The following is a 57,671-nucleotide window of genomic DNA, read 5'->3' on the forward strand; positions in this document are numbered from 1 at the left end:
GCAGGTCGGCACGGTGCCGGTCGAGCACGTCCGCGGCGGTGCGGCCGAGGTCGGCCAGACCGTTCGCCTCGGCCAGCTCGGAACCCAGCTCGGCCAGGGCCCGCAGCCGGCGCTCGCCGAGCACCCGGCCGGTCGTCTCGTTGACGATGCAGAAGATGCCGTCGACGGTGCCGTCGGCGCCGCGGATCGGGTCGTAGGAGACGTTGAAGTAGGTCTGTTCCACGAACCCCTGCCGGTCGAGGAGGAAGAGATGGTCCTCACCCCGGTAGGACCGGCCGGTGCGCCGGACCCCGTCCAGCAGCGGGGCCAGCACGTCCCAGGTCTCCGCCCAGTGCTCGCGGGCCGGCTGGCCGAGCACCTGCGGGTGCTTGGCGCCGATGGTGGGCCGATAGGCGTCGTTGTAGAAGGCGAGCTGGTCCGGGCCCCAGAACATCACGATCTGCGCGCTGGAGGCGAGCATGGTGCTGACCGCGGTGGACAGCGCCGGGGGCCAGCCGCTCGGATGGCCGACCGGGCTGGTGGACCAGTCGAAGTCGGCCAGCCGCCCGCCCATCTCGCCGCCGTTGGCGAAGGCCGCGGCCAGCGAGGCCGGAACCTTCCCGTCGGCACCGTCGAGGGGTCGATCCCCGTCCGCGCCCCCCAGGGCCGAGCTCATGCAGCCTCCCGCTTCGGCCATCCCCGCCTCGGCCGGTGATCGACCGGCCGTGCCCCGCCCAGTACCCCGGCGAAGCAGCAAGGTAACGCACAACGCCCGGAGGACGCTGCTTAGTGGGCCCGCACCACGCCGGCTACGACCCGCCGGCGAGACGCCCCCCGCCCGCACCGTCCGCGACCCGCCCGGGGCGGGCCGCCCGGAAGGCCTGCGACAGCAGGCATTCCGGTCCCATTGACGGGACTTACCCCGCTCCGGCGGAGCCGGACCGCCGGCTCATTGTGACCTCGGTAACATTTCGGCACCGTCCACAATCACCGCCCGGGGACCGGGCCCCGGACACCCCGCGGAAGCGGTCACCGGTCAGCGCGGCGTGCCGGCACCCCGGGCGGCGGCCCGGACCAGCGCGGTGATCGGCCGGGCATCGGCGGCGTTCTCCGGGTGCCACTGCACGCCCAGCACGAAGGGGCGGTCCGGGTCCTCCACCGCCTCCACCACCCCGTCGTCGGACCAACCGGTGACCGCCAGCCGGCCCGGGTCGGCGACCGCCTGGTGGTGGTACGAGTCGACCCGGTCCACCCCGGCCATCACCCGCGCCGCCAGGCTGCCCGGGGTGAACCGCACCCCGTGCGCGCCGTAGACCCCGGGCGCGGGGCGGTGCCCGTCGTGGCCCACCACGTCGGGCAGGTGCTGGTGCAGCGCGCCGCCGCAGGCCACCACGAGCAGTTGCATCCCCCGGCACACGCCGAGCACCGGCAGCCCGGCGGTCAGCGCGGCGTCGAGCAGGGCCAGCTCACCGGCATCGCGCCCCGGCCGGCTCTCGGTCCGGGGCGCGGGCGGCTGGCCGTACCGGCCCGGATCGACGTCGGCCCCACCGGCCAGCACCAGCCCGTCCAGCACCCGCACCACGTCGGCGTCCCGGTCGTCCGGGGGCAGCACCACGGCCCGGCCGCCGGCCGCGGTCACCGCGCGGACGTACGCCCGCGGCACCAGCACCGCCGGGACGTCCCGCCAGACCCCCCAGGCGGCCGGTTCGACGTACGCGGTGACCCCGATCAGCGGCCGGGTCACAGCGGCGTCACGTACGCGCCGGTGATGCCACCGTCGACGACGAACTGGGCGGCGGTCATGAACGAGGCGTCGTCGCTGGCCAGGAAGGCCACCGCGGCGGCGATCTCCTCCGGTTCGCCGAACCGGCCCATCGGCACGTGCACCAGCCGGCGGGCGGCCCGTTCCGGGTCGGCGGCGAAGAGTTCCCGCAGCAGCGGGGTGGCGACCGGGCCGGGGCAGAGCGCGTTGACCCGGATGCCCTCCCGGGCGAACTGCACGCCCAGCTCCCGGGTCATCGCCAGCACCCCGCCCTTGCTCGCGGTGTACGCGATCTGCGAGGTGGCCGCCCCCATCAGCGCCACGAACGAGGCGGTGTTGATGATCGAGCCCTTGCCCTGCCGCCGCATGTGCGGGATGGCGTACTTGCAGCAGAGGTAGACGCTGGTGGTGTTGACCCGCAGCACCCGTTCCCAGGCCTCGATCCCGGTGGTCAGGATCGAGTCGTCGTCCGGCGGCGAGATGCCGGCGTTGTTGAACGCGACGTCCACCCGGCCGTGCCGGGCGGCCACCCCGTCGAACAGGTCCCGGACGGCCGCCTCGTCGGCCACGTCCGCCGCGACGAACTCCCCGCGGACCCCGTCCGCGGCCCGCTTGCCGGCCTCGACGTCGATGTCGACGCAGACCACCCGGGCCCCCTCGGCGGCGAACCGCCGCGCCGTGGCCAGCCCGATCCCGCTGCCCGCCCCGGTGACCACGGCCACCCGGTCCTGCAACCGACCCTGCATGGTCCTCCCCCATCTGCTCGTCCGGCCGGACGTCCCGCCGCCGGCCCTACCCCTCTGCCGCCCGGCCCGCGCCCGTGCGTGGACCGGCCGCCGCTCAGCTCTCCGTCGCGATGAAGACGTTCTTGACGTCGGTGAAGGCGTGCAGCGCGTCCGGGCCGAGTTCGCGGCCCAGCCCGGAGCGCTTCATCCCGCCGAACGGGGTCCAGTACCGCACCGAGGAGTGCGAGTTGACGCTGAGGTTGCCGGACTCCACCGCCCGGGCCACCCGCACCGCCCGGCCCACGTCCCGGGTCCAGATCGAGCCGGAGAGGCCGTACTCGGTGTCGTTGGCGAGCCGGACCCCGTCGGCCTCGTCGTCGAAGGGCAGCACCGAGACCACCGGGCCGAAGATCTCCTCCCGCCAGTGCCGGTCGGTGGGGGCGTCGGCGAGCAGCACCGTCGGTGGGTACCACCAGCCGGGGCCCGGCGGGCAGGAGCCGGTGAACGCCACCCGCGCGCCGTCGACGTAGCCGGTGACCCGGTCCCGCTGGCCGGCCGAGATCAGCGGGCCCATCTCGGCGCTCTCCCGGGCCGGGTCCTCCACCCGCAGGGCGCGCACCGCCGGCTCCAGCAGTTCCAGGAACCGGTCGTACACCGGCCGCTGGACCAGGATCCGGGACCGGGCGCAGCAGTCCTGGCCGGCGTTGTCGAAGACCGCGTACGGTGCGCTCGCGGCGGCCCGTTCCAGGTCGGCGTCGGCGAAGACCAGGTTGGCGCTCTTGCCGCCCAGCTCCAGGGTGACCCGCTTCACCTGGGCCGCGCAGCCGGCCATGATCCGGGTGCCGACCTCGGTGGAGCCGGTGAAGCAGATCTTGCGGACCGCCGGGTGGGTGACGAACCGCTCCCCGACCACCGAGCCCGCGCCGGGGAGCACGGTGAACACGTCCTCGGGCAGCCCCGCCTCGCGGGCCAGCTCGGCCAGGCGCAGCGCGGTCAGCGGGGTCAGCTCGGCCGGTTTGAGCACCACCGTGTTGCCGGCCGCCAGCGCCGGGGCGAAACCCCACGCGGCGATCGGCATCGGGAAGTTCCACGGCACGATCACCCCGACCACACCGAGCGGCTCGTGGAAGGTGACGTCCAGCCCGCCCGGCACCGGGATCTGCCGGCCGGTCAGCCGTTCCGGCGCGCCGGCGTAGTAGTCGAGTACGTCCCGGACGTTGCCCGCCTCCCACCGGGCGTTGCCGATGGTGTGCCCCGAGTTGCGCACCTCCAGCCGCGCCAGCTCCTCCAGGTGCGCGTCCACCACTGCGGCGAACCGCCGCAGCAGCCGCGCCCGGTCCCCCGGCGCGACCCCCCGCCACCGCTCGTACGCCGCCGCCGCCCGCGAGATGGCCGCGTCCACCTCACCGAGCGAGGCCGCTTCCACGCTCGCGACAACCTCCCCGGTAGCCGGGTTCCGCACGTCGGTCACGCGCCCCGCCCTCCTTCGTCTCCGCGATCTTGCGCTTGCTGCCCCGGCAAAAGCCGCTCATCACCACGAATCCGGGGCGGAAAGTGCAAGATCGCGGGGAGCGTCGGCGGGTCAGAGGCGTTCGAAGCCACGGGTCAGTTCCCAGTCGGTGACGGCGGCGTCGAAGGCGGTCAGCTCGACCCGGGCGTGGTTGGCGTAGTGGGCGGCCACCTCGGCGCCGAACGCCTCGGTGGCCAGCGACGACGCCTCCCAGAGGGCGAGGGCGTCGCGCAGCGTGCCGGGGACCCGCTCGGCGGCCCGGTCGTCGTACGCGTTGCCGGTGCACTCCTCGCCCAGCGGCAGTTCCCGCTCGATGCCGTGCAGCGCCCCGGCGATCAGCGCCGCGATGGCCAGGTACGGGTTCACGTCCGCCCCGGGCACCCGGTTCTCCACCCGCATGCCCTGACCGTGGCCGACCAGCCGCAGCGCGCAGGTGCGGTTGTCGGTGCCCCAGCGCAGCGCGGTCGGGGCGAACGAGCCGGGCTGGTACCGCTTGTAGGAGTTGACGTTGGGCGCGAAGAAGAGGCTGAACTCCCGCATGGTGGCCAGCAGCCCGGCCAGCACCCGCTGCCCGGTCACCGACAGCTGCGCCGGGCCGTCGCCGAGCAGGGCCGAGCCGCCGGTGCGGTCGCGCAGCGAGAAGTGGATGTGGCAGGAGTTGCCCTCCCGGGCGTTGGGCTTGGCCATGAAGGTGATCGACATGCCCTCCTGGGCGGCGATCTCCTTCGCCCCGTTCTTGTAGATGACGTGGTGGTCGGCGCAGGCCACCGCCTCGTCGTAGCGGAAGGCGATCTCGTGCTGGCCGAGGTTGCACTCGCCCTTGGCGCTCTCCGGGGTCAGCCCGGCGCCGGCCATCTCGCGCCGGATCCGGCGCAGCAGCGGCTCCACCCGGGCGGTGCCGAGCAGCGAGTAGTCCACGTTGTACTGGTTGGCCGGGGTGAGGTCCCGGTAGCCGCGCCGCCACGCCTGCTCGTACGAGTCGCGGTACAGCACGAACTCCAGCTCGGTGCCGGCGTACGCGGTCAGCCCGTGCTCGGCCAGCCGCTCCACCTGCCGGCGCAGGATCTGCCGGGGCGAGGCGACCACCGGGGCGGCCCCGTCCAGCCAGGCGAGGTCCGCCAGCACCAGGGCGGTGCCCGGCTGCCAGGGCACCCGGCGCAGGGTGTCGAAGTCGGGCAGCATGGCGAAGTCGCCGTAGCCCCGCTCCCAGCCGGACATGGCGTACCCGTCCACGGTGTTCATGTCCACGTCGACCGCGAGCAGGTAGTTGCACCCCTCGCTGCCGTGCGCGACCACCTGGTCCAGGAAGTAGGGCGCGTGGAACCGCTTGCCCTGCAACCGGCCCTGCATGTCGACCAGGGCCAGCACCACCGTGTCGATCTCGTGCTCGGCGACGGCGACCCGCAGTTGTTCCAGTGTGAGCGGCGCTCTCCTCATCCGCGGGCCTCCATCACCAAGGTCTACCGGTAAGACGTGATCACCGTCAATGCCCGCTGGCCCGGCGCCGGCAAACCGCCGCCGGGCCGCCACTTCACGCCGGCTCGTCCGCCCGGTCGCCGTCCGCCCGGTCGCCGTCGGCCGCGGCCCGGGGCGCCGGCAGGTCGACGGTACGCACCGGGCCGGTGAACCACCGCCGGGCCGAGGCGTACCACCAGACCGCTACCAGCAGCAGCACCCCGCCCACCGCGATCGGCGCGTAGTTCACCGCCGACCAGGTGAAGTCCGGGTTGCCGGGCACCCCGGCGGGGACGATCGGCAGCACGAAGTAGATCGAGATCACCGCGATCTCGACCACCGCGATCCAGCCGAGCAGCTTGTACCGCGGACCCAGCGTCCACGGTCCCGGGACGAACCGGTCACCCATCCGCAGCCGCAGGTAGATGGGGATGATGAAGGACAGGTAGAGCCCGATCACCGCGACCGACACCACCGCGTAGAAGGCGACCGGGATGCCGTCCGGGCTCTGGTAGAGCGCGGGCAGGGTGAGCACCAGGCCGGCCAGGGTGGCCCCGATGATCGCGTTCACCGGAGTGCCGTTGCGGTCCACCCGGGACCAGAGCCGCCAGCCCGGCACCGCCCGGTCCCGGCTGAACGCGTACGCCATCCGGCTCATCGAGGTCACACAGCTCATCCCGCAGAAGAACTGCCCGATGGTGGAGATGATGATGACCGCCTTGAAGAAGAACGGGGTCAGCGCGGATTCGAAGATCGCGCCGGAGAAGCCGCCCGCCTCGTTGACCGCCTCGACGTCGGTGGCGGCGAAGAGGAAGGCCAGCAGCAGGATCCAGCCGCCGATGGCGGAGTAGAAGATCGACTGCCACAGGCCGCGGGCGGCGGCCTGGGAGGCGCCCCGGGTCTCCTCGGAGACGTGCGCGCAGGCGTCGAAGCCGGTGATCGTGTACTGGGTGAGCAGGAAGCCCAGCGGCAGCACGTAGAACCAGAAGGTCAACCCGCTGGTGTCGCCGTCGCCGAAGCCGGAGTTGTTGAACCGCTCGGTGAAGACGAACTGGAAGCTCTGGTGGTCGTCCGGGACCAGGACCAGGATGGCCACCACGGCGGTCGCGCCGGCCACGTGCCACCAGACCGACACGTTCTGGAGTACGTCGATGATCCGGTGCCCGAGGATGTTGATCAGCCCGTGCAGCACCAGGATGATCACGAAGAGGATGAACGCCTGCCGCAGCGTCCCCGCCCAGCCGTCGAAGAGCGCGGAGAGGGTGAGGTTGAGGAACGTCGCGCAGCCGTAGTCGACCGACGCGGTGACCGCTACCAGGCCGATCAGGTTGAGCCAGCCGGTGAACCAGCCGTGCACCGGCTTGCCCATCCGCGCCGCCCACCAGTAGATCCCGCCCGCGGTCGGGTACGCGCTGACCAGCTCGGCCAGGCAGAAGCCGATGATCAGGATGAACAGCGAGATGAGCGGCCAGCCCCAGGAGACCGCGACCGGCCCGCCGTTGTTCCAGGCCTGGCCGAAGGTGGTGAAGCAGCCGGCCAGGATGGAGATGATGGAGAACGAGATGGCGAAGTTGGAGAAGCCGCTCCACTTGCGGCGCAGCTCCTGCTTGTAACCGAGTTCGGCGAGTCGTCGGGCGTCGTCGTCCATCGGCTGCTCGGCGGTCGGCGCGGGCGTCGTGGCCACTGCACACCTCCTCGAGGCGGGTCCCCGGTGCGAGTGGGCAAAGTGTCGTCCCGCCGATCAAGGCGGTCAATACATCACGGGTGGGAATGTCACCGCCGGCCGGGCTAATTCCGTTGCCGCCCCGGGCCGTCCGGGCGCATCCTTGACGTCGTGACCAGGCCCGATCGCGACGGGCCGGCGCCGGGCGCTCGGACCGCCCCGGCACCGCGGCGGCGCGGGGCACGTCACCTCTCTCTCACCCGTACGGCGGTACGCCGTACCCGACACCCGCCCCGCGCCGCCGCCCAGCCGTCAGCCCAGCAGCAGCCCGGCGACCCACAGCGCGGCGATGAGCAGGCCGGCGAGGAACTCGACAAGCATGGCCAGCCCGGCCGCCGCCACCGCCTGCTTCGTCGCCGGCCAGGCCAGCCGGGAGTCGCCCAGGCGCAGCCGTTCCGCCGCCCACACCCCGCCGACGAAACCGAGCACCAGCCCGACCACCGGGACCACGAAGAAGCCGACCAGCCCCAGCAGCCCGCCGGCCAGCAGCGACGAGGTGGGCACGCCGGTGCGCTTCAGGTTGCGCCCCGGCCAGGCGTACTTGACCACCGTCCCGCCGAGGGCGACCAGGGTGGCGGCCGCAAGCACCAGCCACCGGCCGGCGCCCGCGCCGCCGAAGAGCGCCCAGACCAGCACCCCGCCCCAGCACAGCGGCAACGCCGGCAGCCCGGGCACCACCACCCCGGCCAGCCCGGCCAGGATCGCCAGGGCGGCCAGCACCGAGACGGCCGCCTGCGAATCGGTCAGACTCACCTGACCCGCCTCCTCACGCCGCCGCCTCGCCGCCGCCGAGCCGGGCGGTGATCCGGTCGGCCGGCATCGGCGGGCCGAAGAACCGGCCCTGCCCGGTGTCGCAGCGCAGCGCCCGCAGCCGTTCGGCCTGCACGGCGGTTTCCACCGCCTCGGCGGTGACCCAGAGTTCCAGCGCGTGCGCCAACCGGACCAGCGCGTCGACGATCCGCTCGTCCCGGTGGTCGGCCGCCGCCTCGACGGCGTCGCCGCGGATCCCCTCCACGAACGGCCCGGCCAGCTTGACGCAGTGGATCGGCAACCGGCGCAGGTACGCCAGGTTGGAGTAGCCGGTGCCGAAGTCGTCGATGGCCAGCCGTACGCCCAGCGCGGCGAGCCGGTGCAGCGACCGCAGCGGCTCCCCCGCGGTGCCCATCACCGCGCTCTCGGTCAGCTCCAACTGCAACAGTTCTGCCGGCAGCCCGGTGGTGGCCAGCACGTCCGCCACGGTGTCCACGATGGCCGGGTCGTCGGCCTGCCGGGCGGCCAGGTTGACGCTCACCACCAGCCGCGCCTCGGGGAACTGGCGGCGCCACTGCTCGGCGTCCCGGCAGGCCTGCCGGAGCACCCACTCGCCGAGCCGGACGATCAGCCCGGTCTCCTCGGCCAGCCCGATGAACCGGTCCGGTCCGATCATGCCCAGCTCCGGGTGCTGCCAGCGGACCAGCGCCTCCACCGCGAGCATCGAGCCCTCCAGCAGGGAGACGATGGGCTGGTACCGGAGCACGAACTCGCCCCGGTCCAGCGCGGCGGGCAGCCCGGCGGCCAGCGCCGACCGGGCGATGTCCCGGGCGCCGCGCTCCGGGTCGTAGACCGCCCACCGGCCCCGCCCCTCCGCCTTGGCCCAGTAGAGGGTGGTGTCCGCGGCCTTCATCAGCTCGGAGGCGGAGGTGCCGCCGGCCGGGCACTCCACGATGCCGACGCTGGCCGACACGGCCAGCTGCTGGTCGCCGACGTGCACCGGGGCGGCGACCGCGGCCAGGGCGGCCTCGGCGACCGCCACCGCCTCGGCCATCCCGTCGCCGTCGTCGACCAGGATGACGAACTCGTCCCCGCCCATCCGGGCGACCAGGTGGCCCCGGCTGGCGACGGAGTCGGCCAGCCGCCGGGCGATCACCACGAGCAGGCGGTCGCCGAGGTCGTGGCCGAGGCTGTCGTTGATCGCCTTGAAGCCGTCCAGGTCCAGGAAGCAGATCCCGACCCGCTGCTCGGGCGTCGCGGAGTCGAGGATCCGGCCGAGCGTCTCGAAGAACAGCGTCCGGTTCGGTAGGCCGGTGAGCGGGTCGTGCAGCGCCTGGAAGCGCAGCCGCTGCTGGAGTTCGTACCGCTCGGTGATGTCCTCGATCATGGCCACGGTGAACCGGGGCCGGCCGTCGTGGTGCCGGATCAGCGACACGGCCAGGTCGGTCCAGAGCACGCTGCCGTCCTTGCGGTGGTAGCGCTTCTCCAGCCGGGCGGTGTCCTGCTTGCCCTCGACCAGGTGCTGGTAGGTCTCCCACATCCCGGGGGCGTCGTCGGCGTGGAACAGCGACGCCACGTCCGCCTGCCGCAGCTCGTCCACCGAGTAGCCGAGCATGTCGGCGAACGCCTGGTTGACGTCGATGATCCGGCCGTCCACCCCGGCGATGCCGATCCCGATCGCCGCGCCGGTGAACACCGCGCGGAACCGGGCCTCGCTGTCCCGCAGGGCCTGCTCCACCTCGTCCCGGGCCTGCCAGGCCGACCGGGCGATCCGCTCCTGCTGGCTGAAGGTGCGGTCGCGCAGCGCCCGGGCGAAGCCCTCGGCCAGCCCGCCCTGCAGGGCCGCGACCCGCCCGGTCGCCGCCGCGGTCCGCGCCCGGGCCGGCACCACCTCGACGAGGAACCGCTCCCCGAGCGAGCGCACCGACCAGTCCAGCATCCGCGGCTCGGTCAGGTGCGCCTCGACCAGCGCCCGGCCGACCTCCTCGGCCGGCCGGGCGGAGAACCGCTCGGCGAGCAGGGCCTGGGCCAGCCGCACGGTGTGCACGAGCAGCAGCCGCTCGGTCTCGGCCGCGTCCAGCGGCACGAACCCGAGCCGGCGCACCGCGCGGGCCCAGTCGGCCGCGTACCCCTGGGCGCCGGTCCGGCTGATCTCGTCCCCGCCGGGATCCGGGACGGCCGTCATGGGTCAGCCGGCGGGCCGGTCGTACCGGGCCACACCACCGAAGGCGCCGAACCGCTCCGGGTGCTCGTCGACGTCGGACGGCGAGTCGGGCCGCCACAGCGGCATGTGCACCACGCCGGGCTCCAGGATGGTCCAGTCGCCGAAGAAGCCGGTGATCTCGGCCCACGAGCGCAGGGTGATCTCGGTGTCGGTACGCGCCGAGAGCCGCTGCGCGTCGAGCATCTCCTGCGGCTGGTCCTCGAAGGTCGAGTGGGACACCACCAGGTAGCTGCCCGGGGCGGCGGCGGCCCGCAGGGTGGCCAGGATCTCGCCGGGCCGGTCGGCGTCCGGGATGAAGTGCACCACCCCGGCCAGCAGGATGCCCAGCGGCCGGTTGAAGTCGAGCAGGTTCAGCTCCCGGGCCTCGGCCAGGATCCGCTCCGGCTCGCGCAGGTCGGCGTGGATCACCCCGGTCAGGTCGTTGCCGGCGAGCAGCTCGCGGCTGTGCGCCACCGCGACCGGGTCGATGTCGACGTAGACCACCCGCGCCTTCGGGTTGGCCGCCTGGGCGACCTCGTGCACGTTGCCGACGGTCGGGATGCCGGAGCCGATGTCGAGGAACTGGTCGACGCCGTCGTCCAGCAGCGCCCGTACGGCCCGGCGGAGGAACTCCCGGCCGGCGCGCATGGTGGCCGCCAGGTTCGGCGTCATGCTCGCGATCTGCTCGGCGAGCTGCCGGTCGATCTCGAAGTTGTGCGCCCCGCCCAGGAAGTAGTCGTACACCCGGGCCGCGCTCGGCCGGGAGAGGTCGATCTCGACGGGAAGTCCGTCCGGCATCTGCACTGCTGCACCCCAAGTCGTCGCCGCGGTGCGGGAGGGAACCGGTGCCGGGGACGCGTGCGCGGCACGCGGCGGTCGCACCGGCCGACCCGCGGATCGTGTGGTGCTGACCACAATAGGCCCGGCCGTCCCGTTCCGGGGAGATCGGCCGAGCCGGCGACGGCAGTCCCGGCCGGCCGGGGGGTGAGCCGGGGCCGGGCCCGCCGCCGCCGGCCGGGCACCGCCGTGCGCCCGGGTCAGCCCACCGACTCCAGCAGCAGCGAGATGCCCTGCCCGACGCCGACGCACATGGTGGCCAGCGCCCGCCGGCCGCCCCGGCGGCGCAGCTCCAGCGCGGCGGTCAGCGCCAGCCGGGCGCCGCTGGCACCGAGCGGGTGGCCGAGCGCGATCGCCCCGCCGTTCGGGTTCACGTGCTCGGCGTCCTCCGGCAGCCCCAGCTCGCGCAGCACCGCGACGGACTGCGCGGCGAACGCCTCGTTCAGCTCGATCACGTCGATCGCGTCGAGGCCGGTGCCCAGCCGGTCGAGCAGCTTGCGGGTGGCCGGCACCGGGCCGACCCCCATGATCCGGGGCGGCACGCCGGCCGCCGCGGCCCCGCTGACCCGGGCCAGCGGGGTGAGGCCGTACCGGGCCACCGCCGCCTCGCCGGCGACCAGCAGCGCCACCGCGCCGTCGTTGACCCCGGAGGAGTTGCCGGCGGTCACCGTGCCGCCCTCGCGGAACGGGGTGGGCAGCGCGGCCAGCTTCTCCAGCGAGGTCTCCCGGGGGTGTTCGTCCACCTCGACCAGCCGGTTGCCCGTGCGCCCCGCCGGCACGGTCACCGGCACGATCTCCTCGGCGAACCGGCCGTCCGCCTGCGCCTTCGCGGCGCGCTGCTGGGACCGGTAGGCGAACGCGTCCTGCGCGGCCCGGTCCACGCCGTACTGGGCGGCGACGTTCTCCGCCGTCTCCGGCATCGAGTCGATCCCCCACTGCCGCTTCATCAGCGGGTTGACCAGCCGCCAGCCGATGGTGGTGTCGTAGACCTCGGCGGTGCGGGAGAACGCCGAGGTGGCCTTCGGCATGACGAACGGCGCCCGGCTCATGCTCTCCACCCCGCCGGCCACCACCAGCTCGGCCTCGCCGGTGACGACGGCGCGGGCGGCGGTGGCGAGCGCGTCCAGGCCGGAGCCGCAGAGCCGGTTGACAGTGCTGCCGGGCACCTCCTCGGGCAACCCGCCGAGCAGCGCCGCCATCCGGGCCACGTTGCGGTTGTCCTCGCCGGCCTGGTTGGCGCAGCCCAGGATCACGTCGTCCACCCTGGCCCAGTCCACCGACGGATGCCGGGCGACCAGCTCGCGGATCACGTGCGCGGCCAGGTCGTCGGGGCGTACGCCGGCCAGGGCGCCGCCGTAGCGGCCGATCGGGGTGCGGACACCGGCCACCAGGTATGCCACGGTCATCGCGAGTCCTTCGGGGTGGGAAGGGTGGGACGGGAGCGTCCACCGGGTCGCGGGGGGACGCCCGGCCGCCAGGATATCCGCGCCCGGGGCCGATAGGTTGACGGCATGACCCGGGCCCAGTTCAGCGCGGAGACCAGCGGAGCCGGCGAGTTCGTCCGGCAGCCCAACCGGTTCACCGACCGGGTCACCCCGCACTCGACGTCCCCGCCCGGCGGCGGGCCGGACGAGCAGGGGCGCTGGCCGCTGGAGGCGGGCCGCTACCGGCTGATCTGGTGCCGGGCCTGCCCCTGGGCGCACCGGGCCCGGATCGTCCGCGGCCTGCTCGGCCTGGCGGACGTCATCTCGCTGGGCACCGTCGACCCGGTCCGGGACGAACGGGGCTGGCGGTTCAGCCTCGACCAGGACGGGTTCGACCCGGTGCTCGGCATCGGCTTCCTCTCCGAGGCGTACCTGGCGACCGACCCGGACTACGCCGGGCGGGTGACCGTGCCGGCGCTGGTCGACACGCTCACCGGGCGGGTGGTCACCAACGACTATCCGCAGCTCACCCTGGATCTGTCCACCGAGTGGCGGCGCTTCCACGCCCCGGACGCGCCGGACCTCTACCCGGTGGCGCTGCGCCCCGAGCTGGACGCGTTGATGGCGGAGATCCACCGGGACGTCAACAACGGCGTCTACCGGTGCGGCTTCGCGACCTCCCAGCAGACCTACGACGAGGCGTTCCGGACCCTGTTCGCCCGGCTCGACGCGCTGTCCGAGCGGCTCGCCGGGCGCCGCTACCTGATGGGCGACGCGATCACCGAGGCGGACGTTCGGCTGTTCACCACGCTGGTCCGCTTCGACGTGGCGTACCACGGCCACTTCAAGTGCAACCGGCACAAGCTGACCGAGCTGCCGGTGCTCTGGGCGTACGCCCGGGACCTGTTCCAGACGCCGGGCTTCGGCGAGACTGTCGACTTCGACCACATCAAGCGGCACTACTACGCCACCCACGACATGATCAACCCGACCCGGATCGTGCCGCTCGGCCCGGACCTGTCCGGCTGGACCACCCCGCACGGGCGTGGCTGAACCGGTGTGGCGCGCCGGGCCCGCGTCCCGGGCCGCCGCGTCGGCCGCCGCCGGCTGCACCCTGGCCGGGGCGGTAGCGGTGACGGTCGCCGTGGTCGCCGGTCCGGGTCCCGGCCTGACCGGGTACGTCAGCGAGGCCGGCATCGCCGGCACCGGGTTCGCCCGGACGTACCGCATCGGGGTGTTCGCCCTGGCGGCGGGGCTTTTCCTGCTGGCCGCGGCGCTGCCGCCGGCGCTGCGCGTGACGGCCGGACTGCTCGCCGCGGCCGGGGCCGGCACGGTGGTCTCCGGCGCGGTGACGTGCAGCGCCGGCTGCCCGCTGCCGCCGTTCGAGCGGGCCACCGTGGCGGACCTGGTGCACGGCGGGGCGAGCATCGCCGCGACCGCCGCCGTGGTGCTCGCGATGCTGGCGCTGCTGGCCACCCCCGGGGCGCCCGCGGCGCTGCGCCGGGTGGCCCGCCTGGGCGCGGCGCTCGCGGTGCCGCTGGCCGCCGCGATCGGGCTGGCCATCCTGCTGGTCGGGCGGGGCGGTCTGGTCGGCGCCCTGGAGCGGCTGCTGCTCGCGGTGGCGGCCGCCTGGGGCCTGGTCACCGCGACCACGCTCGGGCTGACCGCCGATCGGGACGGACGGAGCAACCGGTCCCGAACGGGCGTGTAAGGACCGTCACGCTCGCCGCTCCTTCCTCCTCGGGAGCGGCGCGGAGTAGCCTCGGCGGGCGATGACCAACGTCTGGCACCTGACCGTGCGCCTGTACGTCGACCTCCGACGGCAGGCCAGCGGCATCTGTCCGGCGCAGCCGCTCTCCTGACGCTGCCCTGACCGACCCCAGACCCTTGGACGCATCAGTATGCCTTCCGCCCTGCGCAAGATCCCCTTTTCCGTGCAGATCCTGCTCGGCCTCGTACTCGGCGTGGCGCTCGGCTTCCTCGCCCGCGCCAACGACCTGAGCTGGCTGGCCAGCACCCTCGACACCGTCGGCGGCCTCTTCGTCCAGTTGCTGAAGCTGGCCGTGCCGCCGCTGGTCTTCACCGCGATCGTGGTCAGCGTGGTCAGCCTGCGCGGCGTGGCCAACGCCGCCCGGCTGGCGCTGAAGACGCTGCTCTGGTTCGGCCTCACCGCGCTGGTCGCGGTGGGCGTCGGCATCGGCCTCGGCCTGCTCACCGACCCGGGCCGGGGCGTGACCCTGGACCTCGCCGGCGCCGCCGCGCCGCAGAAGACCGGCTCCTGGACCGACTTCCTCACCGGCATCGTGCCGACCAACCCGGTCGGCGCGTTCGTCGAGGGCAACGTGCTCCAGATCGTCTTCCTGGCGCTGGTCGTCGGCGCCGCCGCGCTGCTGGTCGGCGAGGCCGCCGAGCCGTTCGTGGCGCTCAACCGCTCGCTGCTGGAGATCGTCCAGAAGGCGCTCTGGTGGGTGATCCGGCTCGCCCCGATCGGCACCCTCGGCCTGATCGGCAACGCCGTCGCCGCGTACGGCTGGGACCTGGTGGCCCCGCTGGCCCGGTTCACCACCGCCGTCTACGTCGGCTGCGCGATCGTGCTGTTCGTGGTCTACCCGCTGCTGCTGGCGGCGGCCGGCCGGCTCAACCCGCTGCGCTTCTTCGCCGGCGCCTGGCCGGCCATCGAGCTGGCCTTCGTGTCCCGCTCCTCGGTGGGCACCATGCCGGTGACCCAGCGCTCCGTCGAGCGGCTCGGCGTGCCCCGCGAGTACGCCTCGTTCGCTGTGCCGTTCGGCGCCACCACGAAGATGGACGGCTGCGCGGCGATCTACCCGGCGCTGGCGGCGATCTTCGTCGCCCAGGTCTTCGGGGTGGACCTCGGCGTCACCGACTACCTGCTGATCGCCTTCGTCTCGGTGGTCGGCTCGGCCGCCACGGCCGGCCTGACCGGGGCGATCGTCATGCTCACCCTGACCCTGAGCACGCTGGGCCTGCCGCTGGCCGGCGCCGGCCTGCTGCTGGCCATCGACCCGATCCTGGACATGATCCGCACCGCCACCAACGTGGCCGGGCAGGCGCTGGTGCCGACCATCGTCGCGGCCCGGGAGGGCACCCTGGACCGGGCCGCGTACGACTCGGCCGGCCGGCGCTCGCCGGTCGAGCCGGTCGCGGTGGAGGACCGGCCCACCCGTACCGACCGGCCGAGCCCCGTCCCGGCCTGAGCGGATCCGGCGCGGACCCCCGGCCCGGGGGTCCGCGCCGCCGTACCCGGAGGATGTCGTCCATGAGTTCCCTCTTCACACCGCTGGCGCTGCGCGCGGTGACGCTGCCCAACCGGGTCGCGCTGGCGCCCATGTGCCAGTACTCCGCCGGGCCGGACGGCCTGCCCACCGACTGGCACCTGGTGCACCTGGGCGCCCGGGCGGCCGGCGGCGTCGGGCTGGTGCTGACCGAGGCGACGGCGGTGCTGCCGGAGGGGCGGATCAGCCCGCAGGACACCGGCCTCTGGTCCGGTGCGCACGTCGACGCCTGGCGGCCGGTGACCGCCTTCCTCGCCGCGCACGGCGCGGTGCCGGCGGTGCAGCTCGCGCACGCCGGGTTCAAGGCGTCGACGTACCGGCCGTGGGCGACACGGCGGGGCGGGGTGCCGGACGCCGACGGCGGCTGGACCCCGGTCGGCCCGGGCGCCGAACCGTTCCAGCCGGACTACCGGGTGCCCACCGCGCTGGACGCGGCCGGGATCGCCCGCGTGGTCGAGGCGTTCGCCATCGCGGCCGGGCGGGCGGTGGCCGCCGGGTTCGCCGCGGTGGAGATCCACGCGGCGCACGGCTACCTGCTGCACGAGTTCCTCTCCCCGCTGACCAACCACCGCCGCGACGGATACGGCGGCGACCGGGCCGGCCGGATGCGGCTCACCCTGGAGGTGGCCCGCGCGGTCCGCGCCGCGGTCGGCGAGGACGTGCCGGTGCTGGCCCGCATCTCGGCCACCGACTGGGTGCCGCAGGGCTGGACCGTCGAGGACAGCGTGGTGCTCGCCGGCGAGCTGGCCGGGGCGGGCGTGGACCTGGTGGACTGCTCGTCCGGCGGGGCCGCCGCCGGCGCCAGCATCCCGGTCGGGCCCGGCTACCAGGTGCCGCTGGCCGCCCGGGTACGCCGGGAGGCCGGCGTCGCCACCGGCGCGGTCGGGCTGATCGTCGAGCCGGAGCAGGCCGAGCAGATCGTCGCCACCGGCGCGGCCGACCTGGTGCTGCTCGGCCGCGAGCTGCTGCGCGACCCGTACTGGCCGCACCGCGCCGCCGCCAAACTCGGCGCCACCCCCACCTGGCCCCCCAATACCTCCGCGCCACCTGACCCCCCACCCCCTCGCCGCGTTGATCATGAGGTTAGCGGGGCGTGATGTCCGATCCTCCGCCGCCAACCTCATGATCAACGCGGCGAGGGCGGGGGGTCAGCCGGCTAGGTGGGACCAGTGGGGTTCTAGGTCGCGCCAGGGGCCCTGGGCGGCGACCGTGCCGGACTGGAGGACCACCACGTGGTCGGCGCGGACCAGGGCCGCCCGCTTGGAGGTCGAGCCGATCACGGTGACCCCGTGCTCGCGCAGCGCCCGCCAGAGCGCCAGCTCGGTGGTGACGTCCAGCGCCGAGGAGACGTCGTCGGCCACCAGCAGCTCGGTACGCGGCGCCAGCGCGCGGGCCAGCGCCAACCGCTGCAACTGCCCACCGGAGAGCCGGGTCCCCTTGTGCCCGATGAGCAGCCCCAGCCCGCCGCCGGCGGCGGCCAGGTCGTGCTCCAGCTGGGCGGTCGTCACGGCCGCCGCGGCGTCCACCGGGTGGCCCAGGGTGATGTTGTCGGCCACCGTGCCGGAGAGCACCCGGGGCAGCTGGCCCACGTAGCCGACCTGGTTGGGACGCAGGAACAGCTCCGGCTCGGTGACCGGCTCACCGTTCCAGGTCAGCCGCCCGGTGTGGTGCACGATCCCGGCCAGCGCCCGCAGCAGCGACGACTTGCCCGCGCCGACCGGGCCGACGACCAGCACCAGCTGCCCGCGCTCGACGGTCAGGTCCACGTCCCGGACGGCCACCGTGCCGTCCTCGTGCCGTGCCCCGAAGCCGGTCAGCTCCAGCCGGCGCAGCGGGTGCCGGGGCGGCACCGGCGGGGCCGGGGCCGTGCCCGCGCCCAGGTCCACCCCCGGCACCTCGGCCGAGTACGCCGCCACCCCGGTCATCGCCACGGTCCGCCGGGTCCACACCCGCGCCGACGGGTACTGGGAGACCAGTGAGGCGGTGGTCCAGGCGAACCAGCGGGCGGCGCCGAGCGTGGCGACCGCCACCAGCGTCGCCCCGGCGGAGAGCCCACCGGCCAGGAAGAGCGCCCAGGCGCCGATCGGCAGCAGCCCGCTGACCAGTGCCGGGGTGGACCGGGCCCAGACCTGCACCGAGATCTCCCGGCGCTGCCGGTCGCTGCGCACCACGTCCAGGCCGGCCAGGTGGGTGAGCACCGGCCGGGTCGACCCGGCCAGCTTCACCGTGCGGGCCGCCGACAGCGTGGAGACCAGCGCGGTGGCGAACGCCGCCCGGGCCGCCACGGTGGCCCGGGCGGAACGCTCCAGCCGCGGCCCGAACAGCGTGGCGGCCAGCCCGGAGACCACCATCGTGCCGAGGAAGAACAGCGCCGGTACGACGCTGCCGGTGACCACTGTCATCGCCACCACCAGCACCAGCGAGATGAACTGGTCCAGCAGGTTGTCGGCGAGCTGCACCACCCGCTCGGTGTCGCCGCCCTGGGCCACCACCTCGGCCGGGGTGTGCCCGCTGACCCGGCGCGGCCCGGTCTGCCCGTGCACCAGGCGCAGGCTGATCCGCAGCATCTGCCGTACCCACCAGTGCGGGAACCAGAGGTTGGTGGCGTAGTGCATCGGCATGGTGGCCAGCAGCGCGACGACGATCCCGAGCGCCGGCAGGTAGGGGTCGCCCAGGCCGTCGACCAGGTCGGCCCAGAGCCAGGGCAGCACCGCGCCGTCCAGGCCGAGCACCATGATCGCGACGAAGAGGGCGACCGCCAGCAGGCCGTAGCGGGCGTCGTTGCGGCAGAGCCGGAAGATCTCCCGCAGGGTCCGGGCGGGCGCCGGTGGCGGCAGCGGCGGCGGTTCGGCCTTGGGCGGGGCCGCCGCGGCCGGTTCCGGCGCCCGGTCCGGCCCGGCCGGCGCCGGCCGGTCCAGCTCGGTCGGCGGCCAGCCGTCCGGCGGCTCCGGCCCGGTCAGCAGGTCGGTGCCGCCGCCGGCCCGCACCGCCGACCCGACCTGGGCGTACGCGGCGCTGTGGCTGGTCGCCAGCAGCTCGGCGAAGCGCTCCGACTCGCGCAGCGGGCCGGCCTCGACCACCGCGCCGTCGGCCATCACCACCACCTCGTCGCAGCGGCGCACCGAGGAGAGGCGGTGGGCGATGACGATGCCGATCCGGTCGCGCAGCAGCCGCTCGGTGGCCCGCTGCACCCGCGCCTCGGTGACCGGATCGAGCCGGGCGGTGGCCTCGTCCAGGATCACCACGTGCGGGTCGCGCACCAGGATCCGGGCGAACGCCACCAGCTGCTCCTGCCCGGCCGACAGCACGTGCCCGCCCTCGCCGAGCCGGGTGTCCAGCCCGTCGGGCAGCTCGGCGATCCAGCCGGCCAGGCCCAGTTCGCGCAACGCCCGGGCGGCGTCGTCGAGCAGGTCCGGGTCGAAGAGCGCGACGTTCTCGGCGAGCGTGCCGGCGAGGATCTCGGTGCGCTGCGGCACCACGGCGATCCACCGGCGCAGTTGTTCGAGGTCGAGGTCGAGCAGGTCGCGGCCGGCCAGGAAGACCGTGCCCCGGGGCAGCTCGACCGCCCGGGTGAGCACCTTGGCCAGCGTCGACTTCCCGGACCCGGTCCGCCCCACCAGGGCGTACGAGCGGCCCCGGACGAAGGTCAGGTCGACGCCGCGCAGCGCCGGACCGCGCTCGCCGTCCGGGTCGGTGCTCGGGTAGCGGAAGGTGAGGTCGCGGATGGTCAGGTCACCCTCGGTCGGGGCCGCCCCGCCGGTGGGCTCCTGCCGGGCGCCCTCCAGCAACTGGACCCGGGCCCACGCGCCGAGCGCGTACTGCAGCTCCGGCACCATCCGCGCGACGTGCTCGACGGTCAGCCCGAAGCCGAGCGCGAGCAGCCACACCGCGGTCAGCCGGGCGGCGTCCACCCGGCCGGTGGCCAGCGCCCACGCCCCGCCGAGCACCACCGCGGCGATCCCACCCCGGGTCACCCCGGCGGCGATCGTGGTGACCTTGGCCGACATCCGCCACACCCGGACCCCCCGGGACAGCACCTCGGCCGCCCGCCGGGCGTACAGGCGCAGCACGTACGGCCGGGCCAGGCTGGTGCGGACGTCGTCCTGGCCGTGGATCGCCTCCTCCATCACCGCGGCCAGGTCGGACCACGCCTCCTCCTCGGCCATCCGGGCCGGGGCGATCCGGGCGGTCGGGCGGCGCAGCGCGGCCCCCAGCACGGCGGTGAGCAGCAGCATGCCGACGCCGACCGGCCACCAGACGGTGAGCGCGACGGCCGCCGAGAGCAGCCCCACGGCCAGCCCCTGCGCGATCCGTACGCCGTGGTTGCGCACCGACGCGGCCACCTGGTAAACGTCGCCGTCGATCCGGTCGAGCAGTTCACCGACCGGGGTGGTCTCCAGGGTCGGCAGGTCCTGGCCGAGCGCCACCCGGCACAGCCGGCGCCGCACGTGCGCGGACCAGTCGGCGGTCAGTCCGGCCATCAGCAGGCTCACCGCGAGGTCGCTGAGCACGGCGGCGACCAGGCCGATCGCCAGCGCGGTGAAGAACCCGCCCGACCGGTGCACCAGCACCGGCCCGGCCAGCGCCGACGCGGCCGCCTGGCCGCCCGCGCCGAGCACGATCAGGCAGGTCACGACCGCCATCCGGCGCGGCGAGGTGGCCCACAGATCTCGGAGCAGGCGCATGGAAGGTCCTCCGGGTATCGGTGGGGGAACCTCCAGCCTGCGTGCTCGCCGGATGCGGATCAACGGAATTACGCGGCGCGGAGAATCGGCGTCACCACTGTGGGTGATCCACGGGGCCGAACCGATCAGGTCTGCGCGACCCGGCGGACGATGCCGAGCAGCGCCTCCTGCACGTCCTCGATCGGCCGGTCCGGTTGGAAGACCAGCCAGTCGACCGCCACCACCAGCCCCACCCCGAACAGTGCCGACGACGCGGTCCGCACGTCCAGGTCGGCCGGCAGGTCGCCGCTGGCCACGCCGGCCCGGACCGTCTCGGCGATCACCTCGATCGCCTCGCCGCGCAGCAGCCGCAACGTCTGCTGCCACTCCCGGTTGGTCCGCCACATCTCCGACAGCAGCAGTTGGGCGAAGGCCCGGTAGCGCCGGATGTACTCGAGTTCGGCGCGGACCAGGGCGGCGAGCGCCTCGCGCGGCGGCAGGCCGGCCACCGCGGCCCGGAACTCGGCGGTGAGCAGCCCGATGCCGTGCCGGAGCAGCTCCTCGAAGAGGACCGTCTTGGACTCGAAGTTGTAGTAGACGGTGCCCTTGGCCACCCCGGCACGGGCCGCGATGTCGTCCACGGTGGTCGCCGAGAAACCCTGCTCGGCGATGAGTTCCACGGCCGCCTCGAAGAGGCGCTGCCGGGTGTCGACCCGCCGCCGCGACCGTCCGTCCGTCACTCGCCCTCCCGTCCGCGCCCCGCCCATCCTCACATGGTCAGCTCGGGGTGCAGGGTGGCCGGGGTCAGCCGCCGGGACCGGCGGGCGGCGGCCACGGTGAGCGCCAGCGCGCCGGCCGCGAAGCCGGCCAGCACGGCGGCGCCGGTCAGTACCGGCCCGACCGGTCCGCCGTTGACGGTGTGCTGCAGCCCGGCCACCAGGTAGCTCATCGGCAGCCACGGGTGGATGACCTGGAAGAAGCCCGGCGAGGTCTGCACCGGGTAGGTGCCGCCCGAGGAGGTGAGCTGGAGCATCAGCAGGGCCAGCGCGGCCAGCCGGCCGGCCGGGCCGAGCTGCGCGCCCAGCCACTGCACGATCGCGGTGAAGGCCAGCGACGCCAGCGCGAGCAGCCCGAACGTGGCGGCCGGGCGGGCCGGGTCCAGCCCCAGCGCCAGGGTGACCACCGCGAAGAGCATCCCGGCCTGGGCCAGCCCGATCGCCGCGGCCGGCAGCCAGCCGGCCAGCGCGACCCGCCAGGCGGGTGCGCCGGACATCACGTGCCGCCGGTTGAGCGGCCGCAGCAGCAGGTACGTGATCATCGCGCCGACCCAGAGCGCCAGGCCGAGGAAGTACGGGGCGAAGCCCACCCCGTACGCGCCGGCCGGATTGCGGGTGCTGCGCTCCAGCGCCACCGGGTCGCCGAGGACGTCGGCGCGCGCCTCGGCGTCGTCGTACCCGGGCAACCGGTCGGCGCCCGCGGTCAGGCCGTCGGCCAGGTCGCCCGCGCCGCCGCCCAACCGGGTCAGGCCGGCGGCCAGGTCACCGGCCCCGGACTCCAGCCGGGTGAGCCCGTCGACGAGCCGTTCGCTGCCGTCGCCGAGCCGGGTCAGTCCACCGTCCAGCTCCCGTGCGCCGGTGGCGAGCCGGAACAGCCCGCCGCGCAGCTCGGCGGCGCCGCCGGCCGCCGTGCCGAGGCCGTCGCGCAGCTCGGCGCTGCCCCGGGCCAGCGTGCCCAGCCCGGTGGCCAGCTCGTTCACCTTGGCCCGGGCGGTGGCCACGTCGTCGGCCAGGTGCGGCGCGGCGGCGGCGATCTCCCGGGCGGTGGCGGCCACCCCGGTCATCCGGTCCCGGAGCGCGGTCAGCTCGGCGCCGTCCAGGGTGGTGGTGACCGCCCGGGCGGCCTCGACCGCGGCGGTCGCCGCGGCCCGGGCCGCCACCACGCTCCGGTCGTCGGCCAGCTCGGGGTGCTCGGCGACCAGGGCGTCCAGCCGGTCGCGCACCTCCTCCGCCCGGGTGATCGCGTCCTCGGCCCGCCGGGGCAGGGCGTCCAGGCCGTCGGCGAGCGCCTGCGCGCCCTCGGCGATGGCGGTCGCCGCCTGCTCGATCCGACCGGCGTTGTCGCGCAGCACCGGCTCGATCCGCTCGGCCGCGCCGTTGACCCGGTCGGCCACCGCCCGGGTCTCGGTGGCCGCCCGGGCGGTGCCGTCGGCGAGCTGCCCGGCGCCGGCGCGCAGTTCGCCCAGGCCGGCGGCCAGCTCGTCGGCGCCGCGTACCGACCGGTCCAGGCCACCGGCCAGGGTCTGCGCGCCGGCGGCGGCGCCGCCCAGCCCGTCGGCGAGCTGGTCCGCGCCCGCCCCGGACCTGCCCAGCCCGTCGGCGATCGTCCCGGCGCCGGCCTCCGACCGGCCGAGCCCGTCGGCGAGCTGACCGGCCCCGTCGGCCGCCCGGGCCGTCTCGGCCCGGGCGTCGGTGAAGCCGACCAGCATCCGGGCGAAGTAGTCCTTCGCGGCGGACTCGGCGGCGGCGGCCCGGATCTCGCCGAACGCCGAACGGGCCAGCAGGCCGGAGAGGTAGTTGGTGGCGTCGTCGTTGACCAGCTTCAGCTCGCCCCGGCGGGCCGGCCGGTCCGGCTCGGGGCCGGCCGCCAGGGTGGCGGAGAAGTCCGCCGGAATGGAGAAGATCAGGTGGTAGCGGCCGCTGCGCAGGCCGGCGGCGGCGTCCCGGGGGTCGGTGACGTGCCACCCGAAGACCCGCCGGTCGAGCAGTTCGTCGGTGAGGTCCTGGCCGGCCCGCACCGGGCTGCCGTCGGCCGCGGTGGCCGGCCGGTCGGCGTTGACCAGCGCCACCGGGATCCGGTCCAGCTTCCCGTACGGGTCCCAGAACGCGTAGAGGTAGAGCGCGCCGTAGAGCAGCGGGATGACGGTGAGCACGGCGAGCGCCGCGCGGGGCAGCCGGCCCCGGGTCAGCCGGCGCAGCTCGAACCGGGCGAGTCGGAGCACGCTCATCGGGTCACCTCGGCACGCTCGGCGGCCGGCGGGGCCGCAGTCGGGCAGGGGACGTCGGGCTCGCGCGCCGGCGCGGCCGGTTCCGCCGCGCCGGCGGTCCCGGTGCTCGCTCGGGCCGCCTCGACCTCCGACGGCGGGTCGGCCGGCTCCACCGCTTCCCCACCGTGCGCCTCGGCAGCGCTGGACTCCGCGGCGGCGGGGCCGGCGGCGCCGGGGGCCGGGACCGCGCGGGCCGGGGCGGGGCGCGGGGCGGGCACCGTACCGGCGGGTGGCGGGTCGGCGGGCGGCTCGCCGAGCCGGTGCACGATCGCCGGGGTGTCCGGCTCGACGGCCCGGGCGCTGGCGACCACGGCGTACCCCTGCTCGGCCAGGCGGCCCAGGGCCGACCAGAGCCAGGCCCGCTCCGGCGCGTCCGCGCCGGCGTCCACGTCGTCGGCGACGATCAGGCTGGGCCCGCTCAGCGTGGCCAGCACGAGGCCGAGCACCTGGCGCTGCACCGGGGTGAGGTCACGACCCCGGATGTCCGGGTCGAGCGGCGCGTCGTCGGCGAACCCGGCTCCCCCGAGCGCGGTGGCGAGCGCCTCCCGGCGGTACGCCCGCCGGGCCCGTGCCGCCGCCACCGGCGCCAGCCGGCGTCGCCGACCGGGCGCCGGGCCGAGCAGCAGCAGCCGTTCCCGGACGTGCTCGGCGACGGTCAGCGCCGGGTCGGGCTCGTGCACCCCGGCGACCTGCCCGAGCGCCGCCGGACCGTGCCGGCGCAGCCGGCCCTCGCTGGTCGGGAAGCGCCCGGCCAGGGCGAGCAGCAGCGAGGTACGCCCGCTGCCGGGCGGCCCGGTCACCGCGTGCAGTTCCCCGGCCGCGGCGGTCAGGTCGACGTCCCGGAACACCCAGCCCCGGCGGGTCCGCAGCCCGAGCCCGCTCGCCTCGACGACCACCATCGACCCGGCACACTCCTTTGAACTGACCAGTCAGTACAAAAACATGGCCAGCATAGCCCCGCCCGATGCCACGGGCGGAAGGCGGGTCAGAAGAGCACGGTGGCCAGGGTGCCGACCGGCCGGAAGCCGCACCGGTCGTACACCCGGCGGGCGGGCAGGTTGAAGTCGTTGACGTAGAGGCTGACCGTGGGGGCCGCGCGCAGCAGCGCGTCGCGGACCACGGCGGCCATCGCCGCGGTGGCGATCCCCCGGCCCCGCCACTCCGGGGCCACCCAGACCCCCTGCACCTGGGCGGTACGCCGGGTGACCACCGCCAACTCCGCCTTGAAGACCACCTGGCCGTCGACGAAGCGGGCGTACGCCCGGCCGGCCCGGACCAGGTCGGCCACCCGCCGCCGGTAGCTGCGCCCACCGTCGTCGGCGAGCGGCGAGACGCCGACCTCCTCGGTGTACATCGCCACCGCCGCCGGGAAGAGGCGGTCGATCTCCCCGCTGCGCACCTGGCGCACCTCCGGGTCGGCGGGCACCGCCGGCAGCGCGTCGGTGGCCAGCAACGGCTGGTTGGGGCGTACGTCCCGGGCGGGCCCCCAGGCCGAGGCGAGGCGGTCCCAGAGCCCGAGCACGGCGTCGGCCCGGCCCACGATCGACGAGCAGAGCCGCTCCTCGCCGGCGAGCAGATCGGCGTAGGCGGCCACCGCCGGCTCGCTGGCCAGCACCGGGGTGAGGTTGCCGCCCAGCCAGCAGACCGACTCCAGGTGGCGGCGGGTGCCGTAGCCCAGCACCCGGCCCTCGGCGCGCCACCAGGCCAGGCCGCGCGCGGCGACCCGCTCGGCGACCTGCGCGCCCGCGAACGGGTCCAGGTCGAGCAGCCGCTCGACCGCGCGGCGCTCCGATTCCCCCAGTTGCCGTACCGGCACCGTCAGCACGCCTACCAGCCTGCCATGTCCGACCCCCGGTTCGCGGGTCGAGTGACGAGCCCGGCTACCCCACCGCGACCGGGTCGACCGCCGGCCCGGTGACCCGGGTCCGGGCGGCCCACCGGACGACCACCGGCACCAGCGCCCCGAGCAGCAGGAACAGCCCTCCGAGCAGCAACCACCCCGGTACGCCCCAACCGATCGCCAACGTGGTCACCACCGCCGGCGCCAGCATCCGGCCCAGCTCGAAGCCCATGCTGTAGGCGCCCTGGTACTGCCCGTGGGCGTGCTCGGGCGCCAGCCCGAACGAGATGCCCCAGCCGGCGGCGGAATGCCACAGCTCGCCGATCACGTGCGCCAGCGCGCCGCCGACCAGCAGCGCGATCGCCACGCCGGTCGGCAGGTCTCCCGCGGCGGCGAAGAGCGCGCAGGCGACGGCGATGGCCACCCCCGCGCGCCGGGCCGCGCGGCCGGCCCCGGTCAGGCTCTCGGTGCCGCGCGCGGCGCGTACCTGGAACAGCACCACCATTCCGGTGTTGACCAGCAGCAACGCGGAGATCACCCAGGCCGGCGCCCGGGTGTGCCCGGCGATCCAGAGCGGGAGGGCGATGTTGAGCAGGCTGAAGTGCATCGACATCAGCCCGTCGAGGACGGTGAACGCGAGGAAGGGGCGGTCCCGCAGGGCGATCAGCCGCGGGCCGTGCGCCGGGACGGGGGCCGGAGCGACCGCCGGCAACCGGGTGAAGACCGCGGCGGCGGCCAGGTAGGTCACCGCGGCGGTGAGGATCAGCGCCACGTAGCCGGCGCGGGTGTCCAGGGCGATGGCGAACCCGGCCAGCACCGCGCCGACCGAGATCCCGACGTTGGTGGTGGCGCGCAGGTAGGCGCGGGTGCGGACCCGCTGGTCGGCGGGGACGGAGCCGGCGATCAGCGCGCCCCGGGCGCCCCGGTCGGCCGCGTCGGCCAGCGCGGTGGCGGCGCCGATGACGAGGAACGCCGGGAACGACCGGACGGTCAGCAGGCCGGCGGTCAGCACGCCCCCGGCCACCTGGGCGGCGATCTGGGTGCCGCGCGGGCCGAGCCGGTCGGCGAGGTAGCCGGTCGGGGCGCTGGCCAGCAGGCCGACCAGTGCCGAGACGGTCAGGCCGAGCCCGACCTCGGTGGCGGTGAGCCCGGCCGAGCGGGTGAGGAAGAGCGCGCTGGCCGCCAGCCAGAGGCCGCGGCCGACGGTCCGGACCAGGGTGCCGAGGGTGAGGGTCCGGGCCGGGCCCGGTTCAGGGAGCAGTCGCACGTCGAGCAGCCTAGCAAGACGTACGTACGGTTTGTAAATCGGAATTTCGCGGTTCCTTGTCGCCGACACATTGCCGATATATCGTCGATGCATCAGCGACAGTACGAAGGAAGGTGGGGACCATGGGGTTCCATCGCAGACTGCACGAGCTGCACGAGGCCCGGATGCGGGGCTTCGGCTTCCCGCCCGGCCCGCACGGACCGGGCGGCCACGGCGGCCACGGTGGCCGGGGCGGGCACGGCGGCTGGGGCGGCGGCTGGGGTGGCCGCGGCCGGGGCCGGGGACGCCGGCCAAACGTCCGGCACGCCGTGCTGGCCCTGCTCGTGGAGCGGCCGATGCACGGCTACGAGATGATCCAGGAGATCGACTCCCGCACCGGGGGCGCCTGGCGGCCGAGCCCGGGTTCGGTCTACCCGACCCTGCAACTGCTGGAGGACGAGGGGCTGATCGCGGCGAGCACCGATGAGGCCGGCGGCGGGCGCAAGCGGTTCGCGCTGACCGAGGCCGGCCGCGCGGAGGCCACCGAGGCGGCGCAGACCCCGCCCTGGGCGGAGTTCGCCCAGGACACGGTCAACAGCTGGCACGACATCCGGGACGCCGGCGCGCAGGCGATGAACGCGCTGCGCCAGGTGATGATGACCGGCACCGACGACCAGCGGGAGCGGGCCGCGCAGGTGCTCGACGAGACCCGCCGCAAGCTGTACGCCATCCTCGCCGAATCCGAGTGAACCGGGCGGCCCGGGCCGCGCCCCCGACCCGTCCGCTCATACCGGGAAAGAGTGGCCATTCCACGGGGGATGGCCACTCTTTCCGTGTTCGTGCGTGCGCGCCGGCCGGTCCGGCGCCGAGGGTCAGTGGACGGTGACGGTGGGGCCGGGGAGCATGCCGCGCAGCTCCTCGGGCAGCTCGGCGCCCATCTCGTCGGCGATGCGCAGCGCCTCGGAGATCAGCGTCTCCACGATCTGCGCCTCGGGCACGGTCTTGACCACCTTGCCCTTGACGAAGATCTGGCCCTTGCCGTTGCCGGAGGCGACGCCCAGGTCGGCCTCACGGGCCTCACCGGGGCCGTTCACCACGCAGCCCATCACGGCCACCCGCAGCGGCACCGGCAGCCCCTCCAGGCCGGCGGTGACCTCCTCGGCGAGCTTGTAGACGTCCACCTGGGCCCGCCCGCAGGACGGGCAGGAGACGATCTCCAGGCCCCGCTCGCGCAGTCCGAGCGACTCCAGGATCGCCGTGCCGACCTTGATCTCCTCCACCGGCGGGGCGGACAGCGAGACCCGGATGGTGTCGCCGATCCCCTCGGCCAGCAGCGCGCCGAAGGCGACCGCCGACTTGATGGTGCCCTGGAAGGCCGGGCCGGCCTCGGTGACGCCCAGGTGCAGCGGGTAGTCGCACTTCTCGGCGAGCAGCCGGTACGCCCGGATCATCACCACCGGGTCGTTGTGCTTCACCGAGATCTTGATGTCCCGGAAGCCGTGCTCCTCGAAGAGCGAGCACTCCCAGAGCGCCGACTCGACCAGCGCCTCGGCGGTGGCCTTGCCGTACTTGGCGAGCAGCCGCTTGTCCAGCGAGCCGGCGTTCACGCCGATCCGGATCGGCACCCCGGCGTCGCCCGCCGCCTTGGCGATCTCCTTGACCTTGTCGTCGAACTGCCGGATGTTGCCCGGGTTGACCCGCACCGCGGCGCAGCCGGCGTCGATCGCGGCGAAGACGTACTTCGGCTGGAAGTGGATGTCGGCGATGACCGGGATCTGCGACTTCTTCGCGATCGCCGGCAGCGCCTCGACGTCGTCCTGGCTGGGCACGGCGACCCGGACGATCTGGCAGCCGGACGCGGTCAGCTCGGCGATCTGCTGGAGCGTGGCGTTGACGTCGGCGGTGAGGGTGGTGGTCATCGACTGCACGGAGACCGGCGCGCCGCCGCCGACCGGCACCGAGCCGACCATGATCTGCCGGCTGGCCCGGCGCGGCGCGAGCGGCGGGGGCGGTACGGCGGGGATACCGAGACTGACAGCGGTCACTTCAGGCACTCACCTTGAGAAGAGCGTGATCGGGTTGACGACGTCCGCCGTGATGGTCAGCAGCGTGAACGCGCCACCGATCAGGATCACCGCGTACGTGAAGGGCATGAGCTTGAGGTAGTCGACCCGACCCGGGTCCGGGCGGCCGATGCGGGCGTACACCCAGGAGCGGGCCCGCTCGAACCAGGCGATGGCGATGTGCCCACCGTCCAGCGGCAGCAGCGGCAGCAGGTTGAACACGCCGATGAAGAAGTTCAGCGACACGAACAGCATGAAGAACAGCAGCCAGGCGTTGTTCTCCACGGCCTCGCCGCCGAGCCGGCTGGCGCCGACCACGCTGATCGGGGTGTCCACGTCCCGCTCGCCGCCGGTGATCGCGGTCCACAGGGCCGGGATCTTCTGCGGGATCCGCTGCAGGGCCTGCACCGTGTTGACAGCCATGTCGCCGGTGAAGTCGGCGGTCGCGCCGAACGCGGCGACCGGCCCGTACGTCAGGCGGGTCGGGGTGGTGGGGATGAGCTCGACGCCGAGCGCCGCGACGTCCCCGACCGGGCCGTTGGGGTTGTCCAGCGGCGGCCGCCGGGTCTTCGCGAGCACCGCCTCGGACTCGCCCGGCTGGCCGTCCCGGACGTAGGCGATCTTCGCCGTCTCCCCCGGCTTGAGGGTGCGTACCCGGTCGAGCATGTCGCCCCAGGTGGCCACCGGGGCGCCGTTGATGGCGGTGATCCGGTCGCCGTCGCGCAGCTGGGCCTGGGCGGCCGGGCTGGCCGGGCTGTCCGGCGTGCACTCGCGGGCGGTGACGTCCGGCACCACGCACGGGGCGAGCTGGACGACCGCCGGCTCCTTGCGGATCTCCGCGTCGGTGCTCGGGAAGTCGGGGTTGGGCAGGCCGGCGGTGACCGCGATCACCCAGAGCGCGACCAGCGCCAGGGCGAAGTGGGTGATCGAGCCGGCGGACATCACGATCGTCCGCTTCCAGACCGGGAAGCGCCACATGGCCCGCGGCTCGTCCGCCGGGTCGACGTCGTCGTCCTGCGGCGTCATTCCGACGATCTTGCAGAAGCCACCGAGCGGGATGCCCTTGACGCCGTACTCCGTCTCGCCCCGGCGGAACGACCAGAGGGTCGGGCCGAAGCCGACGAAGTAGCGGGTGACCTTCATGCCGAACGCCTTGGCGGTGAGCATGTGGCCCGCCTCGTGCAGGCTCACCGAGATGAGGATGGCGAGGGCGAAGAGCACCACCCCGAGCAGGTACGCCATCAAGCTCCTTCCACCGATCCCTCGATGATCTCCTGCGCGTGCGCGCGCGCCCACGACTCCGCCGCGAGCACGTCCTCGACGGTACCTGGTTCGCCGAAATCGGGAGCCTCGTCGAGGACCCGCTCGAGGGTGTCGACGATGCCCAGGAACGGCAGCCGGCCGGCCACGAAGGCGGCCACGCACTCCTCGTTCGCCGCGTTGTAGACGGCCGGGCGGCACCGACCGGCCTCGCCGGCCGCCTTGGCCAGCGCGACCGCCGGGAACGCCTCGTCGTCCAGCGGCGCGAACTCCCAGGTGTGCGCCGTGGTCCAGTCCACCGCGGCGGCGGCGTCGGGCACCCGGTCGGGCCAGCCGATGCCCAGCGCGATCGGCAGCCGCATGTCCGGCGGGCTGGCCTGGGCGAGGGTGGAGCCGTCGGTGAACTCGACCATCGAGTGGATCACCGACTGCGGGTGCACCATCACGGTGATGTCGGCGTACGGCACGTCGAACAGCTCGTGCGCCTCGATCACCTCCAGCGCCTTGTTCACCATGGTCGCGGAGTTGATCGTGACGACCGGCCCCATGTTCCAGGTCGGGTGGGCCAGCGCCTGCTCCGGGGTGACCCGGGTCAGCTCGTCGCGCCGCTTACCGCGGAACGGGCCGCCGCTGGCGGTCACGATCAACCGCCGCACCTCGCCCCGGCTGCCGCCGCGCAGGCACTGGGCCAGCGCCGAGTGCTCCGAGTCCACCGGGACGATCTGCTCCGGCCGGGTCACCGCGGCCTTGACCAGCGAGCCGCCGGCGACGAGGGACTCCTTGTTGGCCAGCGCGAGGGTACGCCCGGCGCGCAGCGCGGCCAGCGTCGGCGCCAGCCCCAGCGAGCCCACCACGCCGTTGAGCACGACGTCGCACGGCCACTGCGCCAGCTCGGTCATCGCGTCCGGCCCGGCGACGATCTTCGGCAGCTTGAAGTCGCCGGTGGCCCAGCCCCGGCGGCTCGCCTCGGCGTAGAAGGCGAGCTGGAGGTCCTGGGCGGCCGAGGCCCTCGCCACCCCGACCGCGTCGACGCCCAGTTCGAGGGCCTGGGCGGCGAGCAGGTCGACGTTGCCGCCGCCCGCGCCGAGCGCGACCACCCGGAACCGGTCCGGGTTGCGCCGCACGATGTCGATGGCCTGGGTACCGATCGAGCCGGTGGAGCCGAGCAGGACCAGTTCTCGGGGGGAGGTCACCGGGTCATTCTCCCCCAGCGCGTCCGCACGCCCGCCGGGAGCCTCGACCCCGCCCCGGTGGCCCGCGCTCCTCCGCTAGGCCACCTCGACGAAGTCGAGTTCCGCCCAGCGGCTGCGGTGGGTGAACCGCAGCGTGTTGAACCCGGCGTCGAGGGTGACGTCCACGCCCACCTGCCGCCAGACGTCCCAGCCGGTGTTGGGGTAGCTGACCACCTGCGCGGCGCCGCCGTTGACGGTCAGCGTGTGCTGGGCATCGCCGTAGCCGGCGGCGTAGCCGACGTGGGCCCGGTACCCGCCGGCCCGGGGCGCGAAGACTGTCACGTCGACCCAGCTGTCGGCGTAGTCGATGTACGCCACCACCTGCCCCTGCGACGCGCCCGCGACGGCACGCGCCGAGCAGTGGTTGAGCGCGCCGCGCTCGGCCTCGTACCGCACCCGGCTGCCCCGCACGACGGGATAGCCACCCGCCCAGCCCAGCGCCGCCACGTACATGCCCCGGGCGGAGTAGTTGTTGATCCAACCGTGGAACACGATGTGGTCGCCGCTCGCCTCGCGCACCACGTCCGCGCCGCCCGGCCCGCGCACGGCCGAATCCAGCGACGCCGTGGTCATCAGCGACCGGTACGCCTTGGTGTAGGGGCCGGTCAGCGAGGTCGAGGTGGCGTAGCTGGTCTGGTAGCCGTCGCCGCCGTAGCCGCCGAGCGAATAGAACAGCACGTACTGCCCGCCGACCTTGGTCAGCACCGGCGCCTCGATGATGCCGGACTCCTCGGCACGGCCGCTGCGCAGCAGCTCGACCCGGGCGCCCTGGAGGGTCACGCCGTCGGCCGCTACCTGTTGCAACCAGAGGCTGGTCGGCTGGCCGATGGCGTTGCCGTCGTCCTTGTAGAGCAGGTAGCGCAGCCCGGTGCTGTCGGTGAAGCTCGCCGCGTCGATGTCGCCGCCCTCGCCGGCGTTGCAGACCAGTGGCTGGGTGCCGACGGCGGTGAACGGCCCGAGCGGCGACGTGGCGAGCGCCGCGCCGATGCACTGCCGGCCGGCGGCCCGGCTGCGGGCGGTGTAGTAGAGCAGGTACCGCCCGTCGGCCCGCTGGGACACGTCCGGCGCCCAGGTCAGGCCCCCGCTGGCCCAGGCGCCGAGGGTCGGCAGCGCGTCCGGCCGCCGGGTCCACGGCCCGGTCAGCGAGCTGGCCGTGGCGACCGGGACGTTCCCGTTGCCGTTGTTGGTGGAGTACGCGTAGTAGGTGCTGCCGAACCTGACGACGTCAGGGTCGGGAAAGTCGCTGGCGATGACCAGCGACGGCGGCGCGGTGGCGGCCGCGGCCACGCCCGGGCTGACGAACAGGGGACTGACGACGAGCGCGGCCGCCAGCCAGACGAGACCTCTCCGCATGACGAAAGTCAACCACAGACATCGATGAATTGAAAAGTTTCGCCACCAGGCCGGTCGGCCCGGCGGGCGCGAAGCCTCGCCCACCGCCGCCATCGCGGCCACTCACCTCATCCACGGCCGCGCCGCGGCCACTCACCGCCGGCCGGCGACCGCCGAGGGCGACCCGGCGGGGGCGGCGAGCACGAAGGTCTCCAGTTCCTCGCCGCCGTACCAGTCGGTGCGCCGGCCGAGGTGGGCCATGCCGAGCCGGCGGCAGACCGCCATGGACGGGTCGTTGCCGGGCGCGACCACGGCGTACACCCGCGGGGTGCCGGCGGCGAACTCGCGGGCCAGCACCGCCCGGGCCGCCTCGGTGGCGTACCCGTGGCCCCGGGAGTCGGGGTGCAGGTGCCAGCCCACCTCGATGTCGTCGGTGGGCGTGACCCCGTCCGCGCCGGGCAGCGGCTTGAGGATCAGCGTGCCGGCGACCCGCCCGGTGTCGCGTACCTCGATCGCCCAGGTGCCGTACCGGCCGCCGTGGTCGGCGTGCCGCTCGCGCCAGATCCGCAGCCGGTCGGCGGCCTGCGCCGGGTCGGTCAGCGGCAACCCGGACGCGGCCAGCCAGCGGGTGATCTCCGGACGGGAGTAGATGTCCCAGATCCGGGCCAGGTCGGCCGGGTCGGCAGTCCAGTCCCGCAGGGCCAGGCGGTCCGTGGTGAGAACGGTCATGGCCGGCGATCCTAACGACTCGGGGCGGCCGGGAGGGGCCGGCACGGTGGGCCGCAGTCCCGATGTCACCGACCCCGATCGATGTAAGTCTCTTACGATCATCGATCGGTATTGGTTAAATACCTTCACCCCACCGCCCCTCGCACCCCTGACTCCCGGGAGGGACCCCGTGAAAATCGCCACCGCCGCACGCGCCCTGGTCGGCGGGCTGACCGCAGCCGCCATGGTGCTGCTCGGCCCGGCCGGATCCGCGTCCGCGGCGACCGTCACCGTGGACAACGCGACCGCCGGGCGCTTCACCGCCAGCACCAACTGGGGCACGTCGTCCTGGTCCAGCCAGAAGAACGGCGCGGACTACCGGTTCGCGACGCCGTACACCGGTGGCAGCGACGCCGCCTGGTTCAGCGCGTCGATCGCGGCGGCCGGCGCGCACCTCGTCGAGGTGTGGTACCCGGCCGACGCCGGCTACAACGACGCCACCCCGTTCATCGTCGCGACCAGCAGCGGCAACCAGACGGTGGTCGTGAACCAGCGCGCCAACGGTGGCCGCTGGGTCAGCCTCGGCACCTTCACCCTGGCCGCCGGCGACTACCCGGTGGTCGGGGTCAGCCGGTGGACCAACGGCACGGGCTACGTGGTCGCCGACGCCGTCCGGATCACGTCCAGCTCCGGCAACCCCGCCTTCGCCCTGCCGCTGCCGAAGAGCGCGCTGCCGCGCAGCGAGTACGACGACCCGCACCACGACTATCCCGCCATCGACCTCCCGGTCGGCACCGGCACCAGGGCGTACGCGGTGCGGGCCGGCACCGTGACGATCATCAACGACAGCTCCTGCGGCCAGGGCGTGAACCTCACCGGCACCGACGGAGCGGTCTACACCTACTGCCACTTCTCGGCGTGGTCGGTCAGCAACGGCGCCTCGGTCGCGCCCGGGCAGCAGCTCGGCCTCACCGGCAACACCGGCAACTCCACCGGGCCGCACCTGCACTTCGGCATCCGTACCGGCAGCACCCGCCGGTGCCCGCAGAACTTCCTGCTGGCGCTCTACGACGGGGTCACCCCACCGGCGGCCACCAGCCTGCCCACCACCGGCTGCTTCTACGCCACCCGCAGCACCGGCGAGGTGCAGCCGCTGGGCTGACCGGCGCAGCGCACCCGCCCGCCGACCCCGCCCGGACCACCCGTCCGGGCGGGGTTCCCGCCGTCTCCCCCAACCGGACGCCCCATCGCCCGGACCCCGGCCGTGGCCGGCCGGCGATCTCGATGCGTGGCGGCTGCCGGGAGGGGGAAAGGAACCGGGATGGGCGACGGCTGGCGGCGGGCGAAACGGATCGGCGCCGCGGCGTTCCGCCCGCTGCGCGGCCGGGACCTGTCGCTGCACGCCGCCGCCATCACGTTCTACGGCGCGATCGCCGTGGTCCCGGTGGCGCTGCTGGCGATCTGGTTGACGGCGCTGGTGGCCGGCGCCGAGCGGGTCCGCCGGCTCACCTCGTACGCCGTGCGGGCGCTGCCCACCGAGATCGGCGCGCCACGGGCGGTGGCCGCCCTGGTCGATGCCGGGGTGGAGCTGACCCCGCTGCTGGCGCTGGCCTCGCTGCTGCCGGCGTCGCTCTACGGCGAGGGGCTGCGCCGGGCGTTCGTCTCGGTGGCCGCCCCGCGCAACGACGAGTCGCTGGTCGGCTGGCGGGGCCGGCTGCTGCTGCTCCCGCTGCTCGCGCCGGCCCCGGCCCTGCTGCTGTCGATCCTGCTGGCGCTGCCGACCACCACCGGGCTGGTCCGCCAGGGCGGCTGGCTCGGGGCGCTCGGGGTGGTGCTGTCCTTCCTGGGGGTGTGGCTGGTGCTCACCCCGGTGCTGCTCTGGGTGTTCCGGGTGGTCGGGCCGGCGTCGCCGGACTGGCTCTCCGCGCTGGCCGTGGGCTCGTTCACGGCGGCCAACCTCTCCGGCTTCCTGCACGGGTTCGTGCTCTTCGCGTCGCTCCCGATCGACCTGGGGGCGCCGTTCGGCGGCTTCGACGAGATCGGCGCCGGCGTCGCCGTGCTCCTCTGGCTCTACCTGTTCCACGTGATCGTCCTGGCCGGCTACTCCGCCACCCTCGCCCTCTCCCACTGGCGCACCCACCACCCGACCCCGAACCCGGGTCGATCATGAAGTTAGCGGCCTGGAGAGCGCTTCCCGACGCCGCTAACTTCATGATCAACGCGCCCCCGGCCCGGATGGGCCGGGGTGGGGTGGGGGTTAGGGGCGGAAGGGGCCGGTGATTTCGTAGGTGACGCCGGCGGAGCCGGTGCGGTCGCCGGTGGTGCCGCGCTGCGAGGAGAAGTAGAGGCGGGTGCCGTCGGGCGAGAAGGCGGGGCCGGTGAGCTCGGACTCCGGGTGGCCGTGCAGGCGCAGGAACGGGGTGACCACGCCGGCGGGCGTGATCATGTTGATCTCCATGTTGCCGCCGTCCTCGGCCACGTACAGGTCACCGCCCACGGTGCCGGTGATGTTGTCCACCCCGGTCAGCGGCGCCGCGCCGGCCGGCACCAGCGAGTCGTCGTAGGCCAGGTCGAGGCGCTCGGCGACCGCGTCGTACGCCCAGACCCGGTTGTCGCCCTTGGTGGTGAACCAGCAGGTCCCGTCGGCGTACCAGCAGCCCTCGCCGCCGTCGAAGTGCTTGGCCGCGCCGACCTGGAAGCGGGTGGGCACCGGGAAGCCGTCCCGGTCCGGCACGTCCCGCCAGGTCACCGGCCCGGCGGTGGCCTCGGCGGGTGCGCAGAGCACCTGCAACCGGCCGGTGCGCAGGTCGCCCCAGGCGTCCGGGACGAAGCGGTAGAAGCAGCCGTCGCCCTCGTCCTCGGTCAGGTAGACCACCCGGCGGTCCGGGTCGCAGGCCGCCGCCTCGTGCTTGAACCGGCCCATCCGGGTGCGCTCCTCGGCCTCCCGGCCGCCCTGCGGCCAGGTCTCGAAGACCCGCCCGAGCGGCACCTCCTCGCAGGAGAGCCAGGTGCCCCACGGGGTCGCGCCACCGGCGCAGTTGACGTTGGTGCCGCCGAGGATCCGGTACGCCGCGACGATCGAGCCGTCGGCCGCGAAGCGCACCGCCGACGCGCCGCCGGCCAGCGGGATCTCCGAGTTGGAGACGTAGATCCAGCCGGTGCCGGCCGGGAAGCAGGCGCCGCCGTCGGGCGCCCAGTGCCAGGCGTACGAGGTGCCGGCGACCCGCTGCCCGGAGCGGGCGATCACCCGGCTGGTGAAGCCGGCGGGCAACTGGATGCCGTTGGCGTCGGCGGCGAGCAGTTCCCCGTACGGGCCCGGGCCGGGCTGGGCGGGGGCGGCCAGCGCGGCGCAGGCCCAGAGGCTGCCCGAGAAGGCGGCGGTGCCGCCGGCGACGGTGGCGCGCAGGACGGTGCGACGGTCCATCGGAGACCTCCCGGTGAGAGTCGATGCCCCGTCGACGCTAGAGCCGACGGAGCATCGATGGAAGTCTCTACCCGGTGAACGCGGGGTGACGCTCCGCCGGCTCCGGCTCGGCGCCCTCGCGGATGCCGTACCGGCGGTAGAACCGGCCGAGCGGCCCGGGCGCCCACCAGTTCCACCGCCCGAGCAGGCGCATGGTGGCCGGCACCAGCAGCGCCCGCACCAGCGTCGCGTCGACCACGATCGCCACGATCATGCCGATCCCGATCAGCTTGATGTAGGCCATGCCGCCGGTGGCGAAGCCGGCCACCACGATGATCAGCAGCAGCGCGGCGGCGGTGATGATCCGGCCGGTGTGCTGCAACCCGGCGGCCACCGAGGCCGTGTTGTCCCCGGTCCGGTCCCACTCCTCGCGGACCCGGGAGAGCAGGAACACCTCGTAGTCGGTGGCCAGCCCGAACAGCACCGCGAGCATCAGGATCGGGTTGCTCGGCTCGATGAACCCGGTCGGGGTGAAGCCGAGCAGGTCGGCGAGGTGGCCGTCCTGGAAGATCCAGACCACCACGCCGAACGACGCGCCGATCGAGACCAGGTTCATCAGCACCGCCTTGACCGGCAGCACCACCGAGCCGAAGGCGAGGAAGAGCAGCAGCAGGGTGGCCGCGGCCATCAGCAGGGCCATCCACGGCAGCCGGTCGGCGAGGCTGTCCAGCAGGTCCCGGTCGGCGCCGGGCCGGCCGCCGACCAGCACCTCGGCCCCGGCCGGCGCGGGCAGGTCGCGCAACTGGCGGACCAGGGCCTGGGCGACCTCGCCGGTGGGCTCGCCCGGGTAGCTCACGGTCAGCAGCGTCGACTCGCCCCGGTTCGCGGCCACCTGCACCGCGCGCACCCCGGGCAGGCCGGCGATCCGGTCGGCGAACGGGCCGACCGCCTCGGCCGGCGCCCCGGAGACCAGCACGTCGATCGGGGCGACCGTGCCGCCGGGGAACTCCGCGGCGATCCGCTCGGAGACCACCCGGGGCGCGGCGTCCGCGGGCAGCACCCGCTCGTCGAAGCCGCCGAACTCCATCCGCAGCGACGGCACGGCCAGCACGGCGAGCAGCAGCACCACCCCGACCAGGTAGCGCACCGGCCGGCGCATCACGCTGCGGGCGATCCGGGCCCAGGCGCCGCCGCCGGCCGCCGGCCGACCGCCCCGCCGCCACGGCAGCGGTACGCGCCACGCGTCGATCCGCGGGCCGAGCACCGCGAGCAGGGCCGGCAGCACGGTGAGCGCGGCGAGCATGGCGACCAGCACCGCGGCCATCCCGCCGAGACCCATCGAGCGCAGGAAGGACTGCGGGAAGATCAGCAGGCTGGCCATGGCGAGGGCGATGGTGAGCCCGGAGACCAGCACGGTACGGCCGGCGGTGGCCATGGTGCGCCCGATCGCCGTCGGGGTGTCCCGGCCGGCGGCCAGCTCCTCGCGGAACCGGCTGACCACGAAGAGCGCGTAGTCGACAGCCATGCCCAGGCCGATCAGCGTGATGATGTTGATCGCGAAGATCGACACGTCGGTGAAGAGGTTGACCAGCCGGACCGCGACGAACCCGCCGAGGATCGCCAACCCGCCGATCAGCAGCGGGGTGGCCGCGGCGACCAGGCCGCCGAAGATGAGCACCAGCAGCACCAGCAGCACCGGCATGGAGAGCAGCTCCGCGCGGGTGATGTCCTCCGTGGTCTGCCGGTTCGCCTCGTGCAGGAACGGCACGTTGCCGCCCGTCTCGGTCCGTACGCCGGGCGTCTCGATCGCCGGCCGCAGCGCCTCGTACGCGGCCGTCTTGCCGTCCTCCTCGGCCGGCCGGAGCTGGACCAGCGCGTAGGTGGCCCGGCGGTCGGTGGCGAGCAGCGCGGGCGCCTGGGTGTCGTACCAGGTGGTGACGTTGGCGACCTCGGGACGCTCGCGCAGCCGGGTGACGGTCGCGGTGACCGGGTCACGGAAGGCGGGCTGGTCGGCCGTCACCGAGTCGCTGGACCAGAGCACGACCACGTCGGCCCCCTGCGGGCCCAGCTCGTCGGTGATCCGCTCGTGCGCCCGGCTGGACTCGCTGGCCGGGTCGTCGAACCCGCCCCCGGTCAGCTGCCCGAAGACCCCGGCCCCCCAGGTCGATCCGACCGCGACCAGCAGCACGGCCGCGGCGAGCACCGCCCAGCGCAGCCGCACCACCGCTCGTCCCCACCACGCGAACATGGCCTCCCCCTCCGCCGACGGCTAAACTGTGACCATCGCTCATTTGAGTGAACGCCGTTAACTATCGCAACGGCGTTCGCTTTGGTCAAGGGGGTTAGCCGCATGACCGCACCGACCCGACGGGAACGCCTGCGTACCGCCACCCTCGCCGAGATCAAGGCGGGGGCGCGCCGGCTGCTGGTGACCGGCGGGATCGACGCGGTCTCGCTGCGCGCCATCGCCCGTGACATGGGCATGACCGCGCCGGCCATCTACCGCTACTTCCCCAGCCTGGAGGCGCTGGTCGCGGCGCTCGCCGCGGACCTCTTCGACGAGCTGCGACTGGGCCTGGAAGCGGCCCGGGACGCCGCCGGCGGCGAGCCGGTCGACCAGCTCCTGGCCATGTGCCGGGCGTTCCGGGCCTGGTCGGTGGCGCACCCCGCCGAGTTCGGGCTGATCTTCGGCGCGCCGACCCCGGGGCTGGCGACGTTCGTCGACGACTGCGTCGACCCGGACCATCCCGGTGCCCGGCTCGGCGCGGTCTTCCTCGCCCCGATGATCGACCTGTGGCACCGCTCCCCGTTCCCCACCCCGCCGGTCGAGCTGATCCGGGAGCGCCTCGGCGACCGGCTGGAGCCGCTGCGACTCAGCCACGGCGACATCCCGATCGAGGTCACCTACACCTTCCTGGCCGGCTGGACCCGGCTCTACGGCCTGATCGCGGCGGAGGTCTTCCAGCAGTTGACCTGGGCGGTCACCGAACCCGAGGCGCTGTTCGAGCTGGAGCTGGGGGCGTTGGCCGGCCAGTTGGGCGGCGTCGACCGGCCGGACGGCACGGCCCGCTAGCCCCACGCGTGGACGGCCACGACCGGCCCGGGCGGCGCGCCCGGGTGGCGGCCGGCGAAGGGCTGACCGGCGGGCCGGGCGGGCACTAGGCTCCCGCGGCATGAGTGACGAGCTGCCGACCCGGGCCGACGTGGTGATCGTCGGGTCCGGGCACAACGGTCTGGTGTCCGCGATCCTGCTGGCCCGCGCCGGCCTCGACGTGCTGGTGCTGGAGGCGGCCGAGGTGATCGGCGGGGCGACCCGGACGGAGAACCCGTTCCCGAAGGTGCCCGGCCTGCGCCACTCCACCGGTTCCTACCTGCTCGGGCTGATGCCGCCGGAACTGCTCGCCACGCTCGACGTCCGCATCCCGGTGCTGCGCCGCGACCCGCACTACTTCCTGCCCACCCCGGGCCCGGAGGGCTCCCCGTACCTGCTCTTCGGCAGCGACACCGCGGCCACCCGGGCGCAGCTCACGGAGTTCTTCTCCCCCGCCGACGTGGCCGCCGACGACGCCCTCCAGGCCGAACTGGCCGCGCTCCGCGACGACCTCGCGCCGGTCTGGCTGGCCGACCCGCTGACCGTCGAGGAGACCGCCGAACGGTACGTCCGCCCGGCGCTGCGCCAGGTCTTCGTCGACCTGGTCCGCGGCTCGGTCGCCGACTACCTGGCCCGCTTCGACTTCCGCTCCGAGCTGCTGGTCTCGATGTACGCGGTCACCGACGGCCTGTCCGGGCTGAACGCCGGCCCGGACGACCCCGGCACCGGCCACAACTTCCTGGTGCACAACATGTGCCGGCTGCCCGGCTCCGGCGGCACCTGGATGATCGCCGAGGGTGGGATGGGCACCGTGTCGCGGACCTTCGCCGAGGCCGCCCGGGCCGCCGGGGCGAGGATCCTGACCGGCACCGGCGTCAGCGCGATCACCCTGTCCGGCGGCGCGGCCAGCGGGGTGGTCCTCGCCGACGGCCGGGAGGTGGGCGCCCGGGTGGTGCTCGGCGCGTGTGACCCGTACGCGCTGATGGACCTGCTGCCCGACGGCGCGCTACCGGCGCCGCTGGCCGAGCGGATGGCGGCGGTCCGGCGCCCCGGCACCACGCTCAAGCTCAACCTGGCGCTGAGCGGCCTGCCCCGCTTCTCCTGCCTGCCCGCCGACGCGCCCAGCCCGTTCGGCTCGACCATCCACCTGCTCCCCGGCTCGGCCTCGCTGATCGGCGGCGGCGAGTCGCCGATGACCGCGCTGCGCGCGATGTGGGCGGACGTGCGGGCCGGCCGGCTGCCCGCGGAGCCGACCATCGAGTGGTACCTGCACACCACCGTCGACCCGTCGCTCTCGGACGGGCAGGGCCACCACTCGTCGGCGCTCTTCGTCCAGTCCGTCCCGTACGAGCTGGCCGGCACCAGCTGGGACGAGGCGCTGCCCGGGTACGTCGACCAGCTGATCGCGATCTGCGAGCGGTACGCCCCCGGCACCGGCGACCTGATCGCCGACGCGGTGCCGCTGACACCGCCCGGCATCGAGGCGCACTTCGGCATCACCGGCGGGCACATCCACCACGTCGACAACACCGTCTCGTTCACCGACCGGATGCCGTACGCCACCGGGATCGACGGCGTCTACGCCGGCAGCGCCGGCTGCCACCCGGCCGGCAGCGTCATCGGCGCCGCCGGCCACAACGCCGCCCGCCGCATCCTCACCGACCTGACCCCCTGACCCACCGCACCGCCGTCTCAGGCCCCCCGTTGACCATGAAGTTGTTCACCGCGCGCACGGCGTGTCCTGGCGACAACTTCATGATCGACGGGGGTTGGTGGCCGGGTCAGCGGGCGGAGGAGGGGAGGTCGCCGGGGCCGCGGACCAGGTAGACGCCGATCAGCAGCAGGTAGAGGCAGAGGCTGAGCACCGGGTTGACGAAGACGAAGGCGAACGCCACCAGGTAGAGCACCGGGCCGACCAGGAAGCGCAGCGCCACCGCGCGGGCCAGCCGGGGATCCAGATCGGGGTGCAGCAGCCGCCGGCGCCGCGCCCACCACCAGCTCAGGTTGAAGAAGAGCGCCTCGCCGAGCACCGAGCCGACGTAGAGCGCCGCGGTCAACCGCTGGTCGGTCACGCTGCCGCGCAGGTTGTCCGCGAGCAGGTCGGCGGTGAACGGGATGGCCGCGACGAAGAGCAGCAGGAGCAGGTTGAACACCAGCAGCAACTGGTCGACCCGGACGACGTAGCGCCACATGTTGTGGTGGGTCAGCCAGACCTGGCCGACGATCGCGAAGGTGATCACGTACGCCAGGTAGGCCGGCCACTCGTGCGCCAGCGCCTCGGTGAGGTCCCGCTCGGAGCGCGGGCCGAGCTGGAGCAGCTCGACCGCCATCAGGGTGAGCACGATCGCGATGACCGCGTCGCTGAACGCCTCCACCCGGGACGCGTCCCGGGCCATCTCCCGGTCACGCGAGTACCGGTACCCCGAGTCCTCCTCGTCGGGCTGCGTCACGCCCACCCCCGCGCGCCCTGCCCGCTACCGGTCCGTCCGGAGCGGGGCGGCACACCTGCATGGTCGCGCAGGTACGGGGGTGGGCGCGGAGGTTCGTCTCAGCTGGCGCTCTCGCCGGCCGGCGCCGGGGTCTCGGCGTCGACCCGGCGCGCCCGGACCTTGTGGCCGACGCTGGTCAGGCAGCGGCCGCTGGCCAGGTCGAACCGCCACCCGTGCAGCTGGCAGGTGAGCTGGTCGCCCTCGACGATGCCGAACCGGCTCAGGTCCGCCTTCAGGTGCGGGCAGCGCCGCTGCACCACCCAGTCGCCGAGCGTGATGTCCTCCGCGTCGACCGCCCGCTCGTGCTCGTCGTACCAGCCCTCGGCGTACTGGAGCCGCTCCTCGGAGAGGCACTTGAAGAACGCGTAGACGAACTCGTTGTACTGGCCGATCCGGGCGGCGGAGAACCGGCAGGACAGGAAGAGCGAGTTGACCCAGTCCACCTCGCCGATGTGCAGCAGGTGCTCGACCAGCGCCCGCTCGGTGCGGAACCGGTACCGGACCTTCTCGTCCGCGTACGGCCGGACCTGCTTGCCCGGGAAGTCCACCACGATCGACTCGACGCTCTCCCCGTCGTAGCCGACCAGGTCGAAGCGGACCGGACCGCCGACCCCCTTGGCCAGGTAGATCGACTCGTCGAGCAGCGGCTCGACGCGCCGCTTCATCTCCTTCAGGACGTCGATCTCCGGGTGCCGCCAGGACGCCTTCTCCGCCTCGATGACCGGGCGCTTGCGCTCGCGCATCTCCTCCAGGTGGGCGACCTTGTTGGCGAAGAACTCCTCGACCGGGACCGGGTGGGTGGTCTCGCAGCCGTCGGCGGTGACCTCGGCGACACTGCCCGGCAGCAGCACCACGCCGTTGCTGCCGCCGACCTTGGCGTACTCGCGCAGGAAGACCGACTGGTCCGGGAAGATGTTCCCCTCGTCGCCGAAGATGTCGTTGAACTGCCACAGCTCGTCGTCGAGGAAGCACGGCGGGCCGGCGATCGGGAAGACGTGCGACGCCTTCAGGTCGTCGATGTAGCGCCAGGTGCGGTCGAACTGCCGGTCGCGCTTCTGCTTGCCGAACGCCGTCTTGGCGGCCTGCGGCAGCTCGTAGACCATCGGGTACCAGATCGCCCCGGAGAACTGGAGCAGGTGCGCGTGCACGTGACCCAGCTCGGCGAAGACGCTCAGGTCGGTGGGGCGGGCGTCGTTCTGGTTCAGCAGCCGGACGCCGTCGTACTCGACCCAGAGCGAGGAGTCGCCGATCGGGCCGTCGGTCGGGCTGGTCAGCGCCTGGATCATGATCTTCAGGCCGCCGGGCAGCTCCACGACCTGCTCGTTCGGCGCCTTGAGGAACTTGGTGAAGCCCAGCTCCCGGAACTCGTCCTCCATCTCCGAGGTGGGGAACTCGGGGAGCAGCACTGTCGCGTCCTTCGACACGAAGTCCCGCAGGTGCTTGGCGTCGAAGTGGTCCCGGTGCAGGTGCGAGACGTAGAGGTAGTCGACCTGGCCGAGGGTCTCCCAGTCGAGCTGGGAATTGTCCGGGAAAGGGAACCATGAGGCGAAGTAGGCAGGATTGACCCACGGGTCGCACAGGATGCTGCCCGCGGCCGTGTCGATCCGCATGCTGGCGTGCCCCGTACCGGTCACTCGCACCGCAGTTCTCCCTCGAAAAGACAAACAAGGTGTACGTCCGAACGCTACCGGAGGCAGTGTGGCCGCCGGCCCGCGACGCCGGTAGTGCCGTACCGCCCCGGTCCGCCCGGGTCCTTCGGCCCGGGTTCCCGGTTCCCGCGCCGGCCGGCGCCGAATCCTCGCCGGTGCGGCGGTCCCGGCGCCCGGCACTCGACCGTCGGCGTCAGCCGGCCGCGCCGCCGGGTGCCCGGCCCGCCAGCGCTCCAGCGGCGGCCGCACGCGGGGCCGGACCCGCCGCACACCGCTGCGGGGCATGTCGCGGCTCGCATCCGGCCGGACCCTGCGCCGGGCCCGGTACGGGGCGTGCCAGACTAACCAGAGATCCGATCGCGAGGGAAGGACCGACAGTGGCAGGAAGCGAGCCGGTAACGTCGCCAGACCAGCACAAGCCCGGGCACCGCAAGGCCGGGCGGATCGGCGCGGTGCTGACCGCGCTGGCGCTGCTGGCGATGATCTGCGGCAACCACGAGGGCAGGGTCGAGGACATCTGGCTGGTCGGCCTGGCCGCGCTGCTGCTGATCATCGTCATCGGCGACGCGGTGCTGCGGCGCAACGGCCTGCGCTCCTGACCAAGACGGCCACCCGCCGGCATCTTTCGCGACACGTACGAGGGCCCGCCCCCACACCGGGGAGCGGGCCCTTCGTGACGGTCGGTCAGCGGCCGAAGAGGATGTCCTGCACGTCCTTGAGCGCGGCGTCGACCTCGGCCTCGAAGTAGCCGCCCTGCACCAGGCCGAAGCGGAGGGTGTCCAGGTCCTTCGGGTTCACCGGCATCGGGTTGCGCCCGGCCATCCCGCCGAGCAGGCTCTCGAAGAACCGGTCTACCTGGTCGGGGTCGTAGCCGCTGCCGAACCGGCGCACCTGGAAGCTGCGGCGGATCTGGTCGACCCGGTAGAGGTCGCTGCCGGGCGGGCCGGCCATCGGCGGGCCACCCATCGGCGGGCCACCGGCCGGCGGGCCGCCCATCGGCCCGCCGCCGAACCCCTGCTGCGGCATCGGCGGCGGCCCGGCCGGGCCGCGACCCCGCAGGTCCCGCTCCGGCATCCGGATCTCGGCGGTCATGTCGGTCCGGCCGCGCCGGCCCGCCTCGAAGCCGTCGAAGCGCTGCTCGTCCGGGCCGTAGCCGCCCGGGCCGGCGGGCAGGCCGCGCGGCGGCGGGCCGCCGTGCCCCATCGGGCCGGGGCCCATCGGCGGGTTCGGGCCGGCCGGGCCGCGCGGCGCGTCGTAGCCCCCACGCGGGGCGTCGTAGCCCCCGGCGAAGGCGCCGGTCGGCTCGTCGTAGCGGCCGTAGCGGTCGGCCGGCGGCGGACCGGCCTGCGCGGGCATCGGCCGGGGCGGCATCGGCTGCGACACCGGCGGCATGCCCCGCTCGTCGCGCATCGGCGGACCCATCCGGTCCGGCGGGCCGAGGCGGTCGCCCATCCGGGGGTCACCGCCGCGCCCGCCGCGCTCCTCCAGCTCGGCGAGCTGCCGCTCGACCCGGTCCAGGTGCAGGTCGACCTGCCACTCGTCGTAGCCGTTGAACCGGACCCGGAAGACGACGTCGTGGACCTCCTGCGAGGCCACCGGGGCGCCGACCGGCTGACCGGCGAGTGTCGCCTCGACCCGGTCGAGGAAGGCGTCCACCTCGTCGACCTTGTATCCCCGGCGGAGCGCCTTGCGCCGGAAACGCTGACCCTGACTCGCCACTATGTCTCCTGGTCTCGTTCGCTACGGCCGGTCACGCCGTCGTCTCCGTGGTCCGGTCGGTGTCCCTGTCCTCGGCGGCGGCCAGCTGCCCACACGCTCCGTCGATCTCGCGGCCTCGGGTGTCCCGCACCGTCGTGGACACCCCGGCGTCGCGCAACCGCCGGACGAACTCCCGTTCGACCGGCTTCGGGCTGGCGTCCCAGCGGCTGCCCGGAGTCGGGTTGAGCGGGATCAGGTTCACGTGGGCCAGCTTGCCGGCCAGCAGCCGGCCGAGCAGGTCCGCTCGCCACGGCTGGTCGTTCACGTTCTTGATCATCGCGTACTCGATCGACACGCGACGGCCCGTTGCGGCCGCGTAGTCCCACGCTGCGTCCAGCACCTCGGCTACCTTCCAGCGCTGGTTCACCGGCACGAGTTCGTCGCGCAGATCATCATCGGGGGCGTGCAACGACAGCGCAAGAGTCACCGAGAGGTCTTCGCTGGCCAGTCGGCGGATGGCCGGAACCAGCCCGACCGTGGAAACGGTGATGTGCCGCTGGGACAGGCCGAGCCCCTCCGGCGCGGGCGCGATCAGCCGCCGGATCGCGGCGACCACCCGGTTGTAGTTGGCCAGCGGCTCGCCCATGCCCATGAAGACCACGTGCGACAGCCGAGGCGGCGACCCGGCCACCGCTCCGGAGGCGGCCACCCCGGCCAGGTAGACCGCCTGGTCGACGATCTCGGCGGTGGAGAGGTTGCGGGTCAGCCCCGCCTGGCCGGTGGCGCAGAACGGGCAGGCCATACCGCAGCCGGCCTGGCTGGAGATGCAGACGGTGACCCGGTCCGGATAGCCCATCAGCACGCTCTCCACCAGCGAGCCGTCGTGCAGCCGCCAAAGCGCCTTGCGGGTCGCGCCGTCGTCGCAGGCCAGCTCCCGTACCGGGGTGAGCAGCCGGGGCAGCAGCCGGTCGGCCAGCCGCTCCCGGGTGGCGGCCGGCAGGTCGGTCATCTGCGCCGGGTCGCGGACCAGCCGGCCGAAGTAGTGGGTGGAGACCTGCTTGGCCCGGAACGCCGGCTCCCCCAGCTCGGTGACCAGCGCGCGACGACCGGCGAGGTCGAGGTCGGCGAGGTGGCGGGGTGGCATGCTCGCCCGGCGCGCGCCGGGGGCGTCGGGGTCCACGGGGATCAGGGGCAGGCTCGTCATGGCGCGTCCAGTCTGTCACGCCGGATGGCGGAAGCACCTGTCCGGACGTGCCGAATCGACCCTGGCCTGGTGGAGGACCCCCGCGCCGGTGCGTGACCCATGCCTCAGCCCACCACCGGCGCGAAGACCACCAGCAGCAGGTACGCGGTCGGCAGGGCGAACAGGATCGAGTCGAGCCGGTCCATCAACCCGCCGTGGCCGGGCAGCAGGTTGCTCATGTCCTTGATGCCCAGATCCCGCTTGATCATGGACTCGCCGAGGTCGCCGAGGACCGCCGCGACGGAGACCGCCAGGCCGAAGACCGCGCCCCACCACGGGGCGACGTCGAGCAGCAGCCAGAGCAGCACGGCGCTGCCGAGCGCCGCCGCGGTGACCGAGCCGGCGAAGCCCTCCCAGGACTTCTTCGGGCTGATGGTCGGCGCCATCGGGTGCTTGCCGAAGGCCACCCCGGCCGCGTACCCGCCGGTGTCGGAGAGCACCACGGCGACCAGGGTGACCAGCACCCGCAGGTGGCCGTCGTCGGGCACCGCGGCCAGCAGCGCGGCGAACCCGCCGAGGAACGGCACGTAGACGGCGATCAGGGTGGCCGCGGTGAGGTCGCGCTGGTAGCCGCCCGGACCGTCGCCCAGCCGCCAGACCATCGTGCCGAGCACGGTGACCAGCAGGCCGAGGCAGAGCGCGTCGGGGCCGGCGAACCAGGCCAGCCCGACGGTGAGCACCCCGCCGGCGATCAGCGGCACCAGCGGCGGGTGGGCGCCGCTGCGGCGTACCGCGCGGGCCATCTCCCAGACGCCGACGCCGACGGCGGCGGCGACCACCACCAGGAAGGCCGGCCGGTAGAGGAAGAGCGGCAGCAGGATCGCGCCGACGCCGAGGCCGAGGCCGACCGCGATGGCGGCCGGCAGGTTGCGCCCGGCCCGGCTCGGCTGGGTCGGCGGCCGGCCGGCGCTGGCCCGGCGCCGTCCCCGCTGCCGCCGGCCCGGCGCGGGCTCCGGCTCGCGGGCGGGCTCCGGCTCGCGGTCCGCCCGCACCGGCTCCAGTTGGGCGGTCGGGTAGTCGTCGGGGTCGCGGTGGCCGTTCATCCCGGCCGGCCGCTCGCCGTACGGCTGGCCGGGGTACGCCTCGACGCCGGGGTACGGGTCGGCCGGCGGACGGGTCAGCCCGCGCGGCTCGGCGTACCGGTCGGGAACCGGGCGGCGGTCCCACGGAGCCGGTTCGATCTCCGGCTCGGGCCAGGGCAGGGCGGTCGGGCGGTCGGGTCGGTCCCAGCCGCGCGGCTCACCGCCGTAGGGGTCGAGGTGGGACATCACGCACCGAGCGGAGCCGGCTCGAGATTCACCACATGACGCAAGCGCACAACCATCCCCTACAGGCGTGACTGTTCCTCCGGTTGACCGGCCCGACGGCCGGTCGATTCCCGCCGTTCACCACGAGGTGGCCGGGAATCCTGCCGAGCCTACTGCACCCGTCGCGCCGGCACGGCGGACGATGTCCCGGCCCCTCGTCCGGCCCGCTCCGGCCGGGCGCACCGCCGGCCGGCTACCCGTCGCGCCGTCGCCACCGGCCCGGATCGCCACGAGGCCCGCTCCCCGTCGGGGGCGGGCCTCGTGCGACGACGTACGGCTCAGACCTCGAGCAGCTCGGTCTCCTTGTGCTTGACCAGCTCGTCGACGTTGGCCACGTAGCGCTGGGTCAGGTCGTCCAGCTCCTTCTCGGCCCGGCGGCCCTCGTCCTCGCCGACCTCGCCGTCCTTGACGAGCCGGTCGAGCTCCTCCTTGCCGCGGCGGCGGATGTTGCGGATCGCCACCTTGGCCTCCTCACCCTTGTGCCGGGCCACCTTGATCATGTCGCGGCGGCGCTCCTCGGTCATCTGGGGAAGCAGGATGCGCAGCTGGTTGCCCTCGTTGTTGGGGTTCACCCCGAGGTCGGAATCGCGGATCGCCTTCTCCATGGCGTTGATCTGCGAGTTGTCGTACGGCTTGATGATGGCCATCCGCGGCTCGGGGATGGCCACGGACGCCATCTGGGTCAGCGGCGTCGGCGTTCCGTAGTAGTCGATGATGACCTTGGAGAACATGGCCGGAGTGGCGCGGCCGGTGCGGATGGCCCCGAACTCCTCCTTGGCGTGCTCGACCGCACGCTCCATCTTCTCCTCGGCCTCGAGGAGGGTGTCGTCGATCACCGGTCTCCTCGCCTCCTTCTGTGCTCGTCGTGGGCTGTGCTGGGTGTCGGAGGACCGTCGGGTGGGCCGTGGCGCCCGCTCAGGCGGTGATCAGGGTGCCGATCTTCTCGCCCGCCACGGCTCGGATGATGGTGTCGTCGCCCTGGGCGCCGAAGACCAGCATCGGCAGGCCGTTCTCCATGCAGAGGCTGAACGCGGCGGCGTCGGCGACCCGGAGGTTGCGCTGCAGCACCTCGGAGAAGGTGATCGAGTCGAACTTGCTGGCGGTCGGGTCGATCCGCGGGTCGGCGGTGTAGACGCCGTCCACGCCGTTCTTGCTCATCAGCACCACGTCGGCACGGATCTCCAGCGCGCGCTGCGCGGCCACCGTGTCGGTGGAGAAGTACGGCATGCCGGCGCCCGCGCCGAAGATGACCACGCGGCCCTTCTCCAGGTGGCGGATGGCGCGCAGCGGGATGTACGGCTCGGCGACCTGGGCCATCGTGATCGCGCTCTGCACGCGCGTCTCGATGCCCTCCTTCTCCAGGAAGTCCTGCAACGCGAGGCAGTTCATCACGGTGCCGAGCATGCCCATGTAGTCGGCCCGGGCCCGGTCCATGCCGCGCTTCTGCAACTCGGCGCCGCGGAAGAAGTTGCCCCCGCCGACCACCACGGAGACCTGCACGCCGCGCCGGGCCACGGTGGCGATCTGCCGGGCCACGGCCTGTACGACGTCCGGGTCGACGCCGACCGCGCCGCCGCCGAACACCTCGCCGGAGAGCTTCAGCACCACCCGGCGGGCCCGGCCGGGGGGCGGCGCCGTCGGATCGTCCGCCGCCAGCGTCCGGTCACTCACAACCTGCGTCATCCGCCCCGCCCTTTCCCACGCGCACGCCTGGTGCGCCGCCTACCGCGAAACTGCCGCTGCCGACCCTATGTGACGAGGAGGCCGCGGTGCCTGTCACGTACACCGGCGGCCTCCTCGTCGACGTTCCTGCCCACGGGCGCGTGCGCGCCCGATCAGGCGGCTCAGGCCTGGCCGACCTCGAACCGCACGAAGCGGGTGACCTCGATGCCGGCCTCGGCCAGCATCTGCTTCACCGTCTTCTTGTTGTCGGCGACCGACGCCTGCTCGACCAGGACGTAGTCCTTGAAGAAGGCGTTGACCCGACCCTCGACGATCTTCGGCAGGGCCGCCTCGGGCTTGTTCTCCTCGCGGGCGGTCTGCTCGGCGATGCGCCGCTCCGACTCGACGACGTCGGCCGGCACCTCGTCGCGGGTGAGGTACTTCGGCCGCATCGCCGCGATCTGCATGGCGACCGCGCGGGCGTCGGAGTCCGACGCCTCGTCGTCAGCGGTCGACCGGCCGGCGCTCGCCGGGGCGGTGGTGTACTCCACCAGCACGCCGACGGCCGGCGGCAGGTCCTGGCTCTTGCGGTGCAGGTAGACGGCGGTGGTGCCGTCGACCTTGGCGAACCGGTTGAGCACCAGCTTCTCGCCGATCTTGGCGGACTGCTCCTGGACCAGGTCGGCGACGGTCTTGCCGTCCAGCTCGCTCGCCAGCAGCTCCTCGGCGTTGGTCACGCCGACGCGCGCGCCGTGCTCGACCAGCTGCTGAGCCAGCGCGATGAAGGCGTCGGTCTTGGCGACGAAGTCGGTCTCGCAGTTGAGTTCGAGCAGCGCCTTGCCGGAGTGCGCGATCAGGCCGTTCGCGGCGGTACGACCGGCGCGCTTGCCGACGTCCTTGGCGCCCTTGACGCGCAGGATCTCGATGGCCTTGTCGAAGTCGCCCTCGGCCTCGGTCAGCGCCTTCTTGCTGTCCATCATGCCGGCGCCGGTGAGGTCGCGGAGCTTCTTGACGTCCGCGGCGGTGAATTGGGACATGGCTCTCTCTTCGGTGTTGAGACGGCGTGTGGATGGTCAGAGGGGCCGGTTACCCGGATCCGGGCGGGATGTGCCCGGTGGGCCCGTCGCCACCCCGCCATCCGCCGAAACGGACGGCGGGGCAGCGACGGTACGCCTCACTCCGCGGCGGCGGCGGCCGGCTGCCCGGCAGCCTGCTCCGGCTGGTCCTCGGCCTTCTTCGGCTCCTCGAGCAGCTCGCGCTCCCACTCGGCGAGCGGCTCGTCGGAGGCCACGCCCGGCTCCGGCTTCTCGTCGGTGCCCCGGCGACGGCCGGAACGGGCGATCAGGCCGTCCGCGACGGCGGCGGCGACGACCTTGGTCAGCAGCTCGGCCGAGCGGATCGCGTCGTCGTTGCCGGGGATCGGGAAGTCGACCTCGTCCGGGTCGCAGTTGGTGTCGAGCACGGCGATCACCGGGATGCCCAGCTTGCGGGCCTCGTCGACGGCGATGTGCTCCTTCTTGGTGTCGACCACCCAGATCGCGGCCGGGAGCTTCTGCATGTCGCGCAGACCACCGAGGGTGCGCGACAGCTTCTCCTTCTCGCGGGAGAGCTGCAGGGTCTCCTTCTTGGTGTAGCCGGCGGCGGTGCCGCTCAGGTCACCGAGGGCCTCCAGCTCCTTCATCCGCTGCAGCCGCTTGTACACGGTCTGGAAGTTGGTCAGCATGCCGCCGAGCCAACGGTGGTTGACGTACGGCTGGCCGACCCGGGTCGCCTGCTCGGCGATCGCCTCCTGGGCCTGCTTCTTGGTGCCGACGAAGAGGATGCTGCCGCCCTCGGCGACGGTGCCGCGCACGAAGTCGTACGCCTTCTCGATGTAGTCGAGCGTCTGGCGCAGGTCGATGATGTAGATACCGTTGCGCTCGGTGAAGATGAAGCGCTTCATCTTCGGGTTCCAGCGCCGGGTCTGGTGCCCGAAGTGGACACCGCTCTCCAGCAGCTGACGCATGGTCACGACGGCCATGGTGGGGTACTCCTTGCGTCCCTGGTTGTCCCGCCCGGCCGGCGGCCGGGCGTCCTGGCGCCCGGTCGCCGGCCATGGCGGGCCCGACCAAGATCGGGACCAGGGAGGCCGTCGCCCCACGACGGCTCGTGGAGAGGGCGCGCGAGGTCGACCGCGCGAGGCGGTCGCCAGTCGACCAGTGTACGCCCTCCCCCCGCCCGCCGGCCCCCGGGTGCGCGCGGCACCGGCCCCGCCCACGATGTCGATCTCCACCACCGGGCCGGCGACCGGCGCGGCGGCACCGGCGGCGGCCCGGCGGGCGGCCGGTCGCCGGCCGACCGGGTGGTCTGTTGGCGACCGGCCGGCCGGGCATCCGGTCGGCGTCGGTCCGGGCGGTCAGCGGCCAGCCGGCCGGGTCGTCAGCCACCGGCCCGGCCAGGTCGTCAGACGCCGGCCGGCCAGGTCGTCAGGCGCCGGCCGGCCGGGTGGTCAGTTGGCGGCGAGGGCGGCGGCGACGAAGAGCACCAGGCCGACCGTCAGGTAGGCCGTCGGCGGGCGCAGCCAGCCCCGCCCCCCGTCCGCCAGCGACAGCCCGCCGGTGCGCAGCCCGTACAGGCCGACCGCGAAGATCGGCAGGCCGCAGACCAGGAAGGTGCCGACGACCACGTCGGCGGCCGACACCGGATCATCCGTCACGCCGGTGACCAGCACCCGCAGCGCGGGAATCTCGAAGATCGCCACCAGCACGGCGAAGAGCACGGCCAGCGCCGGCCGGCGGGTGCGGTAGACGCCGTCGCCGACCGGTACACCCGGGCCGGCCGCCGCCGGGTAGGCCGGCAGTTCGCCGCGCGGCCCGACCGACGGCATCGGCCCGGTCGGCAGCTCCAGCGGGTGCGGCGCTTCCGTGACCGGAGCGGCCGGCGGCACCGTCGGCTCGGCCGCTCGTCCGGGCGCCTCCGCGGGGCGGGCCGGCTCGGTCGCGCGAGCGGGCTCGACGATCGGATACCCGGCCAGCGGCGCCGGCCGCGCCGGGTCTACGCCGACGCCGGTCAGCGCGGCCGGCCGGCTCGGGTCAGGCCCGGCACCGGTCAGCGGGTCCGGCCGGGCCGGGTCAGCGCCGGCACCGGTCAGCGGGGCCGCGACCGGCGTGGCGACGTCGCGCGGTTCCCGGGCGGCCCGGCGACCCGCCCGGTCGCCGGGCAACTCGCCGGAGGTCTCCGCGGGATCCGGTTCCGCCCGGCGAGAGCGGCCCGTCCGGTATCCGTCCGGCTCGCCCCGGCTGTCCTCCTCCCGCGGCTCGGCGGCGGCGTACCGCCCGGGCTCGCCCATCGTCGCCGCACCGAACCGGCCGGCGTCCCCGTCTCCGGCGCCGCCGAACCGGGCGTCGGCGTACCGGCCGCTGTCGACGTCGCCGGCCCCGAGGTGAGCCCGGCCCGGGTCCACCGCGGCGAACCGCCCGGAGTCGGGCTCCGCGCCGAAACGAGCGCTGTCCGGGTCCGCCTCGAAGCGCCCGGTGTCCGGCTCCGCGCCGAAGCGCCCGGTGTCCGGCTCCGCGCCGAAGCGACCGGGGTCTCCGTGACGGCCGGGGAGGTCGGCGTATCGGCCCGCCTCGGCGCCGCGCTGCTCCGGCGGCCGGAACTCCTCGTCCCGGTACCGCGGCTCGGCCGCCGTACGCCAATCCGCTTCGGCGTAGCCGCGCTCCGGTTCTCCGGAATACCAGCGCGGCTCTCGATCTTCGGCAGAACTCCGTCGTCCGTCCACGTCCGGCACCGTATGTGACCCGCCGTACGAACGCCATTCGCCCCCCGGCCAGGCATTCGACCCACTCGGCCCCACCGCAGGTCCAAGATCGTCTGGCCCTCGGAAGGCGTGGCCCGTTGCTCAGCGACAGACGATCGGGCGAGCAGCGCGCCCAGCCGGCCGGGAGCGCCAACCGCCGCGGCCGGGGCGGGGCGGTGCGCCGGTCGACGGTCGTCCCGGCACGCCGACCGGGCCCGGACGACGCGGGCCATAGCACGGCAGGGGCATGATCGTCCGGCTGTCCACAACCGGCCCGGCTGTCCACAGCCAGCCGGGCCGGGGCGGCGCGTCCGAGCCGGTCCGCGGGAGGGTGCCGGCATGACGACGCGGAACCAGGCGGTCGGCGCGTACGGCGAGCGCTGCGCGGTGCGACACCTCATCGAGGCGGGACTGCGCCCGGTGGCCCGGAACTGGCGCTGCCCCGCCGGCGAGATCGACATCGTCGCCTGGGACGGGCCCGTGCTCGCCTTCTGCGAGGTGAAGACCCGGGGCACCGGCGAGTTCGGCACCCCGGCCGAGGCGGTCGTCCCGGCCAAGGCCCGGCGGCTGCGCGGCCTGGCCGCCCAGTGGCTGGCCGAGACCGGCACCACCGCCGACGAGGTCCGCTTCGACGTGATCTCGGTACGGCTCGGCCCCGCCGGGCCGGCCCGGGTGGAGCACCTGAAGGGGGCGTTCTGAGATGCCGGGCCGGCGGGAATGGCGCGCGCGGACGGCCGGGCGGTCGGGCGGCCAGGGTGGCGCGGCCGGGACGGCGGTGCCGGCGTGAGCTACGCCAAGGTGCTCTGCGTGGGTCTGGTCGGGGTGACCGGGCACCTCGTGGAGGTGGAGGCCGACCTGGCGCCCGGCCTGCCGGCGGTGGTCATCTCCGGGCTGCCCGACACCGCCCTGCACGAGGCGCGGGACCGGGTCCGGGCGGCCGTGGTCAACTCCGGCCAGCGCTGGCCGAACCGGCGGATCACCCTCAACCTGCTGCCCGCCACCCTGCCGAAGTTCGGTTCGGCGTTCGACCTGGCGATCGCGGCGGCACTGCTGGGCGGCTCCGGGGAGCTGCCGCTGCTCCCGCTGGAGCGGGTGGTGGTCCTCGGCGAGCTGGGCCTGGACGGCACCGTCCGGCCGGTCCGCGGCGTGCTGCCGATGGTCGCGGCGGCGGCCCGGGCCGGCGTGAACCGGGTGATCGTGCCGGCCGACAACGCCGCCGAGGCCGCGGTCATCCCCGGGATCCGGGTCCGCGCGGTGGACACCCTGCACCGGCTGGTCAGCTTCGTCCGCGACGGTGAGCCGCTGATCGAACCGGCCGCCGCCGGGCCACCACCGCCCGCGGAGGGCCCCGACCTGGCCGACGTCGCCGGGCAGGGCCTGGGCCGGCGGGCGCTGGAGGTGGCCGCTGCCGGTGGTCACCACCTCGCGCTGCTCGGGCCGCCCGGGGCCGGCAAGACCATGCTCGCCGAGCGACTGCCGTCGATCCTGCCCGAACTGGACGACGAGGACGCGCTGGAGGTCACCGCGCTGCACTCGATCGCCGGCCTGCTGCCGGCGGGCGGCCGGTTGATCCGGCGTCCGCCGTTCCAGGCGCCGCACCACAGCGCCACCGTGCCGTCGCTGGTCGGCGGCGGATCAGGGCTGGCCCGTCCGGGCGCTGTGTCACTGGCCCACCGAGGGGTGCTCTTCCTCGACGAGGCGCCCGAGTTCAGCAAGGGAGCGCTGGACGCGCTGCGCCAGCCGCTCGAGAACGGCCGGGTCCAGCTGGCCCGCAGCCGGGGCGGCACCGAGTATCCCGCCCGCACCCAACTGGTGCTGGCCGCCAACCCGTGCCCGTGCGCCAAGCCGGGCGGCGACACCTACTGCGAGTGCTCGCCACTGGTGCGCCGGCGCTACCTGGGCCGGCTCTCCGGTCCCCTGCTAGACCGGATCGACGTGCAGGTGCGGCTGCCCCCGGTCCGGGCGGCCGAGCTGATGCAGGCGACCGCCGAGAGCGAGTCGTCGGCGGCGGTCGCCCGGCGGGTGGTGGCGGCCCGGCAGGCGGCGGCGGCCCGCTGGTCGGCGATCGGTCGCCGGCTCAACGCGGAGATACCCGGCCCGTTCCTGCGCCGCCCGCCCTGGCGGCTGTCCGCCGAGGACACCGCCGAGCTGCGGGCGCGGCTCGACTCCGGTTCGATCTCCGCCCGCGGCTTCGACCGGATCATCCGCCTCCCGTGTATCTGGCCACAGCGTAACTGGTGCGGGCAGAAAATCCTACGGCCGGACGGCCCGCGTCCGAGGTGGATGGACGGCCGGGAGCGGGCGCGAGTGACTAAGAAATGAGGGAATTGTTAGTAAGAATGGGAGTGAGCTACCGCCACTATAGTATTGGCGCACGTCACACAAGGCGATTCCGATAGCGCTTTGTGGTGGACGTAGCGCTTCGTTACTGTGAATACATGCGTGAAACGACGAATCACCGGGCCGGTCAGGGGACGCGCGGGATGCTCTCTACCGCATAGAGGTAGTCCCAGAAAGGCATCCCACGATGCCGATGACCACGGAAGCACGCCGCGCCGCCGCGTTCAAGATGACCCCGGAAGCCCGCAAGGAGCGCGCCCGTAAGGCACACCTGGCCAGCGCCGTCAACGCGGTGGTGAACCGGGCACCCGACCTGACCGCCGAGCAGGTGGCCCGGCTCCGGGCAGTGTTCGCCCCGGCGGTGAACCGCTGATGACCGACATGGAAAAGCGGCCCACCCCGCAGCAGGCCGCCCCCAACAACTCCGCCTCCAATGGTACCGGAATTCACTCAGAATTGAGTAAATCCATCACGCTCACCGAGATCGGGACCGTTGTCGGCGGCGGCAATTTCATGCCGGACGTGCCGCTCACCAAAGCGCACTGGCACGAACTGACGAACCGGTCCGCGATCGACCCGGAGGTTATCGCCGAGCGCGGATACGTGTCGGTAGACCGGCCGCGCAGCGCCGATAGTGACGCGATCCCGACCCTGCCCGGCCTGGCCGGCACCGGTGACCGGCGCGAGCAGTTGAAGCGGCTCGGGTTCCCGACGTGGGCCGTGCGCGAGCCGGGCTACTTCCCCATGTTGTGGCTCCCGAAATGGAGTCCGACCGGCACCAAACTGCCCGGCCAGATCAAGCCGTGGCGCGCGGTACCCAACCGGGACGGCCGGCCGATGAAGTACGCGTCCGCGCGGGGAGCCACCGGCCTGGACGTACACCCGCGCTGGACGCGCGACCCCGACCCGGAGGGGCGGGACGTGGCGGCGCTGCCGGCCATTCAGGATCCGGACGTACCGCTCTGGATCACGGAGGGGATCAAGAAGGCGGACGCGCTCACCTCGCGCGGTGTCTGCACGGTCGGGCTGGATGGGGTGTTCAACTGGCGGAACAGTCACGCCACGTTGGGCGACTGGGAAGACGTGCGGCTCAAGGGGCGCGAGGTCACGGTCTGTTTCGACGCGGACGCGTTGACCAAGCCGGCCGTACTCCGGGCCATGAAGCGGCTCGGCCGGTGGCTCCGGTCCAAGGGCGCGCGGGTGCTCTACGTGGTGCCGGAGGTTATCGCCGAGGGCGTCAAGGGCGTGGATGACTACTTTGCGGCCGGCGGCACGCTGGCGGCACTGGAGGCGCGGCGGCAGGCCAAGCCGTACGAGGAGCCGGCCACCGTGGACACCTTCACGGATGCGCGGATGGCGGAGATCGTGGCCGGGGACGTGCTGGACGGCGCGTTCTGCTGGACCGCCGGACTCGGGTGGCTGGCGTGGGACGGCAAGCGGTGGGCGGCCGTGACGGACACGGAGGTCACGGAGGCTGTCCGGCAGTACGTCATCGGCCGGTACACGGAGGCGCTGGAGGAGGAGAAGGAACGCGCCGCGAGCGGTCAGGATGGCGACCGGCGCGACCTGGACGGCTGGCACAAGATGCAGCGGGCACAGCGGATCGCGGACGTGCTCCGGCTGGCGCGAGGGATCGCGGGCGTGCTGCGCGACGCGGCGGAGTTCGACGCCGACCCGGACGTGCTCAACACCCCGACCGGAGTCGTGGACCTGCGCACGGGCGCGGTGTTCCCCCACGACCCGGACATGATGATCACGAAGATCACCGGGGTCGGGTACCGGCCGGGGGCGGAGTCGGAGGCGTTCAAGACGGCGCTGGAGGCCGTGCCGGAGGACGCGCTGGACTGGCTCCACCTGCGGATCGGCCAGGCCGCCACCGGACACCCGGCGGACGACGGCCGGATGCTCCTGCTGACCGGCGGAGGCCGCAACGGCAAGACGGCGCTCATGGGCACGGTGTTC

Annotated in this window: 47 protein-coding genes (2 of these 47 running past the window's edge); 14 read left to right on the forward strand and 33 right to left on the reverse strand. The window is 74.1% G+C overall.

The window, feature by feature from the left end; genetic code table 11:
• The 10 genes from SM577_RS06990 to pcaF form a co-directional block, all read right to left on the reverse strand.
• A protein-coding gene (locus SM577_RS06990) for a SpoIIE family protein phosphatase (RefSeq protein ID WP_474580352.1) crosses the window boundary here: on the reverse strand, positions 1–655 show its 5' end (the start). 3,002 nt of this gene lie to the left of the window's left edge; only the first 655 of its 3,657 coding nucleotides appear in the window; it begins with the start codon at positions 653–655; the stop codon falls past the left edge of the window.
• 360 nt (positions 656–1,015) lie between these two features.
• Positions 1,016–1,723, reverse strand: a complete 708-nt coding sequence (locus SM577_RS06995; protein WP_474586513.1) for a gamma-glutamyl-gamma-aminobutyrate hydrolase family protein — start codon at positions 1,721–1,723, stop codon at positions 1,016–1,018.
• The gene (locus tag SM577_RS07000; protein WP_474580354.1) at positions 1,720–2,487 is read right to left on the reverse strand and encodes a 3-oxoacyl-ACP reductase; all 768 of its coding nucleotides are present in this window, start codon (positions 2,485–2,487) and stop codon (positions 1,720–1,722) included. The genes SM577_RS06995 and SM577_RS07000 overlap by 4 nt, the downstream gene beginning before the upstream one ends.
• Positions 2,488–2,581: 94 nt before the next feature.
• On the reverse strand, positions 2,582–3,928 hold the full coding sequence (locus tag SM577_RS07005) for an aldehyde dehydrogenase family protein (RefSeq protein ID WP_474586640.1): 1,347 nt from the start codon (positions 3,926–3,928) through the stop codon (positions 2,582–2,584).
• A gap of 120 nt (positions 3,929–4,048) precedes the next feature.
• Positions 4,049–5,413, reverse strand: coding sequence for a glutamine synthetase family protein (locus SM577_RS07010; RefSeq protein WP_302917692.1), 1,365 nt, complete (start codon positions 5,411–5,413; stop codon positions 4,049–4,051).
• Between the two features lie 94 nt (positions 5,414–5,507).
• Complete coding sequence (locus tag SM577_RS07015) at positions 5,508–7,115, reverse strand: amino acid permease (protein ID WP_474580355.1); 1,608 nt, start codon at positions 7,113–7,115, stop codon at positions 5,508–5,510.
• A gap of 291 nt (positions 7,116–7,406) precedes the next feature.
• A complete protein-coding gene (locus SM577_RS07020) occupies positions 7,407–7,907 on the reverse strand; it encodes a DUF456 domain-containing protein (RefSeq protein WP_474580356.1) in 501 nt (166 codons plus the stop codon).
• A gap of 13 nt (positions 7,908–7,920) precedes the next feature.
• Positions 7,921–10,089 carry a putative bifunctional diguanylate cyclase/phosphodiesterase gene (locus SM577_RS07025; protein ID WP_302917695.1) on the reverse strand — a complete coding sequence of 723 codons (2,169 nt, stop codon included), beginning with the start codon at positions 10,087–10,089 and terminating at the stop codon, positions 7,921–7,923.
• A gap of 3 nt (positions 10,090–10,092) precedes the next feature.
• Entirely contained in the window at positions 10,093–10,911 is an 819-nt protein-coding gene (locus SM577_RS07030) for an SAM-dependent methyltransferase (RefSeq protein WP_474586514.1), read from the reverse strand.
• Between the two features lie 233 nt (positions 10,912–11,144).
• Positions 11,145–12,350 (reverse strand): 3-oxoadipyl-CoA thiolase, encoded by a 1,206-nt coding sequence (pcaF, locus tag SM577_RS07035; protein WP_302917697.1) that lies wholly within the window; start codon positions 12,348–12,350, stop codon positions 11,145–11,147.
• A gap of 105 nt (positions 12,351–12,455) precedes the next feature.
• Here pcaF and SM577_RS07040 point away from each other — a divergent pair, with 105 nt between their 5' ends.
• From SM577_RS07040 to SM577_RS07055, 4 genes are all read left to right on the forward strand, one after another.
• Positions 12,456–13,421, forward strand: coding sequence for a glutathione S-transferase family protein (locus tag SM577_RS07040; protein WP_302917698.1), 966 nt, complete (start codon positions 12,456–12,458; stop codon positions 13,419–13,421).
• Positions 13,414–14,079 (forward strand): DUF998 domain-containing protein, encoded by a 666-nt coding sequence (locus tag SM577_RS07045; RefSeq protein WP_474586515.1) that lies wholly within the window; start codon positions 13,414–13,416, stop codon positions 14,077–14,079. Before SM577_RS07040 ends, SM577_RS07045 begins: the two co-directional genes overlap by 8 nt.
• Before the next feature lie 202 nt (positions 14,080–14,281).
• Entirely contained in the window at positions 14,282–15,583 is a 1,302-nt protein-coding gene (locus tag SM577_RS07050; protein WP_474580424.1) for a dicarboxylate/amino acid:cation symporter, read from the forward strand.
• A 62-nt stretch (positions 15,584–15,645) separates the two neighbouring features.
• Positions 15,646–16,758, forward strand: a complete 1,113-nt coding sequence (locus SM577_RS07055) for an NADH:flavin oxidoreductase/NADH oxidase (RefSeq protein WP_474586516.1) — start codon at positions 15,646–15,648, stop codon at positions 16,756–16,758.
• A gap of 51 nt (positions 16,759–16,809) precedes the next feature.
• On the opposite strand, the gene SM577_RS07060 is transcribed toward SM577_RS07055, so the two are convergent.
• The 6 genes from SM577_RS07060 to SM577_RS07085 form a co-directional block, all read right to left on the reverse strand.
• Entirely contained in the window at positions 16,810–20,346 is a 3,537-nt protein-coding gene (locus SM577_RS07060) for an ATP-binding cassette domain-containing protein (RefSeq protein WP_474586517.1), read from the reverse strand.
• 125 nt (positions 20,347–20,471) lie between these two features.
• Positions 20,472–21,065, reverse strand: a complete 594-nt coding sequence (locus SM577_RS07065; protein WP_302917702.1) for a TetR/AcrR family transcriptional regulator — start codon at positions 21,063–21,065, stop codon at positions 20,472–20,474.
• Positions 21,066–21,094: 29 nt separating this feature from the next.
• Positions 21,095–23,329 carry a YhgE/Pip family protein gene (locus tag SM577_RS07070; RefSeq protein ID WP_474586518.1) on the reverse strand — a complete coding sequence of 745 codons (2,235 nt, stop codon included), beginning with the start codon at positions 23,327–23,329 and terminating at the stop codon, positions 21,095–21,097.
• Entirely contained in the window at positions 23,326–24,267 is a 942-nt protein-coding gene (locus SM577_RS07075; RefSeq protein WP_474580362.1) for an ATP-binding cassette domain-containing protein, read from the reverse strand. The genes SM577_RS07070 and SM577_RS07075 overlap by 4 nt, the downstream gene beginning before the upstream one ends.
• A gap of 86 nt (positions 24,268–24,353) precedes the next feature.
• The gene (locus SM577_RS07080) at positions 24,354–25,193 is read right to left on the reverse strand and encodes a GNAT family N-acetyltransferase (RefSeq protein ID WP_302917705.1); all 840 of its coding nucleotides are present in this window, start codon (positions 25,191–25,193) and stop codon (positions 24,354–24,356) included.
• 55 nt (positions 25,194–25,248) lie between these two features.
• Positions 25,249–26,475: an MFS transporter gene (locus SM577_RS07085; RefSeq protein ID WP_474586519.1), complete on the reverse strand. Its 1,227-nt coding sequence runs from the start codon at positions 26,473–26,475 to the stop codon at positions 25,249–25,251.
• A gap of 122 nt (positions 26,476–26,597) precedes the next feature.
• Here SM577_RS07085 and SM577_RS07090 point away from each other — a divergent pair, with 122 nt between their 5' ends.
• Complete coding sequence (locus SM577_RS07090) at positions 26,598–27,203, forward strand: PadR family transcriptional regulator (protein WP_474586520.1); 606 nt, start codon at positions 26,598–26,600, stop codon at positions 27,201–27,203.
• Between the two features lie 123 nt (positions 27,204–27,326).
• Here SM577_RS07090 and ispG read toward each other — a convergent pair whose 3' ends face one another.
• From ispG to SM577_RS07115, 5 genes are all read right to left on the reverse strand, one after another.
• Entirely contained in the window at positions 27,327–28,499 is a 1,173-nt protein-coding gene (gene ispG / locus SM577_RS07095; protein ID WP_302917708.1) for a flavodoxin-dependent (E)-4-hydroxy-3-methylbut-2-enyl-diphosphate synthase, read from the reverse strand.
• A 9-nt stretch (positions 28,500–28,508) separates the two neighbouring features.
• Positions 28,509–29,759 (reverse strand): M50 family metallopeptidase, encoded by a 1,251-nt coding sequence (locus SM577_RS07100; RefSeq protein WP_474580364.1) that lies wholly within the window; start codon positions 29,757–29,759, stop codon positions 28,509–28,511.
• Positions 29,759–30,970: a 1-deoxy-D-xylulose-5-phosphate reductoisomerase gene (gene dxr / locus SM577_RS07105; RefSeq protein ID WP_474580365.1), complete on the reverse strand. Its 1,212-nt coding sequence runs from the start codon at positions 30,968–30,970 to the stop codon at positions 29,759–29,761. Before dxr ends, SM577_RS07100 begins: the two co-directional genes overlap by 1 nt.
• Before the next feature lie 75 nt (positions 30,971–31,045).
• Positions 31,046–32,362 carry a family 43 glycosylhydrolase gene (locus SM577_RS07110; RefSeq protein ID WP_302917711.1) on the reverse strand — a complete coding sequence of 439 codons (1,317 nt, stop codon included), beginning with the start codon at positions 32,360–32,362 and terminating at the stop codon, positions 31,046–31,048.
• 132 nt (positions 32,363–32,494) lie between these two features.
• Entirely contained in the window at positions 32,495–33,070 is a 576-nt protein-coding gene (locus tag SM577_RS07115; RefSeq protein WP_474586521.1) for a GNAT family N-acetyltransferase, read from the reverse strand.
• A gap of 169 nt (positions 33,071–33,239) precedes the next feature.
• Here SM577_RS07115 and SM577_RS07120 point away from each other — a divergent pair, with 169 nt between their 5' ends.
• Together SM577_RS07120 and SM577_RS07125 are read left to right on the forward strand one after the other, a co-directional pair.
• A complete protein-coding gene (locus SM577_RS07120) occupies positions 33,240–34,211 on the forward strand; it encodes a golvesin C-terminal-like domain-containing protein (RefSeq protein WP_368050137.1) in 972 nt (323 codons plus the stop codon).
• Between the two features lie 159 nt (positions 34,212–34,370).
• Entirely contained in the window at positions 34,371–35,219 is an 849-nt protein-coding gene (locus SM577_RS07125) for a YhjD/YihY/BrkB family envelope integrity protein (protein ID WP_302917713.1), read from the forward strand.
• 87 nt (positions 35,220–35,306) lie between these two features.
• On the opposite strand, the gene SM577_RS07130 is transcribed toward SM577_RS07125, so the two are convergent.
• On the reverse strand, positions 35,307–36,473 hold the full coding sequence (locus SM577_RS07130; protein ID WP_474586522.1) for an alkaline phosphatase PhoX: 1,167 nt from the start codon (positions 36,471–36,473) through the stop codon (positions 35,307–35,309).
• 67 nt (positions 36,474–36,540) lie between these two features.
• Entirely contained in the window at positions 36,541–38,700 is a 2,160-nt protein-coding gene (locus SM577_RS07135) for an MMPL family transporter (protein WP_474586523.1), read from the reverse strand.
• Between the two features lie 102 nt (positions 38,701–38,802).
• Here SM577_RS07135 and SM577_RS07140 point away from each other — a divergent pair, with 102 nt between their 5' ends.
• Both SM577_RS07140 and SM577_RS07145 read left to right on the forward strand, forming a co-directional pair.
• Positions 38,803–39,525 carry a TetR/AcrR family transcriptional regulator gene (locus tag SM577_RS07140; protein WP_302917716.1) on the forward strand — a complete coding sequence of 241 codons (723 nt, stop codon included), beginning with the start codon at positions 38,803–38,805 and terminating at the stop codon, positions 39,523–39,525.
• A gap of 100 nt (positions 39,526–39,625) precedes the next feature.
• Positions 39,626–41,218, forward strand: coding sequence for a phytoene desaturase family protein (locus SM577_RS07145; RefSeq protein WP_474580369.1), 1,593 nt, complete (start codon positions 39,626–39,628; stop codon positions 41,216–41,218).
• Positions 41,219–41,324: 106 nt separating this feature from the next.
• On the opposite strand, the gene SM577_RS07150 is transcribed toward SM577_RS07145, so the two are convergent.
• Both SM577_RS07150 and SM577_RS07155 read right to left on the reverse strand, forming a co-directional pair.
• On the reverse strand, positions 41,325–41,939 hold the full coding sequence (locus SM577_RS07150; protein WP_302918712.1) for a TMEM175 family protein: 615 nt from the start codon (positions 41,937–41,939) through the stop codon (positions 41,325–41,327).
• A 152-nt stretch (positions 41,940–42,091) separates the two neighbouring features.
• Entirely contained in the window at positions 42,092–43,672 is a 1,581-nt protein-coding gene (locus SM577_RS07155) for a Rieske 2Fe-2S domain-containing protein (protein ID WP_474580370.1), read from the reverse strand.
• A 386-nt stretch (positions 43,673–44,058) separates the two neighbouring features.
• On the opposite strand from SM577_RS07155, the gene SM577_RS07160 reads away from it, so the two are divergent.
• Positions 44,059–44,280 (forward strand): DUF2631 domain-containing protein, encoded by a 222-nt coding sequence (locus SM577_RS07160; protein ID WP_474580371.1) that lies wholly within the window; start codon positions 44,059–44,061, stop codon positions 44,278–44,280.
• 85 nt (positions 44,281–44,365) lie between these two features.
• On the opposite strand, the gene SM577_RS07165 is transcribed toward SM577_RS07160, so the two are convergent.
• The 8 genes from SM577_RS07165 to SM577_RS07200 form a co-directional block, all read right to left on the reverse strand.
• Complete coding sequence (locus SM577_RS07165; protein ID WP_302917720.1) at positions 44,366–45,400, reverse strand: DivIVA domain-containing protein; 1,035 nt, start codon at positions 45,398–45,400, stop codon at positions 44,366–44,368.
• Between the two features lie 31 nt (positions 45,401–45,431).
• Positions 45,432–46,583 (reverse strand): dual-specificity RNA methyltransferase RlmN, encoded by a 1,152-nt coding sequence (rlmN, locus tag SM577_RS07170; RefSeq protein WP_302917721.1) that lies wholly within the window; start codon positions 46,581–46,583, stop codon positions 45,432–45,434.
• 104 nt (positions 46,584–46,687) lie between these two features.
• Positions 46,688–47,890, reverse strand: a complete 1,203-nt coding sequence (locus SM577_RS07175; protein ID WP_302917722.1) for a phosphatidate cytidylyltransferase — start codon at positions 47,888–47,890, stop codon at positions 46,688–46,690.
• Between the two features lie 317 nt (positions 47,891–48,207).
• Positions 48,208–48,765: a ribosome recycling factor gene (frr, locus tag SM577_RS07180; RefSeq protein WP_109904139.1), complete on the reverse strand. Its 558-nt coding sequence runs from the start codon at positions 48,763–48,765 to the stop codon at positions 48,208–48,210.
• A gap of 79 nt (positions 48,766–48,844) precedes the next feature.
• Positions 48,845–49,612 (reverse strand): UMP kinase, encoded by a 768-nt coding sequence (pyrH, locus tag SM577_RS07185; protein ID WP_302917723.1) that lies wholly within the window; start codon positions 49,610–49,612, stop codon positions 48,845–48,847.
• A 161-nt stretch (positions 49,613–49,773) separates the two neighbouring features.
• Complete coding sequence (gene tsf, locus SM577_RS07190; RefSeq protein ID WP_302917724.1) at positions 49,774–50,628, reverse strand: translation elongation factor Ts; 855 nt, start codon at positions 50,626–50,628, stop codon at positions 49,774–49,776.
• 137 nt (positions 50,629–50,765) lie between these two features.
• A complete protein-coding gene (gene rpsB, locus SM577_RS07195; RefSeq protein WP_302917725.1) occupies positions 50,766–51,611 on the reverse strand; it encodes a 30S ribosomal protein S2 in 846 nt (281 codons plus the stop codon).
• Between the two features lie 468 nt (positions 51,612–52,079).
• Entirely contained in the window at positions 52,080–53,351 is a 1,272-nt protein-coding gene (locus tag SM577_RS07200; protein ID WP_474586524.1) for a hypothetical protein, read from the reverse strand.
• Between the two features lie 357 nt (positions 53,352–53,708).
• Between SM577_RS07200 and SM577_RS07205 the strand changes: the two genes are divergently transcribed.
• The 4 genes from SM577_RS07205 to SM577_RS07220 form a co-directional block, all read left to right on the forward strand.
• Positions 53,709–54,068, forward strand: a complete 360-nt coding sequence (locus tag SM577_RS07205; protein WP_474586525.1) for a YraN family protein — start codon at positions 53,709–53,711, stop codon at positions 54,066–54,068.
• 84 nt (positions 54,069–54,152) lie between these two features.
• Complete coding sequence (locus SM577_RS07210) at positions 54,153–55,691, forward strand: YifB family Mg chelatase-like AAA ATPase (protein ID WP_474586526.1); 1,539 nt, start codon at positions 54,153–54,155, stop codon at positions 55,689–55,691.
• Positions 55,692–55,902: 211 nt separating this feature from the next.
• A complete protein-coding gene (locus SM577_RS07215; RefSeq protein ID WP_474586527.1) occupies positions 55,903–56,082 on the forward strand; it encodes a hypothetical protein in 180 nt (59 codons plus the stop codon).
• A protein-coding gene (locus SM577_RS07220; RefSeq protein ID WP_474586528.1) for a phage/plasmid primase, P4 family crosses the window boundary here: on the forward strand, positions 56,082–57,671 show its 5' portion. Its footprint extends 855 nt past the window's final position; the window shows 1,590 of its 2,445 coding nt (coding positions 1–1,590); it begins with the start codon at positions 56,082–56,084; its stop codon lies beyond the right edge, outside the window. Before SM577_RS07215 ends, SM577_RS07220 begins: the two co-directional genes overlap by 1 nt.

The organism is Micromonospora desertarenae (assembly GCF_056150265.1).

Excerpts from the sequence above, each read along its gene's own strand:
- SM577_RS07125 (WP_302917713.1), top strand. The coding sequence starts at position 34,371 with ATGGGCGACGGCTGGCGGCGGGCGAAACGGATCGGCGCCGCGGCGTTC.
- SM577_RS07175 (WP_302917722.1), bottom strand. The coding sequence starts at position 47,890 with ATGTCCCACCTCGACCCCTACGGCGGTGAGCCGCGCGGCTGGGACCGA.
- SM577_RS07100 (WP_474580364.1), bottom strand. The coding sequence starts at position 29,759 with ATGGCGTACCTGCTCGGGGTGGTGCTCTTCGCCCTCGCCATCCTCATC.
- SM577_RS07010 (WP_302917692.1), bottom strand. The coding sequence starts at position 5,413 with ATGAGGAGAGCGCCGCTCACACTGGAACAACTGCGGGTCGCCGTCGCC.
- SM577_RS07140 (WP_302917716.1), top strand. The coding sequence starts at position 38,803 with ATGACCGCACCGACCCGACGGGAACGCCTGCGTACCGCCACCCTCGCC.
- rlmN (WP_302917721.1), bottom strand. The coding sequence starts at position 46,583 with ATGACGAGCCTGCCCCTGATCCCCGTGGACCCCGACGCCCCCGGCGCG.
- SM577_RS07135 (WP_474586523.1), bottom strand. The coding sequence starts at position 38,700 with ATGTTCGCGTGGTGGGGACGAGCGGTGGTGCGGCTGCGCTGGGCGGTG.
- SM577_RS07000 (WP_474580354.1), bottom strand. The coding sequence starts at position 2,487 with ATGCAGGGTCGGTTGCAGGACCGGGTGGCCGTGGTCACCGGGGCGGGC.
- SM577_RS07150 (WP_302918712.1), bottom strand. The coding sequence starts at position 41,939 with ATGGCCCGGGACGCGTCCCGGGTGGAGGCGTTCAGCGACGCGGTCATC.
- SM577_RS07130 (WP_474586522.1), bottom strand. The coding sequence starts at position 36,473 with ATGGACCGTCGCACCGTCCTGCGCGCCACCGTCGCCGGCGGCACCGCC.
- SM577_RS07110 (WP_302917711.1), bottom strand. The coding sequence starts at position 32,362 with ATGCGGAGAGGTCTCGTCTGGCTGGCGGCCGCGCTCGTCGTCAGTCCC.
- pcaF (WP_302917697.1), bottom strand. The coding sequence starts at position 12,350 with ATGACCGTGGCATACCTGGTGGCCGGTGTCCGCACCCCGATCGGCCGC.
- SM577_RS07145 (WP_474580369.1), top strand. The coding sequence starts at position 39,626 with ATGAGTGACGAGCTGCCGACCCGGGCCGACGTGGTGATCGTCGGGTCC.
- SM577_RS07205 (WP_474586525.1), top strand. The coding sequence starts at position 53,709 with ATGACGACGCGGAACCAGGCGGTCGGCGCGTACGGCGAGCGCTGCGCG.
- rpsB (WP_302917725.1), bottom strand. The coding sequence starts at position 51,611 with ATGGCCGTCGTGACCATGCGTCAGCTGCTGGAGAGCGGTGTCCACTTC.
- SM577_RS07215 (WP_474586527.1), top strand. The coding sequence starts at position 55,903 with ATGACCACGGAAGCACGCCGCGCCGCCGCGTTCAAGATGACCCCGGAA.
- SM577_RS07115 (WP_474586521.1), bottom strand. The coding sequence starts at position 33,070 with ATGACCGTTCTCACCACGGACCGCCTGGCCCTGCGGGACTGGACTGCC.
- SM577_RS07040 (WP_302917698.1), top strand. The coding sequence starts at position 12,456 with ATGACCCGGGCCCAGTTCAGCGCGGAGACCAGCGGAGCCGGCGAGTTC.
- SM577_RS07075 (WP_474580362.1), bottom strand. The coding sequence starts at position 24,267 with ATGGTGGTCGTCGAGGCGAGCGGGCTCGGGCTGCGGACCCGCCGGGGC.
- tsf (WP_302917724.1), bottom strand. The coding sequence starts at position 50,628 with ATGTCCCAATTCACCGCCGCGGACGTCAAGAAGCTCCGCGACCTCACC.
- pyrH (WP_302917723.1), bottom strand. The coding sequence starts at position 49,612 with ATGACGCAGGTTGTGAGTGACCGGACGCTGGCGGCGGACGATCCGACG.
- SM577_RS07090 (WP_474586520.1), top strand. The coding sequence starts at position 26,598 with ATGGGGTTCCATCGCAGACTGCACGAGCTGCACGAGGCCCGGATGCGG.
- SM577_RS07070 (WP_474586518.1), bottom strand. The coding sequence starts at position 23,329 with ATGAGCGTGCTCCGACTCGCCCGGTTCGAGCTGCGCCGGCTGACCCGG.
- SM577_RS07025 (WP_302917695.1), bottom strand. The coding sequence starts at position 10,089 with ATGACGGCCGTCCCGGATCCCGGCGGGGACGAGATCAGCCGGACCGGC.
- SM577_RS07055 (WP_474586516.1), top strand. The coding sequence starts at position 15,646 with ATGAGTTCCCTCTTCACACCGCTGGCGCTGCGCGCGGTGACGCTGCCC.
- SM577_RS07060 (WP_474586517.1), bottom strand. The coding sequence starts at position 20,346 with ATGCGCCTGCTCCGAGATCTGTGGGCCACCTCGCCGCGCCGGATGGCG.